Source organism: Streptomyces sp. MspMP-M5 (assembly GCF_000373585.1).
Classification (GTDB): domain Bacteria; phylum Actinomycetota; class Actinomycetes; order Streptomycetales; family Streptomycetaceae; genus Streptomyces.
On record NZ_KB891900.1, the window covers coordinates 1 to 56,411 of the forward strand.

Annotated in this window: 48 protein-coding genes and 1 tRNA gene (1 of these 49 running past the window's edge); 21 read left to right on the forward strand and 28 right to left on the reverse strand. The window is 74.0% G+C overall.

Annotation, left to right across the window (positions count from 1 at the left end):
• The 3 genes from B073_RS45850 to B073_RS0122410 all read right to left on the reverse strand — a co-directional run.
• Nucleotides 1-387 (reverse strand): PTS glucose/sucrose transporter subunit IIB (locus B073_RS45850; protein WP_037812381.1); only part of this gene is annotated, 387 nt, incomplete at its 3' end.
• Nucleotides 388-496: 109 nt separating this feature from the next.
• Complete coding sequence (murQ, locus tag B073_RS0122405) at nt 497-1,444, reverse strand: N-acetylmuramic acid 6-phosphate etherase (RefSeq protein ID WP_018540316.1); 948 nt, start codon at nt 1,442-1,444, stop codon at nt 497-499.
• Between the two features lie 208 nt (nt 1,445-1,652).
• Nucleotides 1,653-2,612: a MurR/RpiR family transcriptional regulator gene (locus B073_RS0122410; RefSeq protein ID WP_078508120.1), complete on the reverse strand. Its 960-nt coding sequence runs from the start codon at nt 2,610-2,612 to the stop codon at nt 1,653-1,655.
• A gap of 147 nt (nt 2,613-2,759) precedes the next feature.
• On the opposite strand from B073_RS0122410, the gene B073_RS0122415 reads away from it, so the two are divergent.
• Together B073_RS0122415 and B073_RS0122420 are read left to right on the forward strand one after the other, a co-directional pair.
• Entirely contained in the window at nt 2,760-3,122 is a 363-nt protein-coding gene (locus B073_RS0122415) for a hypothetical protein (protein ID WP_018540318.1), read from the forward strand.
• Between the two features lies 1 nt (nt 3,123).
• Nucleotides 3,124-3,384 (forward strand): DUF4031 domain-containing protein, encoded by a 261-nt coding sequence (locus tag B073_RS0122420; protein ID WP_018540319.1) that lies wholly within the window; start codon nt 3,124-3,126, stop codon nt 3,382-3,384.
• Between the two features lie 112 nt (nt 3,385-3,496).
• Here the strand turns inward: B073_RS0122420 and B073_RS0122425 are convergent, their stop codons facing one another.
• The 3 genes from B073_RS0122425 to B073_RS0122435 form a co-directional block, all read right to left on the reverse strand.
• On the reverse strand, nt 3,497-4,414 hold the full coding sequence (locus tag B073_RS0122425) for an META domain-containing protein (RefSeq protein WP_018540320.1): 918 nt from the start codon (nt 4,412-4,414) through the stop codon (nt 3,497-3,499).
• A 64-nt stretch (nt 4,415-4,478) separates the two neighbouring features.
• Nucleotides 4,479-5,753 carry a Cmx/CmrA family chloramphenicol efflux MFS transporter gene (locus tag B073_RS0122430; RefSeq protein ID WP_018540321.1) on the reverse strand — a complete coding sequence of 425 codons (1,275 nt, stop codon included), beginning with the start codon at nt 5,751-5,753 and terminating at the stop codon, nt 4,479-4,481.
• A 210-nt stretch (nt 5,754-5,963) separates the two neighbouring features.
• Entirely contained in the window at nt 5,964-6,614 is a 651-nt protein-coding gene (locus tag B073_RS0122435) for a hypothetical protein (RefSeq protein WP_018540322.1), read from the reverse strand.
• A 348-nt stretch (nt 6,615-6,962) separates the two neighbouring features.
• Here B073_RS0122435 and B073_RS0122440 point away from each other — a divergent pair, with 348 nt between their 5' ends.
• Complete coding sequence (locus B073_RS0122440; protein ID WP_018540323.1) at nt 6,963-7,685, forward strand: copper homeostasis protein CutC; 723 nt, start codon at nt 6,963-6,965, stop codon at nt 7,683-7,685.
• A 223-nt stretch (nt 7,686-7,908) separates the two neighbouring features.
• The gene (locus B073_RS0122445) at nt 7,909-10,200 is read left to right on the forward strand and encodes an FG-GAP repeat domain-containing protein (protein ID WP_018540324.1); all 2,292 of its coding nucleotides are present in this window, start codon (nt 7,909-7,911) and stop codon (nt 10,198-10,200) included.
• A 122-nt stretch (nt 10,201-10,322) separates the two neighbouring features.
• Here B073_RS0122445 and B073_RS0122450 read toward each other — a convergent pair whose 3' ends face one another.
• Nucleotides 10,323-12,473 (reverse strand): HelD family protein, encoded by a 2,151-nt coding sequence (locus tag B073_RS0122450; protein ID WP_018540325.1) that lies wholly within the window; start codon nt 12,471-12,473, stop codon nt 10,323-10,325.
• A gap of 389 nt (nt 12,474-12,862) precedes the next feature.
• On the opposite strand from B073_RS0122450, the gene B073_RS46580 reads away from it, so the two are divergent.
• Nucleotides 12,863-13,072, forward strand: coding sequence for a hypothetical protein (locus B073_RS46580; protein WP_026247618.1), 210 nt, complete (start codon nt 12,863-12,865; stop codon nt 13,070-13,072).
• Nucleotides 13,073-13,273: 201 nt separating this feature from the next.
• The gene (locus tag B073_RS0122460; protein WP_018540327.1) at nt 13,274-14,566 is read left to right on the forward strand and encodes a glycosyltransferase 87 family protein; all 1,293 of its coding nucleotides are present in this window, start codon (nt 13,274-13,276) and stop codon (nt 14,564-14,566) included.
• Between the two features lie 26 nt (nt 14,567-14,592).
• On the opposite strand, the gene B073_RS0122465 is transcribed toward B073_RS0122460, so the two are convergent.
• Nucleotides 14,593-16,275, reverse strand: coding sequence for a DNA repair helicase XPB (locus tag B073_RS0122465; RefSeq protein ID WP_018540328.1), 1,683 nt, complete (start codon nt 16,273-16,275; stop codon nt 14,593-14,595).
• Nucleotides 16,276-16,336: 61 nt separating this feature from the next.
• On the opposite strand from B073_RS0122465, the gene B073_RS44240 reads away from it, so the two are divergent.
• Both B073_RS44240 and B073_RS0122475 read left to right on the forward strand, forming a co-directional pair.
• Nucleotides 16,337-17,020 (forward strand): recombinase family protein, encoded by a 684-nt coding sequence (locus tag B073_RS44240; protein ID WP_158690182.1) that lies wholly within the window; start codon nt 16,337-16,339, stop codon nt 17,018-17,020.
• Nucleotides 17,021-17,606: 586 nt separating this feature from the next.
• Nucleotides 17,607-17,677, forward strand: a tRNA-Asp gene (locus tag B073_RS0122475).
• Nucleotides 17,678-18,593: 916 nt separating this feature from the next.
• Here the strand turns inward: B073_RS0122475 and B073_RS40725 are convergent.
• A complete protein-coding gene (locus tag B073_RS40725) occupies nt 18,594-19,043 on the reverse strand; it encodes a nuclear transport factor 2 family protein (RefSeq protein WP_018540331.1) in 450 nt (149 codons plus the stop codon).
• Between the two features lie 559 nt (nt 19,044-19,602).
• Here B073_RS40725 and B073_RS49065 point away from each other — a divergent pair.
• Nucleotides 19,603-19,803: a hypothetical protein gene (locus B073_RS49065; RefSeq protein WP_324608801.1), complete on the forward strand. Its 201-nt coding sequence runs from the start codon at nt 19,603-19,605 to the stop codon at nt 19,801-19,803.
• Nucleotides 19,804-20,115: 312 nt separating this feature from the next.
• Nucleotides 20,116-20,376: a hypothetical protein gene (locus B073_RS0122490; RefSeq protein ID WP_018540333.1), complete on the forward strand. Its 261-nt coding sequence runs from the start codon at nt 20,116-20,118 to the stop codon at nt 20,374-20,376.
• 198 nt (nt 20,377-20,574) lie between these two features.
• Here the strand turns inward: B073_RS0122490 and B073_RS0122495 are convergent, their stop codons facing one another.
• A complete protein-coding gene (locus tag B073_RS0122495) occupies nt 20,575-23,154 on the reverse strand; it encodes a helicase C-terminal domain-containing protein (RefSeq protein WP_018540334.1) in 2,580 nt (859 codons plus the stop codon).
• Nucleotides 23,155-23,307: 153 nt separating this feature from the next.
• Here B073_RS0122495 and B073_RS0122500 point away from each other — a divergent pair, with 153 nt between their 5' ends.
• A complete protein-coding gene (locus B073_RS0122500; protein WP_026247619.1) occupies nt 23,308-24,492 on the forward strand; it encodes a hypothetical protein in 1,185 nt (394 codons plus the stop codon).
• A 67-nt stretch (nt 24,493-24,559) separates the two neighbouring features.
• Here B073_RS0122500 and B073_RS0122505 read toward each other — a convergent pair whose 3' ends face one another.
• From B073_RS0122505 to B073_RS0122520, 4 genes are all read right to left on the reverse strand, one after another.
• Entirely contained in the window at nt 24,560-25,684 is a 1,125-nt protein-coding gene (locus B073_RS0122505) for an ABC transporter substrate-binding protein (protein WP_018540336.1), read from the reverse strand.
• Between the two features lie 61 nt (nt 25,685-25,745).
• The gene (locus tag B073_RS0122510) at nt 25,746-26,603 is read right to left on the reverse strand and encodes an ATP-binding cassette domain-containing protein (RefSeq protein ID WP_018540337.1); all 858 of its coding nucleotides are present in this window, start codon (nt 26,601-26,603) and stop codon (nt 25,746-25,748) included.
• Complete coding sequence (locus B073_RS0122515) at nt 26,600-27,694, reverse strand: FecCD family ABC transporter permease (RefSeq protein WP_018540338.1); 1,095 nt, start codon at nt 27,692-27,694, stop codon at nt 26,600-26,602. Before B073_RS0122515 ends, B073_RS0122510 begins: the two co-directional genes overlap by 4 nt.
• A complete protein-coding gene (locus B073_RS0122520) occupies nt 27,691-28,701 on the reverse strand; it encodes a FecCD family ABC transporter permease (RefSeq protein ID WP_018540339.1) in 1,011 nt (336 codons plus the stop codon). Before B073_RS0122520 ends, B073_RS0122515 begins: the two co-directional genes overlap by 4 nt.
• A gap of 176 nt (nt 28,702-28,877) precedes the next feature.
• Between B073_RS0122520 and B073_RS40735 the strand changes: the two genes are divergently transcribed.
• Nucleotides 28,878-29,552, forward strand: coding sequence for an HAD family hydrolase (locus tag B073_RS40735; protein WP_018540340.1), 675 nt, complete (start codon nt 28,878-28,880; stop codon nt 29,550-29,552).
• Here the strand turns inward: B073_RS40735 and B073_RS44250 are convergent.
• Entirely contained in the window at nt 29,501-29,767 is a 267-nt protein-coding gene (locus B073_RS44250; RefSeq protein WP_078508123.1) for a hypothetical protein, read from the reverse strand. The genes B073_RS40735 and B073_RS44250 overlap by 52 nt on opposite strands.
• A 209-nt stretch (nt 29,768-29,976) precedes the next feature.
• Here B073_RS44250 and B073_RS49070 point away from each other — a divergent pair, with 209 nt between their 5' ends.
• Nucleotides 29,977-30,360 carry a cold-shock protein gene (locus B073_RS49070; protein ID WP_018540341.1) on the forward strand — a complete coding sequence of 128 codons (384 nt, stop codon included), beginning with the start codon at nt 29,977-29,979 and terminating at the stop codon, nt 30,358-30,360.
• 10 nt (nt 30,361-30,370) lie between these two features.
• Here the strand turns inward: B073_RS49070 and B073_RS0122535 are convergent, their stop codons facing one another.
• The 4 genes from B073_RS0122535 to B073_RS0122550 all read right to left on the reverse strand — a co-directional run bounded on the left by B073_RS0122535 (nt 30,371) and on the right by B073_RS0122550 (nt 34,043).
• Nucleotides 30,371-31,222 carry a 1,4-dihydroxy-6-naphthoate synthase gene (locus B073_RS0122535; protein ID WP_018540342.1) on the reverse strand — a complete coding sequence of 284 codons (852 nt, stop codon included), beginning with the start codon at nt 31,220-31,222 and terminating at the stop codon, nt 30,371-30,373.
• Nucleotides 31,219-31,983, reverse strand: coding sequence for a futalosine hydrolase (locus tag B073_RS0122540; protein ID WP_018540343.1), 765 nt, complete (start codon nt 31,981-31,983; stop codon nt 31,219-31,221). Before B073_RS0122540 ends, B073_RS0122535 begins: the two co-directional genes overlap by 4 nt.
• Before the next feature lie 52 nt (nt 31,984-32,035).
• Nucleotides 32,036-32,545: a hypothetical protein gene (locus B073_RS0122545; RefSeq protein ID WP_018540344.1), complete on the reverse strand. Its 510-nt coding sequence runs from the start codon at nt 32,543-32,545 to the stop codon at nt 32,036-32,038.
• Between the two features lie 118 nt (nt 32,546-32,663).
• Complete coding sequence (locus B073_RS0122550; RefSeq protein WP_051094143.1) at nt 32,664-34,043, reverse strand: MFS transporter; 1,380 nt, start codon at nt 34,041-34,043, stop codon at nt 32,664-32,666.
• A 404-nt stretch (nt 34,044-34,447) separates the two neighbouring features.
• Here B073_RS0122550 and B073_RS0122555 point away from each other — a divergent pair, with 404 nt between their 5' ends.
• Both B073_RS0122555 and B073_RS0122560 read left to right on the forward strand, forming a co-directional pair.
• Nucleotides 34,448-35,353 (forward strand): DUF3027 domain-containing protein, encoded by a 906-nt coding sequence (locus B073_RS0122555; protein ID WP_018540346.1) that lies wholly within the window; start codon nt 34,448-34,450, stop codon nt 35,351-35,353.
• 616 nt (nt 35,354-35,969) lie between these two features.
• Nucleotides 35,970-39,284, forward strand: coding sequence for a sacsin N-terminal ATP-binding-like domain-containing protein (locus tag B073_RS0122560; protein ID WP_018540347.1), 3,315 nt, complete (start codon nt 35,970-35,972; stop codon nt 39,282-39,284).
• Between the two features lie 91 nt (nt 39,285-39,375).
• Here B073_RS0122560 and B073_RS0122565 read toward each other — a convergent pair whose 3' ends face one another.
• Both B073_RS0122565 and B073_RS0122570 read right to left on the reverse strand, forming a co-directional pair.
• On the reverse strand, nt 39,376-41,799 hold the full coding sequence (locus tag B073_RS0122565; protein ID WP_018540348.1) for a cation-translocating P-type ATPase: 2,424 nt from the start codon (nt 41,797-41,799) through the stop codon (nt 39,376-39,378).
• A gap of 144 nt (nt 41,800-41,943) precedes the next feature.
• On the reverse strand, nt 41,944-42,210 hold the full coding sequence (locus B073_RS0122570) for a DUF2530 domain-containing protein (RefSeq protein WP_018540349.1): 267 nt from the start codon (nt 42,208-42,210) through the stop codon (nt 41,944-41,946).
• Between the two features lie 325 nt (nt 42,211-42,535).
• On the opposite strand from B073_RS0122570, the gene B073_RS0122575 reads away from it, so the two are divergent.
• On the forward strand, nt 42,536-44,005 hold the full coding sequence (locus B073_RS0122575) for an NCS2 family permease (protein ID WP_018540350.1): 1,470 nt from the start codon (nt 42,536-42,538) through the stop codon (nt 44,003-44,005).
• A 51-nt stretch (nt 44,006-44,056) separates the two neighbouring features.
• On the opposite strand, the gene B073_RS0122580 is transcribed toward B073_RS0122575, so the two are convergent.
• On the reverse strand, nt 44,057-44,257 hold the full coding sequence (locus tag B073_RS0122580) for a hypothetical protein (RefSeq protein WP_078508124.1): 201 nt from the start codon (nt 44,255-44,257) through the stop codon (nt 44,057-44,059).
• A 141-nt stretch (nt 44,258-44,398) separates the two neighbouring features.
• On the opposite strand from B073_RS0122580, the gene B073_RS0122585 reads away from it, so the two are divergent.
• The 3 genes from B073_RS0122585 to thpR are packed head-to-tail and all read left to right on the forward strand — an operon-like array spanning nt 44,399 to nt 46,889.
• On the forward strand, nt 44,399-44,836 hold the full coding sequence (locus B073_RS0122585; RefSeq protein WP_018540352.1) for a MarR family winged helix-turn-helix transcriptional regulator: 438 nt from the start codon (nt 44,399-44,401) through the stop codon (nt 44,834-44,836).
• Between the two features lie 30 nt (nt 44,837-44,866).
• Nucleotides 44,867-46,264, forward strand: a complete 1,398-nt coding sequence (locus B073_RS0122590; RefSeq protein WP_018540353.1) for an MFS transporter — start codon at nt 44,867-44,869, stop codon at nt 46,262-46,264.
• A gap of 58 nt (nt 46,265-46,322) precedes the next feature.
• A complete protein-coding gene (gene thpR, locus B073_RS0122595; RefSeq protein ID WP_018540354.1) occupies nt 46,323-46,889 on the forward strand; it encodes an RNA 2',3'-cyclic phosphodiesterase in 567 nt (188 codons plus the stop codon).
• Nucleotides 46,890-47,072: 183 nt separating this feature from the next.
• On the opposite strand, the gene B073_RS0122605 is transcribed toward thpR, so the two are convergent.
• The 5 genes from B073_RS0122605 to B073_RS0122625 all read right to left on the reverse strand — a co-directional run bounded on the left by B073_RS0122605 (nt 47,073) and on the right by B073_RS0122625 (nt 51,702).
• On the reverse strand, nt 47,073-48,074 hold the full coding sequence (locus B073_RS0122605; RefSeq protein WP_018540355.1) for an aldo/keto reductase: 1,002 nt from the start codon (nt 48,072-48,074) through the stop codon (nt 47,073-47,075).
• 42 nt (nt 48,075-48,116) lie between these two features.
• On the reverse strand, nt 48,117-48,797 hold the full coding sequence (locus B073_RS0122610; protein ID WP_037812384.1) for a GDSL-type esterase/lipase family protein: 681 nt from the start codon (nt 48,795-48,797) through the stop codon (nt 48,117-48,119).
• Between the two features lie 56 nt (nt 48,798-48,853).
• Nucleotides 48,854-49,267 (reverse strand): PPOX class F420-dependent oxidoreductase, encoded by a 414-nt coding sequence (locus tag B073_RS0122615; protein WP_018540357.1) that lies wholly within the window; start codon nt 49,265-49,267, stop codon nt 48,854-48,856.
• Between the two features lie 127 nt (nt 49,268-49,394).
• The gene (serC, locus tag B073_RS0122620; RefSeq protein WP_018540358.1) at nt 49,395-50,513 is read right to left on the reverse strand and encodes a phosphoserine transaminase; all 1,119 of its coding nucleotides are present in this window, start codon (nt 50,511-50,513) and stop codon (nt 49,395-49,397) included.
• 163 nt (nt 50,514-50,676) lie between these two features.
• On the reverse strand, nt 50,677-51,702 hold the full coding sequence (locus B073_RS0122625; protein WP_018540359.1) for a helix-turn-helix transcriptional regulator: 1,026 nt from the start codon (nt 51,700-51,702) through the stop codon (nt 50,677-50,679).
• Between the two features lie 78 nt (nt 51,703-51,780).
• Here B073_RS0122625 and B073_RS0122630 point away from each other — a divergent pair, with 78 nt between their 5' ends.
• Nucleotides 51,781-53,235 carry an FAD-binding oxidoreductase gene (locus tag B073_RS0122630; RefSeq protein ID WP_018540360.1) on the forward strand — a complete coding sequence of 485 codons (1,455 nt, stop codon included), beginning with the start codon at nt 51,781-51,783 and terminating at the stop codon, nt 53,233-53,235.
• 35 nt (nt 53,236-53,270) lie between these two features.
• Here the strand turns inward: B073_RS0122630 and B073_RS40740 are convergent, their stop codons facing one another.
• Nucleotides 53,271-53,504 (reverse strand): hypothetical protein, encoded by a 234-nt coding sequence (locus tag B073_RS40740; protein WP_158690183.1) that lies wholly within the window; start codon nt 53,502-53,504, stop codon nt 53,271-53,273.
• Between the two features lie 143 nt (nt 53,505-53,647).
• On the opposite strand from B073_RS40740, the gene B073_RS0122640 reads away from it, so the two are divergent.
• Nucleotides 53,648-56,411 carry the 5' portion of an FAD-binding and (Fe-S)-binding domain-containing protein gene (locus B073_RS0122640; protein ID WP_018540362.1) on the forward strand. 245 nt of this gene lie beyond the right edge of the window, so only the first 2,764 of its 3,009 coding nucleotides appear in the window; it begins with the start codon at nt 53,648-53,650; its stop codon lies off the right edge, out of view.

Consider the following 56,411-nt stretch of genomic DNA (forward strand, 5'->3'; position numbering starts at 1 on the left):
TGCTGGGGCCGTGGGGGCGCCGCCTTTTTCCTTGTTACGGCAACGGTTACGGAGCGTGATTTGTTTCTGTGGAGTGTCACTGGATCGGGGGGTTTGGTGTCGGGGGGATTCGGTGGGGGTGGTGGCGTTGGCCTGGGTCAGTAGGTGGGTGAACTCGGGGGTTACTCGGGCGGCGGCGCCGGGGCCGAGCACGATTTGGTAGGTGTCGTCGTCGACCACTCCCAGGACGGCGGGGAGTGCTTTGAGGGCGTCGTCCTGGATCAAAGAGCGGTCCTTGACGCCCAGGCGGAGGCGGGTCATGCAGTGGGCGACTGAGGTGATGTTGTCGGCGCCGCCGACGAGGGGGAGGAGGGCGGCGGCGGTGGCGCGGTTTTTGTCTTCGGTCATGTGTGGCGCCTTGCTGTGGGGGCGGGAGTGGTGTGAGCAATGGGGAGGGTGGAGGGGAGGGGTGGGAAGGGGTTGGGTTGATGTTGCGTCAGGTTTGGTGGATGTGGCGTCAGGTGGTTTGGGTGGGGGTGGATTGGAGGGCGGTGCGGAGGTGGCCCTTGGTGGTGTTGAGGAGGCGGGCGGCCTCGTGGGCGTCGACGCCGCCGAGCAGGACGAGGATGGCGTTCTTCACCTCGCCGTCGGTCTCGGTGAGGGCGGCCTCGATCTCGAGGTCGGTGGCACCGGTGGCGAGTGCGACGATGCGGCGTGAGCGGGCACGCAGTTTGTCGTTGGAGGCGCGGACGTCGACCATCAGATTCCCGTAGGTCTTGCCCAGGCGGATCATGGTGATCGTCGAGATCATGTTGAGGACGAGCTTCTGGGCGGTGCCGGCTTTGAGACGGGTGGAGCCGGTGATCAGTTCGGGCCCGACGACGATCTCGATGCCGTGCTCGGCGGCCGCGGCGAGGGCGGAATCGGCGTTGCAGGACAGGCCGATGGTGAGGGCGCCGATGGCGCGGGCGTGTTCGACGGCGCCGACGGCATAGGGGGTGCGGCCGGAGGCGGAGATGCCGACGACGGTGTCGCGGTCGGCGATGGCGAGGGCGGTGAGGTCGGCGGCGGCCAGCTCCTTGCTGTCTTCGGCGCCCTCGACGGCGGTGACCATTGCGGACGGGCCGCCGGCGATCAGGCCGAGGATCTCCGAGGGGTCGGTGTTGAAGGTGGGCGGGCATTCGCTGGCGTCCAGGACGCCGAGGCGGCCGGCCGTACCGGCGCCGGCGTAGATCAGGCGGCCGCCGCGGGCCATGCGGGCGGCGATGGCGTCGATGGCGGCGGCGATCTCGGGGAGGCGTTCGGCGACGGCGGCGGGGACGGTGGTGTCCTCGTCGTTCATCAGGCGGGCGATGTCGAGGGTGGGGCGGCGGTCGATGTCGGCGAGGTCGGGGCGGAATTCCTCTGTGGTGAGGGTTGCCAACTGGGTGCGGAGGGTTGAGTAGTTGGGGTCGGTGGGTGGCATGGGTGGGGCTCCTTGGTGGCGGGGCGGGGGCGTGGTGGGGTGGTGGGTGTCGGGTCTGGGTGGGGGTGGCGCGGGGTGGTCGGGTGTTTCGACGTGCCGTGGGGGTGCCGAGGGTTTGCGCTGGGGGGCTCGCCGGTGAGGGTGCCGTTTTGCCTGCCTGTGCCGTCCCAGCGGTATGGCTGCGCGTTGGCTGGGTGCAGGTGGCGGGTCAGTGGCGGGGGTTGTGGCGGTGGGCGAGGGCTTCGTAGGAGGCGGAGAGGGCGGGGGCGGCGGTTTCGTAGGTGCGTTGGGCGACGCCTATGAAGAGGCAGTCGACGACGAGGAGCTGGCTGGTGCGGGAGGACATGGCCGCGGGGCGCAGCTCGCTCTCGCGGGCCGTGGAGGTCGTCAGGATGTGGTCGGCGTAGGCGGCGATCTCGCCGTCGGGGCGGCCGGTGATGGCGATCGTCGTCGCGCCGTGGTCGAAAGCGACGCGCAGCGGCTCTATGACGTCCGTCGTGCGGCCGGAATGGGTGATCGCGATGGCCACGTCGCGTGCCCGCATCTGGACGGCGTTGGTGACGGCGAGGTGCGGGTCGGAGTGGGCATGGGCGATCAGGCCGATGCGGAGCAGCTTCTGGACCAGGTCCTGGGCGACGAGGTTGGAGGCCCCTATGCCGTAGACGTCGATGCGGCGGGCGGCGGCGAGGGCGGCGACGGAGGCTTCGAGCTGGGTGACGTCCAGCGCGGCGGCGGTGTCGGCGAGGCACTGCTGCTCTTCCTGCGCGAGCTTGGCGACCACGTCGATGAGGGAGTCGTCGACCGCTATGTCCGCCGTGACGGCGGGGGCGCTGCCGGCCTCCTGCTGTGCGGCGAGCGCGGCGAGGGCGAGGCGCAGGTCGCGGTAGCCGGGGTAGCCCAGGAGGCGGGAGGTGCGGACGACGGTGGCTTCGCTGGTGCCGGTGCGCTCGGCGAGGCCGGTGACGGTGAGGGCGGCGCAGCCGGCCGGGTCGCCGGCGACGGTCTCGGCGACCCGCTGCATGGAGCGGGTCATCGTCGGGGCGAGTGTGCGGACCTTGGCGGCCAGGGCCGCGGGTGGGGGCGGGGGGGCCGGTGGGGATGTGGGAGATGTTGGAGGAGGCGGGGTCTGTCCGGCGGTGGTGAAAGTTTCCTTCACTGCGTTATTCATGAGTGAAAGATATTTTCAGGGTCGGGGTGCGTCAATACCCTGCGTGAAGGCTGTGGATAGGTGGAGGGGGAAGGGCGAGTGCGGGCCGTGCGTCGGGCTGCCTGTGGATAAGTCGGCCGGTCGGCGGCTGCGCGCGAGAATGAGGTCATGGAGCTGGAACAGGCATTGCACGCCGCGCGAGCGCTGGTGCTCGCCGACCTGATGGCAGATGACGTAGCGGACGCCGAGATCGTCTCGCTCGTCGAGGATGCGGTCACGCATCGCCGATGGTGGGTGGAGCAGTGGCCTGAGGGTGCCTCGTTCGTCGCGGGGCTGATAGCGCAGGACGTCCAGGACGCGCTGCTGGAGCGGTACGGCCGTTGGCCGCTGTGCCCGGTGTGTACGGAGTCCGGTGATCCCCATGCGCTCGATGTGGAGCCGGAGTTGGGCCCGGATCCGCACTGGGTGTGTCCGAAGACGGCGGTCGCCGTCGCCCCGGTCGGGCGGCTGCGCGCGCCGACGGAGGGCTGAGGTGGCGATCTACATCGACCCGCCCACATGGCCGGGGCACGGTCGTATGTGGTCGCACCTGGTGAGTGACCGGTCGTTCGACGAACTGCACCGCTTCGCGGCCGCGCTCGGTGCGCCGCGACGGGCCTTCGAGCGCGACCACTACGACCTGCCGGCCGAGCGGTATGACGATGCCGTGCGGGCGGGAGCGGTGGCGGTCGGTTCCAAGGAGCTGGTCCGCCGGCTCACGGAGGCGGGGCTGCGGCGGCCGAAGGGGCGGTGAGGGCGGGGTGGGGGTGGGGCCCCCGGGGGGGAGGGGGAGGGAGGGGAAGGCCCCAGGGGCCATCGACTACCGGCCGCCCGATCGCCCCATCGCCAAGGTCACCCCCAGTGCCTCACCTGCTCCCCGCGCGTTTGAAGTTGTCCTCCAGCCTTCGGCCCGGTTCGGGGCCGCTGGGGTTCTCGGGGCGGAACGTCAGCAGGGATCCGTGGTCGAACACCCCGTACGTGGACGGGGGCGGCGCGTGGAGCCAGGACTCGTCTTCCGCGCTGCGGTCCTCGGAGCACTTCCGGTGGGTCGTCAGGGTCGGGGTGGAAAAGGTGACCTCGTCGCCGGTGAAGTGGGCGCGGGCGGTGAAGTCGTTGCAGGGGAGCTTGCCGGTCATCGTGCCGTCCTCGTGGAAGATCCAGGAGACCTTGGCGTCTTTCGGGCCCTCGTACTGGCCGCCGTCGTCGTACTGGGCGAAGTAGAAGTCCCACTGCGTGTCGAAGAAGCCCTGGGCGGGGCGGATCTCGCTGAGGGTGAGGTAGTCGCCGCGGTCGTTCGTCAGGTCCACGAGCCTTGCCGAGCCGTCATCGGGGGTGTGTTTCCGCTCGGACAGGGTGAGGTGCCCGGTGAAGAGCGCGCCGACCTGCTGCTCGAAGTTCGCGATGGCCTGCGGGCATCCGTCGGACTCGGCCTTCGGCCCGGTCTCCGTGAGCGTGAGGTCGGTGGCCCGGACGTCCGCCGTCAGCCGGAAGGGAGTGCAGCCGTAGGTCCCCGACACCGTGCCGTCGCGGTGGAACTCGACCCAGTTCCCGAGGTGCGCGGTCTCTTCGGTGGGGTCCGGCGACCTGAACTCCCGGCCGTCGAGCCGGCCGCGGTCGAAACCCAGGACCGCGCCCACCAACAGGTCGCCGGGGCCGCCCAGGAGTTTCCTGGCGGCGGTGCCCCCGCCGTCGGCCCGTTCGGGGGCGGCGCTGGACGTGGTGAGCGTCAGCAGCGCGGCCACCAGGGCGACGGCGGGGGCGAGGGCTCTTCGGAGTGGGCGCATGTGCGAACGACGTTCGTGGACGCCGGACGGTTGCATGCGCCGCCCTCAGGAGCGTTCGGCGGCCTCAGTGGCGGTCGGCGACCTCCGGGGAGCGGGCGGCGGACGCCGCGTCGGAGGCCGGTGCCGAGGTCGCGACGACGCGGGAGCGGGCCGAGGCGCGGTGGAGGCGGAAGGCGACGGCGGTGGTGAGCACGGCGACGGCGGCGAGGGCGGCACCGGTCCAGGCGACGGCGGGGTAGCCCCAGCCGGCGCTGATGGCCAGGCCGCCGAGCCAGGGGCCGAGGGTGTTGCCGATGTTGAAGGCGGCCGTGGTGGTGGCGCCGGCGAGGGTCGGGGCGGCGTTCGCCACGTTGAACATCCGGGCGTTGAGCGCCGGGGCCGTGGTGAAGGCGGTGACGCCGAGCATGAGGGAGAGGGCGACGGCGGCGACCGGGCTGTGCGCGGTGAGCGCCAGGACGGTGAGGACCGCGGTGGAGGCCGCGATGCCGCTGAAGAGGGTGCCGAAGAGGTGCGCGTCGGCGATCCGGCCGCCGATGAACGTGCCGATCAGCGCGCCGACGCCGAAGAGGGCGAGCACCGTCGGGACCCAGCTCTCGGCGAGGCCGGCGGTGTCGGTCAGCAGCGGGGAGAGGTAGGAGAAGAGGGCGAAGACCGCGGCGCCGTTCATGGCGGTGGCGATCAGTGCCAGCCAGACCTGCTTGTCCCGGTAGATGGTCAGTTCGCGGCGGAGCCGGGGGCGGTCCTCGCCGGTGGGCACTTCGGTGCGCGGGACGAGGGCGATGACGCCGACGAGGCCGATCACGGAGAGTCCGGCCACCGCCCAGAAGGCGGCGCGCCAGCCGGCGTGCTGGCCGAGCAGCGCACCGGCGGGGACGCCGGCGATGTTGGCGATGCTCAGTCCGCCGACCATGACGGCCATGGCGCGGGCCCGGGCGGTGACCGGGACGAGTGAGACGGCCACGGCCGCGCCCACCGCCCAGAAGCCGGCGCAGGCCAGGGCGCTGATCACCCGGGAGGCGAAGAGGACGGCGTAGGAGGGCGCCAGGGCGCCGGCGGCCTGGCCGAGGCCGAAGATCGCGAGCAGGGTGATCAGGGTGGTGCGGCGGGGGAGGCGGAGCGTCGCGGCGGCCAGTACGGGGGCGCCGACCACCATGCCGATGGCGAAGGCGGAGACCAGCAGACCCGCCTGCGGGATGGAGACCCCGAGGTCGCGGGCGAGCGGCTGGAGGATGCCGGAGAGCATGAACTCGCTGGTGCCCAGGGCGAATACGGAGAGGCCGAGGACGTAGACGGCGAGCGGGAGGCGGGCGCGGGGACGGGGGGTGGATGGTGCTGGCATGACAGGTACCAACCGTGGAATGGGTGCTGACATTCCCGGTCGGCGAGGTGTCGTTCGCCACGTGGAGTCCACGTGGATTCCGTCACGCGGAGTCCGCGCCGGGGCCCGGTGGGGCCGGTCGGACGCCGTCCTGGACCGGTCTGCCAGTGTGCCGGACCGGTCCGCCACTCTGCCGGTCCGTCGCTCTGCACCGGTCGGCCCGCGTCCCGATCAGCCGCTCTCCAGAAGGGCGAGCTCCGTCGCGACGTTGTGGCGCGCCGGTGCCTCCCACCGGTCGTGGCCCGTCGGGGTCCTGAACAGGCGGGGGAGTGCGAGGAGTTGGCGGAGGACGGCGGCGCGGCCGGCCCGGAAGTCCGGGTCGGGGACGAAGTCGTACTCGGCGCGGACCGCGGCGGCGTAGGCGGCGTAGGCGTCGGGGGAGCCGGCCAGTACGGCCAGGTCGGCGTCGCACAGGACGGCGCCGTCGCGGTCGTCGGGGGCCGGGTCGTGGGTGACGGTGAGGCGGACGAGGCGGGCGACCTCGGCGGTGCGCGCCTGGGTGATGCCCAGTTCGGGGAGGGCGCGTTCGGCGAGGGCGGCGCTGCGTTCCTCGTTCTCGGAGCGGTCGGGCCGGTAGACGGCGTCGTGGAACCACGCGGCCAGTTGGACGGCGGGCAGATCGTCGGCGTGTGCGGCGAGTTCGTCGATCCGGTCGAGGACGGCGGTGAGGTGGTCGGTGGTGTGGTAGCGGCGCTGCGGCTCGGCCCAGCGGCGCAGGAGGTTGTCCGCGTACGGGGCGGGGGCGGGGCCTTCCCGGGTGCCGCGGGCCCGGGCCACGGTGGCGGCCCAGCGGGCGGCCAGGTCGGGGCGGGAGTCGGTCATGGGCGTCATTGTGCCGGGTCAGGGGGACGGTGCGGGCCTGCGGGTCCAGGGGGATGTCGAAGGTGCCGCCGTCGTGGACGGAGTCCGGGTGAGGGCTGATCCACACGCGCGTTGTGAGGCGGTTTCGGGGTGGTGGCGGAGGGGGTGACGGGGGCGTCGGGGGTGGATTTCGGCCGCGTCGCGGGGCGGGTGCGGGTGCGGTGGTCGGGGAGCGCTTAGGGTGGGTATTGGACTAGACCTGTGTGGTGTGGGTGGGGCGGCGGGCCGTGGCGCGAGCGCTCGGTGCCGTTCCGGCCGCCCGCCCCGCGCGCCTGGGCCACGTCGTTCGTCAGCGGAAGGTTGGGTCGTATGAATCAGCGCGCGCTCCTGGAGGTGATCGCGCTCGGTCCCGAGGACGCGGTCGCCGCGCAGGCCGGCGGTGCCGACCGCCTGGAACTGGTCGCGGACATGGCGGCGGACGGGCTGACCCCGCCGCGCGCCACGTTCGCGGCGATCCGGGCGGCCGTCGACATCCCGCTGCGGGTGATGCTGCGCGCCGCCGACGGCTTCGCGGCGGGCGACGCGGGAGACGTGGCCGCGCTGTGCGCGGCGGCCGAGGCGCTGCGCGCGGAGGGCGCCGAGGAGTTCGTCCTGGGCTTCCTGACGCCCGAGGGGCGGCCGGACCTGGCGGCGGTCACGGCGCTGGCCGAGGTGCTCGACGGGTGCCGGTGGACGTTCCACCGGGCCATCGACCGGGCCGTCGACCGGGACGCGCTCCGCAGGGAACTGGCGGGCCTCGCCGGCCTCGACACGTATCTGACCGCCGGCGCCGCGGACGGGGTCGGCGCGGGCCTGGCGACGCTCGTCGCCGAGCAGGCGCGCACGGCCGCGGACGAGCCCGGGTACGCGCCGCGGATCCTGGTGGGCGGCGGGCTCACCCTCGCGCACCTGCCGGAGCTGCGGGCGGCCGGGCTGGACGCGTTCCACATCGGGGGCGCGGCTCGGCCCGGCGGGTGGAGCGCGCCGGTGGACGCGGCTGCGGTGCGGGAGTGGCGGGCGGCGCTGGATGTGCCTGTGGTGGCGCCGGTCTAGGTGCGGTCCCCCCCCCGGCTCGTGCCCGCGGCCGCGCGGACGTGCGGCGAACCCGAGATAGTGCCGCATACCCCGAGGTGATGCGGAAAAAGGGAAAGCGCGCCGGACCTACCCGTTGGTAGCATTTGCGCGAATCGGCATGGGGGGACCAATTCGCCGGCTCGGGGGAGGCGTTTTCCTCCGGCCGCCCTCCGGCCCGCACCACGCATCGCCAGGAGGGCAGATGACCCGATCCGCCATAGCTCGACGGCCTCGCACGCCGGAGCCGTCCGGCCGTTCGCGCCGGCTCCTGACCGGAGCCGTCGCACTGGCCCTGGCGGTCACCGCCGGTCCGCTCGTCGTGCCCGCCGTCGCCGCCGGCCCCGCCGCCGCGGCCACCGCGGCCCCCGCCCAGGTACTGAAGATCGCCGCCGGCTCCGAGATCGTCAGCGCCGGCCGGACCGGCTTCCTCTCCGTCGACCCCCGGCACCAGGTGCTGTGGACGCGCTACGCCGACGGCGTCACGACGAAGCTCGCCCAGGACGACCCCCGCACCTCCTACGAGACCACGCACGGCACCGCCTCCGACGTCGTGGCCCTCGGGGACGACCCGGTCATGGGCGCCTCCGGCAAGATCACCCTGCGGGACATGGCCGGCGGGACGTCCACCCTCATCGACCTCACCGCCTACGGCTACCACTATCTGGGCACCGTCGGCTCGCGAGTCCTCGCCTACCAGCGGGGCGACAAGGGCACCGTGCGGGCGCACGTCCTGGAGGCCGCGGGCGGCACGGTCACCGACCGGGAGATCACCGGCCTGCCCGACGGCACACGGGACGTCGACGTGGCGTCCGGCTCCGGCGACTCCGTCGTGCTGCGGTACTCGATCACCCCGGACGGCGTCGACGACCACGGCATGGAGGAGTACACCGTCGCCGACCTGGCCTCCGCCAAGGTCGTCACCGGCCGCGGCATGGTGGGCGGCTTCCCGACCGTCGCTGCGGTGTCGGGCCGTCATATGGCGCTCGCCGGCGGCCTGTTCATGGGCGACGCCACCACCTCGCTGCGCACCAAGGCACTCGGCGGCGACCAGCAGCGGTGGAGCACGGACCTCGCCGGCGTCGTCACCCCCCTCGTGGGCCTGGCCGGCGACTGGGCGCTGTACGGGAACGCCTGGCGGGTCAACGAGGGCAGCGGCAGCGGCCGGGCTTCCTTCCGGGCCGTGCCGATCGGCGGCGGCACCGCCCGCAAGGTGCTGGAACACGCCTCTTCCGTCACCCCCGCCCCCGACGGCGGCCTGCTGGTGATGGGCGGCACGGCGGAGAACGGGGAGGGGCTCTACCGCGTCGCCCCCGGGGCCGACGGCGCCCCCGTCGCCGAGCTGGTGGCGAGCACCGGTGAACGGACGGGGCTCGCCCTCGTCGGCAGCGAGGTCCCGGCCGTGGCCGAACCGGCCAAGGGCCACTGGCGGCCGCGCTGGCAGCTGTCGCACGGCAACGCCGAGGTGTCCGTCACCCTGCGCCACACCGCCTCCGGCGCCCGGCGCACGTTCGACCTCCGGATCGACCCCGCCAAGTGGGAGGAGCCGGGCCCCACTTGGGTGGACCTGGACTGGGACGGCCTGCTCGGCCCCTCCTACGCCCCCGACCTGGCCGCCCCCAACGGCGGCTACACCTGGACGCTGACCGCCAAGCCGCGCAACGGCATCGGCCCGGTCCTCACCGCCGACGGCGGCTTCACGGTCGCGCGCCCGCCCGCCCCGCACGACTACACCGACAACGGCACCCCGGACCTGCTGCTGCGCAACGGCTCGGGAGACCTGGAGCGCACGGACACCTACGTCGATCCCGACACGGCGCGGCTCAAGGGCCGGGACGCGGCCCGGATCGGCGGCGGCTGGGACATCTACGACCAGGTCACGGCGGTCGGGAACGTCGCGGGCGCGGTGCACGGCGATGTCGTCGCGCGGGACCGGTCCGGGGTGCTGTGGCTGTATCTCGGCAAGGGCGACGGCACCTTCGACGGCCGGATCAGGGTCGGCGCCGGCTGGGGCGGCTACACCCAGCTCACCGGTGGCGCGGACCTCGACGGCGACGGCCGCGGCGACCTGCTGGCCCGTGATGCCGCCGGAGTGCTCTGGCTCTACAAGGGAACGGGCAAGTGGAACGCGCCCTTCGCGCCCCGGGTGAAGATCGGTGGCGGCTGGAACGCCTACGACCGGATCGTCTCGGTCGGCGCCGTGGCCGGCGGGCCCGCGGGGGACGTGGTGGCCCGGGACAGGGACGGGGTGCTGTGGCTGTATCCCGGCAAGGGTGACGGCACCTTCGAGGGCCGGATCAGGGTCGGCGCCGGCTGGGGCGGCTACCCCCAGCTCGTCGGCATCGGGGACGCCGGCACCGACGGCCGGGCCGACCTCCTGGTCACCGCGTCGGACGGCACCGCGTACGTCTACCGCGGCACCGGCAACCGGCAGGCGCCGTTCGCCCCGCGTGAGCAGACCGACACCCAGGTGCTGCCGGGCCAAATCCTGTCCTGAGGACGGGAGTCGGGGCGAGGGGAGTCGGGGGCGGGGGCGGTGCCGGCACGGCGTGCGCCCCCGCGCTGCCTTCGCTCGCCCCCGCACCGCCCTCGTTCACCACCCCGCCCGCCGGCCCTCCGTCAGCCGCCGGCGAGCCGCTCCGGCAGCTCCGCCGCGTGCACGATCGTCAGGCCCGACACCGGCCGGGTCAGGCACACGTACAGGCGGCGCAGGCCGGTCCGCTCGTCCGGTTCGCCGTCCACGATCGCCGCCGGCTCGTCCAGCACCACGTAGTCGTACTCCAGACCCTTGGCCAGTGTGGCCGGCACCAGCGTCAGCCGGGCCTCGGCCGAGGTCTCCGCCCCCGGGGGCAGACAGGTGATGCCGGCCTCCTCAAGGGCCGTGCGCAGCACCGGAATACGGGCGTCCGCGGCGATCAGGCCGACCGAGCCCTCCTCGGCCAGCGCGTCGCGGCAGGCCGCGAGCACCGCCGCGGCCAGGTCGGCGGGCCGCACCGCCCGGATCTCGAAGTCGCCCGCCGACTCGCGGATGGACGTGGCCTCCGTCAGGTCGGGCGCGATCGCCGGCAGCAGACGGGACGCATAGGCGATGACCTCGCGCGGCACACGGAAGCCCTGGGTCAGCTCCTCCACGGCGGCACCGGGCTTGCCCAGATGGGCCAGCGCCTGCTCCCACGTGTCGGTCGCCCACGGGGTGGTGCCCTGGGCGATGTCGCCCAGGATCGTCGCCGAGCCCGTACTGCAGCGGCGGCCCACCGCGCGGTACTGCATGGGGGACAGGTCCTGCGCCTCGTCCAGGACCACATGGCCCAGCGAGTGCGTACGGGTCACCAGGTCCGTCGCCTCGTCGACCAGCACCGCGTCCGCCGACGACCACTTGGCGCTCCGTACACCGCGCGGCGCCCTCTTTCCCGATCCGGGCTGTGGCCACAGGATCGCCTTCTGTTCCTCGTCGGTGAGGATGCCCGCCGCGTGCTCGGCGAGGAAGTCGGCGTCGCTCAGCAGCCGCAGCACCAGCTTCGCCGGGTCGACCGGCGGCCAGATCGCCTTGACCGCGGTCTTCACCGCGGCATTGCGGGCGACCGCGTCCTGCACCCGGTCGTCGGGCGCCTCGCCCGCCTGCTCCATCCGCACCAGGACCGCGTGCGCGATCCGCTGCGGCAGCGCCTCGCGGGCCGCGCCGTAGCGGATGTCGCGGTCCAGCAACTCCTGGACGATCTCCTGGAGTTCGTAGGCCGGGACCCGCCAGCGGCGGGAGCCGCGGACCACCACACAGGGCTCCTGCGGCGGGGTGACGTGCGCGCGGACCGCCCGGCGCAGCACCTCGGCCATCCGCGCGTCGCCCTTGACCGTGGCCGTGGCCGCGTCGTCCGTGCCGCGCACCTCGACATGGCCGACCAGGTCGTCGATGGTGGCCTGCTTGACCTCCAACTCCCCCAGGGCGGGCAGCACCTGCTCGATGTACTGGAGGAAGGAGCGGTTCGGACCGATGACCAGGGTGCCGGAGCGGGCCAGCCGCTCCCGGTGGGCGTACAGCAGATACGCGACACGGTGCAGGCCCACCGCGGTCTTGCCCGTACCGGGCGCCCCCTGGACGCAGACCGTGCCGCCGATGCCGGCCCGGACGATCTCGTCCTGCTCGGGCTGGATGGTGGCGACGATGTCCCGCATCGGGCCGACGCGCGGGCGCTCGATCTCCGCCTGGAGGAGGGCGCTGGTGGTCTCGGCCTCGGCCGGGTCGGTGAGGTGCTCGTCCTCGTAGGCAGTCAGCTCGCCGCCGGTGTAGCCGAAGCGGCGCCGCAGCTTCAGGTCCATCGGGTCCTTCTTGGAGGCCCGGTAGAACGGCTGGGAGACGGGGGCGCGCCAGTCGATGACCATGGGGTCGCCGTCGGCGTCGTGGACGTGGCGGCGCCCGACGTAGAAGTTCTCGCCCGCCCGTCGCCCACCACCACCCTTGCCGGAGGCGCTTTGCGCCGCCCCTTTTGATGCCCCTTCGGCGAGGTCGATGCCGGGGGCGTGGAGGTAGTCGAGCCGGCCGAAGAAGAGCGGGGTGCCGGAGAGGTCCGCGAGGGCCTTGATGCGGGCGTCGATCTCGCCCTGGAGGACCTCGGCGTTGACCCAGTTCGCCGTGACGTCCTTGATGTTCAGGGCCTGGGCGTCCTCGCGCATCGCGCGCAGCGCCGCACGGGAGGCGGCGAGGTGGGCCCGCTCCCGCTGGAGGGGGTCGGCGGGGCCGGCTTGGTCGGGTGACGGGTGGGCGTGCGAGGGCACGGCTTGCCTCCGGTGACGGGTCTTTCGTCGGTACGTGGCGCGCGCGGCGTGCGACGAAGGGCGTGGACGGCGCTACGGCGTGCGACGGCGTGGTGCGAAGGGCCGACCGGTTTCCGACCGGACGGCGGCGCTCCCCTGACGGGAGGCAGGCAGGCGCGCGATTGTAGTCAGCAGCTATCCGGGGCGCCAACGGATTTCCGCGCGCCCGCCGCGGAGGAGCGTCGTACCCGGGGGACGGCCCCGGAGGCGCCTGTACCCGGGAGGGACGGCCCCGGAGTTCCGTAGGTCTCCCGTAGGGGTCGGTGTGGGCCCCGAGGTTGATGCCGGGGCGCGGGGAGATGGAACCGTGGGGCGATGTGCGTGGCCCGCCCGAAATCGATGATGGAGGCATGAGCAGCGCAACGATGTCCTCGGTCCCCGTCCACGCCGTCCCCCGCCGCCCGGCCAAGACCGCCGCGGCCCCCGACAGGGCGTCCACCGCCGGCCCGGCGGACGCCCAGGAGCACCGCCGCCCGCTGGGCGGCGCCTTCCGCGCGGTGAAGGTCTTCGCCGCCGCCGCGTTCAGCGTGGTGGTGATGGGCGAGTACGCCGAGGGATGATCCCGGACGTCCCCCCGCGCGACACCGCGGGCGCGGCGGAATCGCCCGCCCGGTACGGTCAGGCAGGATTCGTACCTTTCGTACGTGGACGGCCGATTCCGCATGGACATCCGGTTGACCGGAAAGCGTTACGGACGGGCGGTCTCGATCTACTAGCGTCGCCGCAAGGAGCGCGCTCAGGGCGACGAGGAGGGGTCAACGGTGTCTGCCGCCGAGGGGACGTGGACTGAGAGACGCACCTGGGCGCGGGGCATCGCCGGCCCCGGCCGGCTGGCGATAGGCGTGGCCCTGCTCGGGCTGTCCTTCGCCGGGCTCTATGCGCTCTCGCTGGCCGTGCAGCTCCCGATGTCCGACATAGAGGTGTACCGCGCCGAGGGCCAGGCCGCCGCGACCGGCGGTGACCTCTACGGCTTCACGGTCACCAAGTGGGCGCTCCCGGCGACGTATCCGCCGTTCGCCGCCCTGCTGTTCGTCCCCACCACCTGGATCTCGCTCACCACCCTCAAGATCACCTGCGTGCTGGTCAACGCGGCCCTCCTGGCGCTGCTGATCCACCTCTCCTGCAAGGCCGCCGGTCTGCGCCGGGCCGCGTACTCCGCCCCGCTGCTCCTCACCACCACCGCCCTCGGCCTCTGGCTCGAACCGGTCTTCCAGACCCTGGTCTTCGGGCAGATCAACCTCGCCCTGGCCTGCCTGGTCCTGTGGGACCTCGGGCGTCCGGACGGCGCCCGCCTCAAGGGCTTCGCCACCGGCCTCGCCGCGGGCATCAAGCTCACCCCGGCGATCTTCGCGGTGTATCTGCTGATCACCGGGCGGGTGAAGGCCGCGCTCACCGCCCTCGCCGGATTCGCGGTGTCGGTGCTGCTCGGCGCGCTGGTGCTGCCCGAGGCCACGGTGGATTTCTGGACGCGGCGGATGTTCGAGACGCAGCGGGTCGGCAAGGTGTGGATCGTCGACAACCAGTCGCTCCAGGGCCTGCTCGCCCGGCTGCTGCACACCACCGACCCGGGACTGTGGTGGCTGGCGGCGGCCGCGGTCACCGGCGCGGCCGGGCTGTGGATCGCCCGCCGGGTCTTCGTCCGCCGCGGCCTGGACCTCTGGGGCGTCCTGGCCACCGCCGTCACCGCGCTGCTGGTCTCGCCGATCAGCTGGTCGCACCACTGGGTCTGGTGCATACCCCTGCTGGCGGCGCTGATCGCGCACGCCCGGCGGGCCGCCTGGCGCTGGGCGCTGGTGGCCGCCGTCACGGTCGCCTTCACCGCCCGCTCGATGTGGGCCCTCTACCACCGGGGCACCCTGGCCCTGCACTTCGACTGGTGGCGGCAGCTGCTCGCCGCCCCCTACCCGGCGCTCGGCCTCGCCCTGCTGGCCGCGCTGGCCTGGTGGACGCGCCGGACGCCCGACCGCCCGGGCGCACGCGGCGGCCGGCCGGGGGTCCACGTCCCCTCGCCCCGCGCCGACGCCCACCGGCCCGCCCGGGCCACGACGGGCTGACGCGCACCGCCGCCCGCGCCCGCCGATCACGCCGGAGCGGGATCGTCCTCCCCAGCCGCGACGCCGTCGCCGCCCGCCGTCAGCAGGTCGCGGGCGTCCACGATCCGGTAGGCGTAGCCCTGTTCGGCCAGGAAGCGCTGGCGGTGCGCGGCGAAGTCCTGGTCGATGGTGTCGCGGGCGACGACCGAGTAGAAGCGGGCCTCGTGGCCGTCCGCCTTGGGCCGCAGGACCCGGCCCAGCCGCTGCGCCTCCTCCTGGCGCGAGCCGAAGGTGCCGGACACCTGGATCGCGACCGTGGCCTCCGGCAGGTCGATGGAGAAGTTCGCGACCTTGGACACCACCAGCACCGAGAGCTCGCCCTCCCGGAAGGCGTCGAAGAGCTTCTCGCGCTGCGCGTTGCTCGTCTCGCCCTTGATCACCGGCGCGTCCAGATGCTCACCCAACTCGTCCAGCTGGTCGATGTACTGGCCGATGACCAGCGTCTGCTCGCCCGCGTGCCGGCGCACCAGCGCCTCGGTCACCCGCTGCTTGCTGTCCGTGGTCGCGCAGAAGCGGTACTTCTCCTCCGCCTCGGCCGTGGCGTACGCCAGCCGCTCCGCGTCGGTGAGGTCCACCCGCACCTCGACGCAGTCCGCCGGCGCGATGTACCCCTGCGCCTCGATCTCCTTCCACGGGGCGTCGAACCGCTTGGGCCCGATCAGCGAGAAGACGTCCGACTCCCGCCCGTCCTCGCGCACCAGCGTCGCCGTCAGCCCCAGCCGCCGCCGGGCCTGGAGATCGGCGGTGAACTTGAACACCGGCGCGGGCAGCAGATGCACCTCGTCGTAGACGATCAGGCCCCAGTCCCGGGAGTCGAACAGCTCCAGATGCGGGTAGACGCCCTTCCGCTTCGTCGTCAGCACCTGGTACGTGGCGATGGTGACCGGCCGGATCTCCTTCTTCGTCCCGCTGTACTCGCCGATCTCGTCCTCGGTCAGCGACGTCCGCTTCACCAGCTCGTGCTTCCACTGCCGGGCCGAGACGGTGTTGGTGACCAGGATCAGGGTGGTGGCCTTGGCCCGCGCCATCGCGCCCGCGCCTACCAGCGTCTTGCCGGCGCCGCAGGGCAGCACCACGACGCCCGAGCCGCCGTGCCAGAAGCCCTCCACGGCCTGCGACTGATACGGGCGCAGCGCCCAGCCGTCCTCCGCCAGCTCGATCGGATGCGCCTCGCCGTCCACATAGCCGGCCAGGTCCTCGGCCGGCCAGCCCAGCTTCAGCAGCGTCTGCTTGATCTGCCCGCGCTCGGAGGGGTGCACCACGACGCTGTCCGGGTCGATCCGCGCGCCGACCAGCGGCTGCACCTTCTTCGAGCGGAGGATCTCCTCCAGAACGGGGCGGTCGGTGGTGGACAGCACCAGACCGTGCGCGGGGTGCTTGGTGAGCGTCAGCCGCCCGTAGCGCGACATGGTCTCGGCGACGTCGACGAGCAGGGCGTGCGGCACCGGATACCGCGAGTACTGCACCAGCGCGTCCACGACCTGCTCGGCGTCATGGCCGGCGGCCCGCGCGTTCCACAGCCCGAGCGGCGTCACCCGGTAGGTGTGGATGTGCTCCGGCGCCCGCTCCAGCTCCGCGAACGGCGCGATGGCCCGCCGGCACGCGTCCGCCAGCTCGTGGTCCACCTCCAGCAGCAGCGTCTTGTCGCTCTGGACGATCAAGCAGGACACACATACCTCCGTGGATAGGATCGCTCAGGCGACAGACACCGTTCCTGCTCAGGTGCGGGCCATGCCCCGTGCCCGACGCCGCAAGGGCATCTCGGCCGACGCGCCGGGAATGCGCGCCGCTCTCTATGTTCGCCTATCGCGCGAAACCGAGGAAAGCACTTCTCCAGAGCGCCAGCGCGCGGCCTGCGAGGCGCTGTGCGAGGCGCGCGGCTGGAAGGTCGTCGCAGTAGAGGAAGACATCGACGTGTCCGGCTATTCCCGCGCACCGGACCGTCCCGGCCTCCAGCGGATCCTGGCGCGCCTCTCCGAGTTCGATGTCCTGGTCTTCTTCAAGATCGACCGCCTCGCGCGCTCGACGGTCGACTTCGCCGAGATCATGAAGATCACGCAGAACGAGAGCGTCTCACTCGCGTCGGCCAGTGAACCGCTGGACCTCACGTCCTCCATGGGCCGTGCCATGGCGAAGGTGATCGCCGTCTTCGCCGGGGTGGAAGAAGCACCCACCGGCCAGACCTATGAGGCCCTGTGGAAGGCCGCGAGCGTGGAGGGTGAGCGGGACCTCCTCCTGGACGCCGGGGCGTACGTGGAGGTGGCCCCGGCGAAGCGGGGTGCACGCAAGCTGGACACCTCACGGCTCGCGGTCTTCTTCGCGGACGAGGGCAGAATCCGCCGCGCCGCAGCGGACGGCAAGGACGTGGAGGAGGCCGTCCGGGATGTCGCCGCCACGGACCTTGAGATGGCGTAAGTACGTCTGAGTGCTGGAACGGCCCGCTACCCCCTGTGGTGGCGGGCCGTTCTTCGTCTTCGGGCGCGCCCGACGGGTGTCCTGTCTTCGACCAACGTCACGGCCCCCAGTTCATGGAGTTACAGAAGGGCTTGTCTCCATGGCGCCGTCCACCCGGCGGCGACCGGGCGCGCTCCGCGCCACCAACCGGCCACCAAACCTCGCACTCCGGCATCCCCGGAGCACGGGGTTTTCGTATGCCCCCAACTCACCTTTGGAGACTCCTGTGATCCTTGACCGCATCAATATGCCCCCCAGGCGCGTGTCCGGGAAGATCCGGCGATGGACGTGATCCTGTACGCCGCGCTGGGCTGAGACGCACGCCACTTCATGAGGGAGTCGCCCCGCCAAGGGTGTGGCTCCCTCACTTCATGTTGCCGCTAGGCGGACGGAGGGTGACTGAATGGGTTCCCCCGCTAATGCTTATGCAGGCGGGTCCCGTGCCGCGAACTCCACTGTCCGACGTGGAGGCGTGAGCGCCGTGCTCGTCCGACTCCTTCCGCGCGCCCCGGTGTCTTCCGGGATGACGCGCGGGAGTTGAGCCCCTGACCCCGTAGCTCAGTGGGAGAGCGCCCGATTGTCGGTCGGGGGTTGCCGGTTCGATTCCGGCCGGGGTCGCTGGCTCGCGCGGGCCGCCGAGTCTGTTTCTGCCGTCTAGCGGCTGGTCCACCAGGCGGCCCCTGTTCCGGTAGCCGTGGTAGCCAAGGCGATCAGCCATGCCGGCAAGCGCTGGATGGTTAAGTGCAGCCCTCCCCAGCGGAGTTCGAACTGTGGGCGCTGTCTGGTGGCACTCGGTTTGGGGGTCATGCCCATTAGTGCACCACCGATAACAGGCGTCTCGTTATGCGCCGTGCACGTAAAACCACATCCCTAACTCGGCCCTTCTGTACACAAGGACGCCGGAGTGGAGTGAAACCACACATGTCAGCGTACGGATAAAGGAGTTGCACCCGAGACCATGAGCGGGGACTCCGGGTGGCAGATCGGCCTTCCCGCCAGCGAGGTGTGCTAACAGCACGGATCTCCGGCGACCACGGCAACCGTGCCGGCCAGAAGGCTTTGTCCCAGACGATGTGGGCGCTCCAAGAACTTGGGGCACGCACATCGTCTGGGACTGGAACAGCACCCTCGCTCTGTCCCGGCTGCCTCACGCTGGCACGGGCTGGCGGGCTCTGCGACTGGCACGAGCGCGAGACGGCCGCGCGCAGAAATGGAGACGTTTTGTCCTGGCGCACCAGCAACCGACGCTCCCGCCTCCCCGCGGACTGGCCGGTCCGCCGCCTGTCCGTGTTGGAGCGGGATGGCTTCCAGTGCGTGGGCCGTCCTGCGGGGCACAGGGGCGCGGTGTGCGGCGCCGGCCACGGACGTGGACCACGTTGTCCCGGGCGATGACCGCGACGCGGCGAACCTTCAAGTGCTGTGCGGTCGGCATCACGCGCGGAAGTCCAGTGCGGAGGGCGCGGCGGCCCGGCGGCGGGTGTCCAGGCGGAGGCCGCAGGGGCGGCATCCGGGAGATTTGGGCTGATGTGCTGCGTCAGCCGGTCGTCCCCCTATGGGGCTCCTGAGCGTTGCCGTCAGCACCCGTCGCGGTCGTAGCCCATGCGCGGGCCACGACAAGGCTGTCCTCGTAGAAGCGGTAGCGGGTGATCTCACCGTCCAGAACGGTCAGTTGGAGCACGAACCAGCTCTCTATCGCCGCCCCATTGCGTATGACTCGGCTCCGGAAGCGGCCCGAGACTGCCGCTTCCGGGCCGTCCACGAGGGTCCGTTCGACAACGAATTCCTCCTTGGTGAGGTATGTGGGGTGCGTGGTGAAGAAGTCGGCGACCTCGGCACGCGTCGCGCGGATGCCGAGCCAGGGGACCTCGACCGCGCCGGGTACGTCCCAGTCCACTCGCTCGGCGAAGAGTGCCGCGACGCCGTCAACGTCACCCGCAGCGAGTCGGGCCAGGAAGTTCTCGACGGTCTCTCGCGTGCTCCGCATCGTCGATTCCGCTCGCATCACTTCGTACCTCCACTGTCGATCGTGTTCACGAGTTTTGAACAGTACAGTCCAAAATTGGGGCGAGCAACTCGGCAAGTGCCCCTACAAGTGCCACTAGGTGGATCACCATTCCTCGCTGCCAGCCCACTTGCCCCTAGGAATGCCCCTACGGCGTGCCACTGGGCGGCGGGATGCTCCGTACACCGACACGCGAGGGGACGGCGAGAAGCCATGAGCAACCCGATTCGGTACAGCCAACCGCCTGTGGAACTCCCCCTGGATGCCTGGTTGTTGGACGGCTCCCCGGCGCCGGGCTGCAAGGTGTGCGCCGCTCTGGACTTCCAGCGAGACCAGGCCCGGCGGGCAGACGTGCCTGGCCTGAGTGGACGCGCTCCGGCTCCGGTCCGCTCCTTTACTGGGGTGCCGTCTTGGGCGGTGAGGGCAATCGCTTCGGCCCCAGGAGAGCCGAAGCACCCAGACGCCCGCCCGGCTGCCGGAAACCCTGGCAGGTCGGCAGCCGAGGCGGGCGATCGGTGAACCACAACAAGGAGGCGCGCACATGCGAGACGTACGCGCGTTACTCACCCCTGCCGCGTTCGTGGGTGTCGTTGCAACGGTTCGCGAAAACAACCCGGGCATGGACGAGGCTACGGCGGTCCGGATCAGCACGGAAGCGCTGAAGTTCGTCCACACGGCAGCCAAGTTCCCCACTATGAGGATCACGCCGTCCAACGTGGTGGACGAGGGTGGCACGCTCTGATCCTGCACACCGGGCCGTACGCCAAGCTGTGCGAAGGACTGGGGCGGTTCGTGCACCACTACCCGGAGCGGCCCGACGCGCAGCGGCACGACCCGCAGGCGCTTACGCGGACGGTGGCCCTGATCGAGGAAGCCGGGCACAAGGCGGACCATGAGCTGTGGACGGGCCGACCGAAGCCCTGGTCCCCGTGGAGGCGAACTGCTCCCACACACCCAAGCCGGGAGGCTGCGGGCCGATCAACCCGGGCAACTGCGCCACCCACGGCGGCGACGGTGACTAGGCTCCCGGAACGCACTGCGGAAGGGTGAGCACATGAACGCGGAAGAGGCCCGGCAGGTGGACGCCACGCTCCGCCGGCTCGGCATCCCGGGAGTTGTTGCCCCGGAGGATCCGGAGCAGGCGGCGGGCACGTGGCGGGTGTACGACAGTGCCGATCCCGCGACCCGGAAGGATGTCACCGCTGACGTCCTGGCAGCCTTCGTGGCGAAGTTCAGGGAGGCCAACCCGGAGCCTCCTGGGAAGTCGCAGTCCGGTCCTGTGCGGGGCTTCATCATCCCGTCCGACGAGGACTGACCGTCTCAACTGGCCCCGTCTGTTCGCTCCTTGCTGGTGCGCCGGGCGGGGCTCCTTGCTGTTCGCGCAAGGGGAGGGCGGCTACTGCTGGGGCGCGGCCGGACGTGTCGAACGTCCAGTGTGCCGCATCGTGTCGGTGGGCCGGCTCGGTGTCCGGTGGCCGCCAGCTGTCCTCGCCCGCCAGGTCCAGGGCGTCGGTCAGACCGCGTCGTCGGCCAGTTCTGAGACGCCGGTGATGCGGTGGAGGGGGTAGGTGCGGACCTCGTCGGAGGTGTGGTCGTAGGCGGTGACATAGCCGCCCTCGACGCGTACGGGGGCGATGACCCGCTGGCTGGCGGCGCCGTCCGCGTTGACGTAGCCGATCCAGACGGGGGAGCTGGTGAGGACCGCGGCCTGCATGGTGGCCAGGGTCTCGGCGGAGGTGGTGCGGGGCAGCGCGCCCGGGGTCGGGGCGGTGGTCGGCGCGGCGGCCGGTTTGCGTTCGGCGGTGGCGGCGAGGTCGCCGGCGCGGAGGGCGCGGACGGCCGCCTCCAGCAGGGTGCGGTCGGGCGGCGGCGGGCCGTCCGGCACCGGGGTGGGGGCCGTGCGGGGCGGGGTGCGGTAGGAGTCGGCGCGGCTCACCAGGACGTCGCCGGCGGCGGACTCGGCGGCCGGGGCGTAGCCCATCGCCCGCAGCCCGTCGAGGAGTTGGTCGGGGGAGGTCTGGGCGGCGAGCACCGTCGGGGCCAGCCGGCGCAGCCGCAGGGCGGCGGCGCGGCGGTCGGCGAGGATCTCGGAGAGCAGCGCGTCGTCGTCGCAGCGGACGTAGGCGGTGGCCGCGCCGATGCGCAGCCGGCCGTGTCTGCGGGCCACATCGTCGATGAGGTAGGCGAGGGGCTGGGGCACGGGGGTGCGGGAGTGGGTGGTGAGGAATGCCTGGAGTTCGGCGGCGGAGCGGCCGGCGTCCAGGGCGCGGCGCACCGAGCCGGGGGTGAAGCGGTAGACCGTGGCGCCGCCCTTGGACTCGACGTCGGCCAGCACGTCGAGCGCCTCGGCGAGCGGGCGGCGCAGCGGGCCGGGCGCGACGGCGGTCAGGTCGGCCTGGAGCAGGACGTGGTCGAGGGGTTCGGGCAGCAGCGGGGCGAGCAGGGCGGCGGCGCGGGCGGCGGAGGCGGTGGCCTCGGCCGGGGTGAGGGGTGGGGTGGCGCCTTCCGGGGCGGTGTCCGTGCTCGCTGCGGGGGCGTTCGCGTCCGCGCCGATCAGGGTGCGGCCGTGGGTGGCGAGGGCGGTGCGGCCGGTGATGCCCAGCAACTCGGCCTCGGTGAGGGCCCATTGGGCGAGCCGGGAGCGGAGGTCGTCGGTGGCCGTGGGGGCGGCCGGGGTGGTGGTGTCGGGTGCTGCCGGGGAAGGGGCGGGGGACGCGGACGTCGGGGGCCGGCCGGCCGGGGCGGCGGCGCGCAGGGGGCGTTCCCAGCGCAGGCGGGCGAGCAGGGCCTGCTCCGGGACGGCGGTGCCGGGCGGGAGCGTGGCGAGCAGGGTCAGGACGCGGTGGCGGACCTCGGGGGCCGGGGAGCGGTCCAGGTGCGGGCCGAGGGCGGCCAGCGCGCGGCCCTTGGGGTCGGCGGTGCCGACCACGCCGGGGGTGCGGGTGGCGGGCAGCCAGGCGGCGACCAGGGCCGCCCAGCGCTCGTGGTCGGGGAGTTGGAGCCAGTCCTCGGCGGCCGGGGTGGTGGCGTAGCGCTCGTCGGCCTCGCCGTCGGAGGCGATCAGCCCGGCGGCGTAGGCGAGTTCGAGCCAGAAGGCGGCGAGCGGTTCGGTGGTGTCCAGGGCGACCGCGGTCCGCTTGAGGTCGCGGACGCTGAGGCCGCCGGCGCGCAGAACGGGCGGGCCGCCGAGGTCCCACTCCTTGAGCAGCTCCTCGACGGTGGCCAGCGCGGTGAACGCCTGGCCCGCCGCGGCGTTGTCCACAAGCTGTGGATCACGGGTGGTGGCCGGGGCCAGGGCGGGCGGCGCCGGCTCGGGGGCGCGGTGCGCGCGGCCGGCGCGCAGGTGCAGCGCGGCCTCCCGGGGCAGTACGACGTTGCGGGCGCCCGCCGGGAGCAGCAGTCCGCGCTCCAGCAGCCAGCGCAGATGCGCGGCCGGACGGTCGGTGACCGCCCCGTACGGCGGGCCCCACAGCAGCCTGTCCAGGACGGCGGCGGCCTCGGCGGGCGCGGTCTCCAGCAGCGCGGCCATCCGGGCGCGGTCGGCGAACAGCGCGGTCAGGGCGGCGACCGCGGACACCGGGTCATGGGTGGCGGGCAGCCCGGCCGCGGCCAGGATCTCCTGGAGCCGGCCCGGCGACATCCCGGCGGTGGCCTCGGCGACGGTCGGGCCCAGACCGGTCGGCGAGGGGCGGGCGGCGCTCGGGGTGAGGAGTTCCCGGGCGGTGCGCACCAGCCGCAGCCGGTCGTCCGGGCCCCACACCAGCGCCTGAGCGCGCAGCACGGCGACCGCCCCGGGCAGCGCGGCGGCGACCGCCGCGTCCCCGGCGTCCCCGGTCATCAGCGCCGCCAGCGTCCCGTACGGGCAGGGGTCGGGGGCGACCGCGAGTGCCTCGGCGGTCTGCAGGGCGAAGGTGTCCAGCCGCTCCACCGCGCGGACCACCGACGCGCGGGTCCCGGCCCGGGTGGCCAGCTGCGTCAGGTCGCCCGGCACCGGGTTGAGCAGGTCGGGCCGGGCCCGCAGCAGGCCGGCGAGCCCGCGGTCGGAGCGGGTCCTGAGCTCCTCGGCGAGGGTGCGGGGGGTAGCGGTGGTCATTCGTCCTACGTTAGCCGGGCGGCGGAGGCGGCGGGAGGAGGTGACCGCGGCCTGGGGATGTCCGGCCGCGCCCCGTCGCGGGCGGTCGCGGTGGCGCGGTGGACCCGCGCGGTACGGTCGGGGCAGCAACCAGCGCACGCCGCAGGGGATTTCGTGGGGATCGAGAGCGAGCAGCTCGTCTTTGACTATCTGAGCCGGGTGGGCGACCTGGCCCAGCAGCGCGGGCTGCCGTCCGGCGCCCGGATGCGGCTGGTGGCCTCGCTGCGGGCCGAGATCGACGCGCGCAAGGCGGACCAGAAGGCCGATTCGGTGCCCGGGGTGAAGCGGATGCTGGCCCGGCTGGGGACGCCGGAGGCGGTGGTGCAGGCCGCGGCCGACGCGGAGGGGGGCGGCGGTGGTCCGGCGGCGGGTCCGGCCCGGCCGGTGGCTCCGCCCGTGGAGCCGGCCCGGCCGGCGCAGTGGTCCGGTGCGCGGGAGAAGTTCGGCGGGCTGATCGGGAAGGTGCCCCCGCCGCGGGACCGGGAGGGGGAGCGGGACGCGGCGGCGGAGGACGGCCGCCGGCCGGGCCTCCTCAAGAAGCGCGGCGGCCGTCCGCCCGTCCCGGAGGCGCCGACCGCCGGCGCACCGCCTCATCTGGCCGGCGCCGACGAACTGGGGGACGGGGAGGAACCGCCGGACTGGTGGCGGGTCCAGGCCGGGCCCCCGGGTGCGGAGGACGAGGTGCCCGGTTTCGTCGGCGGCATCGAGATCCCGGAGATCTGGCACCGCCCGGAGGAGGAAGCCGCGGACGGCGAGCAGGCTGGGGACGGCGAGCGGGCCGAGGGCGCCAGGAAGCCCGGGGCGGGGGCGGCGCCGTCGCGGAAGGGGCGGCGGGTGCTGCCGGCCCTGGTGCGGCGGGCGCTCGGCCGGCGGCCCGAGGAGGCGGCCGACGCCGGGCCCGCGGTCGAGGCGGCGGGCGCGGAGGAGGCCGCGGCCGCCCCGGCGGCGGTGCCGCTGCGGGCGTGGCTCAGCCCGGTGCCGACGCTCGCCGTGCTGCTGCTGGTGGCCGGTGCGGTGGTCGGCTCCTGGCTGGCGCTGGCCGGCGGCTGGGCGCTGGCCTACGTCTCGCGCCGGCTCAGCCGTAGGGAGGCCAAGTTCGCGGCGCTGGGCGTGCCCGGCATCGTCGTCGGCGGCCTGCTGGTCTGGGTCTGGGGCCGCAACGACGGCCGCTGGGGCGACCCGATCCCGCCGGGCCACCTCGGCACGGAACTGCTCGCCGGCCTCCCGGGCGTGGTGCGCGTGGCGGCGGTCGCCTCGGCGCTGTTCCTGCTGTGGCGGATGCGGCGGACGGCGGGGTGAGAAGAGGGGCGAGACGCGGCCGGGGCGGCGGGCGGCGCCAGCCGTAACCCCGCCCGCGAGGCCCCCGCTACTTCTTGGCCAACCGCTGCTGGATCTCGTCCAGGATCTTGTCGGCGGCGGTGTAGCCGATGCCCTGGATCCAGAGCTGGTCGTCGACGCGGAGGGACTTGCCGCCCTGGACGGCCTGGAGGTGCTTCCACAGGGGGCCGGTGGTGATCTGGGCCTCCTTGGACTTCTCGGGGCTGCCGTAGGTGGAGTAGAAGACGGCGTTGGCGTCGGCCTTGGTGATCTGCTCGGGGCTCACCTCGACCATCAGGCCGTCCTGCGCGCCGTCGACGACGGAGGTGGGGCCGGTGCCGATGTCGTCCAGGATGGTGCCGATATAGCTCTGGCAGCCGTAGATGCGGGTGTCGGCGCCCTCGACGAAGCGGACGACGTTGGTGCGCAGCGCGCGGGCCTTGGCGGGGCCGCCGAGGGACTGGGTGACGCGCTCGGCGTGTGCCTTGTAGGCGGCGACGACGCGCTCGGCCTCCGGGATCTTGTTCAGCGCGGCGGCGTGGACGGCGAAGTTCTGCTTCCACGGGTAGCCGGTGGTCTCGGTCATGACGGTCGGCGCGATCTTCTTCAGCGCGGCGTAGCGCCCGCCGTCGCGGACCTTGCTGGTGAGGATCAGATCGGGCTTGAGGGCGGCGATCGCCTCCAGGTTGGGGGCGCCGATCCGGCCGACGTCCTTGATGCCGGTGAGCCTGCTCTGCGGGAGGTAGTCGAGGAAGCCGGAGGCGACGTCGGAACGGGTCGCGCCGACGGGGGTGACGCCGAGGGTGAGCGCGGAGTCCAGCTCGGCGGTGTCCAACACCACGACCCGGTGCGGGGAGTTGGGGACCGTCACCTCGCCCGTCGCGGTGCGGACCGGGTGGCTGCCGCCGCCCTTGGGGGCCGGCCGGGGCCAGTTGGTGGTGGGCTGCGCGGGGCAGGTGGCCGCCTTGAAGGTGCCGTTCGGGCCGGCGGCGGAGGCGCCGGAGTCGCCGCTGCCGCAGGCGGTGAGCAGCAGCGCGCCGGCGGCGACGGCGGCCGCGGCGGTGGTACGGGCGGTGGCGCGGCGGCGCGGCCGCGCGGCGGCTGCGGAACGGGCTATCGCCGGGTGGGTCGGGTGGGTGGAGCGGGTCATCGCCGGGTGGGTGGAGCGGGTCATCACAGCCCTTTCGGCTCGGCGGCTGGGTGGTCGGCGGGGCCGGGGCCCCGGGGAGCGGTCGTCAGTGCCGAGGTTCCCTTTCCCAGGGACGGCCGGGCACCACCAGGGGCGAGCCGGTCACCGGGTCCGGGACGACCACCGCGTCCAGTCCGAAGACCTCCCGGACCAGGTCGGCGGTGACGACGTCCCCGGGGCTGCCCTGGGCGACGATCCGGCCGGCCTTCATGGCCACCAGGTGGTCGGCGTAGCGGGCGGCCTGGTTGAGGTCGTGCAGGACGGCGACGACGGTCCGGCCGCGCTCGTGGTTGAGCTGCCGCACCAGGTCCAGCACCTCCACCTGGTGGGCGATGTCCAGATAGGTGGTCGGCTCGTCCAGGAGCAGCAGATCGGTCTCCTGGGCCAGCGCCATGGCGATCCAGACCCGTTGGCGCTGGCCGCCGGAGAGCTCGTCGACCGCGCGGTCCGCCAGCGCCGCCACGTCCGTCCGCGCCATCGCCTCGGCGACCGCCCGTTCGTCCTGCGCCGACCACTGCTGCCACCAGCGCTGGTGCGGCTGGCGGCCGCGGGCCACCAGGTCGGCGACGGTGATCGCCTCCGGTGCGACCGGGGTCTGCGGCAGCAGGCCGAGCGACTGGGCGATCTTCCGGGTGGGGATGCGGGTGAGGTCCGTGCCGTCCAGCAGGACGGCGCCCCGGCGCGGCCGCAGCAGTCGCCCCAGGGCGCGCAGCAGCGTCGACTTGCCGCATGCGTTGGGGCCGACGACGACGGTGACGGCGCCGTCGGGCACGTCCAGGTCCAGGCCCTCGACGACCGTGCGCTCCTCGTAGGAGAGGGTCAGGTCGCGGGCCGCCAGACGGGCGGCGGTGTCCTGGGCGGCGGCGGGTTCCGTCGCGGCCGCCGGCCGCGGGGTGCCGGTCACGCGTGTCCTCCTGAGGCCCGGCCACCGGTCCGGTGGCCTCTGATGATCAGCCAGATCAGATACGGGGCGCCGACCGCGGCGGTCAGCACGCCCACCGGCAGCTCGGTCGGCGCGAGCAGCTTGCGGGCGAGCAGATCGCCGAGGACGACGATGACGGCGCCCAGCAGCGCCGAGCAGAACAGCGGGATCTGCGAGGTCCGGGTGAGCCGGCGGGCGATCTGCGGGGCGAGCAGCGCCACGAAGTCCACCGGCCCGGCCGCGCCGGTCGCCATCGACGCCAGCACCACGCCGACCGCCACCAGCCCGAGCCGGGTCCGGCCCAGCCGGATGCCCAGCGCGGTGGCGGTGTCGTCGTCCAGGGAGACGGTGCGCTGGGCGCGCGCCGCCCACAGGACGGCCGGCAGCAGCACCAGCAGCGCCCAGCCCAGAGGCGCCGCCTCCGCCCAGCCGCGCCCGTTGAGCGAGCCGGTCATCCAGACCTGCGCCTGCTGGGCCACCAGGTAGTCGCCCTTGGTGAGGAACAGCTGGGTGACCGAGCGCAGCGCCACCGCGAAGCCGATGCCGATCAGTACGAAGCGGGTGGCGTGCAGCCCGCCGCGCCAGGCGAAGGCATGGACCAGCAGCGCCGCCAGCACCCCGCCGGCCACCGAGACGTACGGCAGCACGGCGAACGAGGTGAGGCCGAAGGTCATCGCGCCGACCGTCACGGCCCCGGCGCCCTGGGTGACGCCGATGATGTCGGGGCTGGCCAGCGGGTTGCGGGCGACGGTCTGGATCAGTGCGCCGGCCGCCCCGAAGGCGGCGCCGGCCAGCAGCCCGACGACCATCCGGGGCAGCCGCAGCGTCCCGACGACCAGCTCCTGCGCGGACGGCTCGCCCGCCAGCACCTTGAGCACCTCGGAGGGCGCCACCCAGCTCTCGCCGGCACACAGGTACGCCACGCACACCGCGGCCAGCAGGACGGCCAGCGCCGCGGCGGCCACCGCCGCGCGGCGGTGCAGCAGGAAGGAGCCGCGGCCGGCCCGGATCAGTGCGTGGCCGGACGGACGCGCCGATGCCGTGGAGGCCGTGGAGGCCGTACCGGACGTCATGCCGCCACCGCCCGCCGCCGGACCAGGGCCACCAGGAACGGCACGCCGATCAGCGCGGTCAGCACGCCCGCCGGGACCTCCGACGGCGGGAAGAGGACCCGCCCGGCGGTGTCCGAGACCAGGACGACGACCGGGCCGAGCAGCGCGGCCATCGGCAGCGCCCAGCGGTGGTCGCCGCCCACCAGCGCGCGGGCCAGATGCGGGACGGCGAGGCCGACGAAGGCGATCGGGCCGGCCGCCGCCACGCCCGCGCCGGTCAGCACGGTCGCGCCGAGCCCGCCCACGATCCGCACCGCGGCGACCTTCTGGCCCAGCCCCCGGGCCAGGTCCTCGCCGAGCGCCAGGGCGTCCAGACCGCGCGCCACCGACAGCACCAGTACCGCGCCGACCAGCAGGAACGGCCAGATCTGGGCGGCCACCGTGGCGTCCCGGCCGGTGAGCGAGCCCACCTGCCAGAACCGGAACTCGTCCAGCGTCGCGGCCTTGGTGGTGAGGATCGCCATCGACACCGACACCAGCAGCGCGTTGATCGCGGCGCCGGAGAGCGCCAGCTTGACCGGGGTGGCGCCGCCCCGGCCGCGGGTGGCGATGCCGTAGACGACGACGGCGGCCGCCCCCGCGCCGGCGAACGCGAACCAGACGTAGCCGGTCAGGCTGTGCACCCCGGCGAAGGCGATGGCGGCGACCACGGCGGCCGAGGCGCCCTGGCTGATGCCGAGGATGCCGGGGTCGGCGATCGGATTGCGGGTGAGGCCCTGCATGACCGTGCCGGCCATCGCCAGCGCGGCGCCCACCATCAGCCCGATCAGCGTCCGCGGCAGCCGCAGGTACCGCACGACCTCCGCGGCGTCGCCGGTGCCGCCGCGGACGAGGGCGTCGAGCACCTCGGACGGCGCGAACGCGCGGCTGCCGACGGCGAGCGAGAGGACCACCGCGAGCAGCAGCGCCAGCACCGCCGCCGCGGTCAGGCCGAGCCGCCGGCTCCGCTTCCGGTGCGTCACGGACATGGCATCACGGGCGTCGGGTCCATTCGAAGAACGCTGTCTTGAACTGTCTTGAACTGCCTGGAGCTGTCGGCAGGCAGGAACCGCGGGCACCCGGTGGCGCCCGCGGTTAGGTAAGGCAAGGCTAACGGTACGTCCTGGCCGTCGCCGCCCGCAGGGCCGCGGGCACAATGGCAGGCATGGCTGCGCACTCCCTGACCGTCGGGTTCGACCTCGACATGACGCTGATCGACTCCCGTCCCGGCATCAAGGCCGCCTACGAGGCGCTCGCCGCCCGCACCGGGACGTACATCGACGCCGACGCCGCGGTGACCCGGCTCGGGCCGCCGCTGGAGGAGGAGATCCGCCGGTGGTTCCCCGCGGAGCGGGTGGCGGAGGTCAGCGACCTCTACCGGGAGCTGTACCCCACGCACGCCATCGCCGGCACCCTGGCGATGCCGGGGGCGGGGGAGGCGATCGAGGCGGTCCACGCGGCGGGCGGCCGCGCCGTCGTCGTCACCGCCAAGTTCGAGTCCAACGCCAAGCTGCACCTGGCCCACCTCGGCCTCGCCGCGGACGCGGTCATCGGCTCGCTGTGGGCGGAGGCCAAGGCCGTGGCGCTGCGCGAGCACGGCGCGCGGATCTACGTCGGCGACCACACCGGCGATGTGCGCGGCGCCCGGGCCGCGGGGGCGCTGTCCGTCGCGGTCGCCACCGGCCCGTGCGACGCCGGCGAACTGCGGGCCGCCGGCGCCCAGGTGGTGCTCGACGACCTGACCGCCTTCCCGGCGTGGCTGGATCGTTACGCAGCGGATCCGGATCGTTACCTGCCGGGCGGCCCCGACGGGGACGGTGCGGCGGCCGCCTCCGTCTGACGGCGCTGGGCGGCCACGGAACGCAGCACTCCGGCGCCCGCGATCAGGAAACCGGCGCCCATCAGCATGGACACCCAGTAGAACTCCCACGGCAGCGGCTTCGTGCCCAGGAACAGTGGGAGCACCGTGGCGAGAGTGGCCAGTGCGCCAACTAGGAACACGATCGCGCCGATTCGGACCAGCAGATCCCCGGCCTGGGGCGTTTCATCAGACACCTGACCAGGGTAAGTCGGGGCCGGAAGCGCAGAGGATCCCCCCGGCGACGTCTTGTCACCGGGCCCCGGACCATTAGCCTTGGGAGAGGCGGGCTCGGTGGCCCGCTGCACTGTTATCCAGACCCATTTTCTCCGAGTGCCGCGGCTCCCCACCGTGCCCGCGGCCGACCAGCCAGCATTTCCCGACGAGTACGAGGACGAGGACAGACGTGCCTACCGGCAAGGTCAAGTGGTTCAACAGCGAGAAGGGCTTCGGCTTTCTCTCCCGCGACGACGGCGGTGACGTCTTCGTACATTCGTCGGTACTGCCCGACGACGTGGACGCGCTCAAGCCCGGCCAGCGCGTCGAGTTCGGTGTCGTCGCGGGCCAGCGCGGTGACCAGGCACTGAGCGTCATCCTCCTCGATCCGGCTCCCTCGGTCGCCGCGGCCCAGCGCCGCAAGCCCGACGAACTCGCCTCGATCGTCCAGGACCTCACCACCCTGCTGGAGAACGTCACCCAGCAGCTGGAGCGCGGACGCTACCCCGACAAGGCGCACGGCGCCAAGATCGCCGGCATGCTGCGGGCGGTCGCCGACCAGCTCGACGTCTGAGCCGGCTCCCTCAGAGGAACGCCAGCGCATCGCGGCCGAGGGGCGGTACGAGCCCCTCGGCCGCGGCACGGGTGAGCAGCCCGCGCACCGCGGCGTAGCCGTCCTCGCCGAGGTCGGCGGTGAACTCCGTGACGTACAGCCCGATGTGCTGGTCGGTCACCTTCGGGTCCATCTCCTGGGCGTGCTCCAGGACGTACGGCCGGGAGGCTTCCGGGTCGTCCCAGGCCATCCGGACGGAGGTGCGGATCGACTCGGCGAGGCGCCGCAGCACCGGCTCGCCCAGCGACCGCTTGGCGATGATCGCCCCCAGCGGGATCGGCAGCCCGGTGGTCAGCTCCCAGTGCTCGCCCATGTCCGCCAGGCAGTGCAGCCCGTAGTCCTGGTACGTGAAGCGGGCCTCGTGGATGACCAGGCCGGCGTCGACCTTGCCGTCCCGCACGGCCGGCATGATCTCGTGGAACGGCAGCACCACGACCTCGCCGACGCCGCCCGGCACCTGGTCCGCCACCCACAGCCGGAACAGCAGGTACGCGGTGGACCGCTCGCTGGGCACCGCGACCGTCTTCCCCGCCAGGTCCGCCGCCGCGCCCGGCCCGCGGGTCAGCACCAGCGGGCCGCAGCCGCGCCCCAGCGCCCCGCCGCAGGGCAGCAGCGTGTACTCCTCCAGCACCCACGGCAGCACCGCGTACGACACCTTCAGCACGTCCAGTTCGCCGCGCTCGGCGAGGCCGTTGGTGACGTCGATGTCGGCGAGGGTGACCGCCAGCTCCGGCGCGTCCGGGACCCGGCCGTGCACCAGGGCGTCGAAGACGAAGGTGTCGTTTGGGCACGGGGAGTAGGCGATGGACAGCGGCCGGGTCACGGGGTCCTCCGGGGGGTGTCGGGCGGTGAGGTCGGAGCGCCGGGGAGCGTCGTCGCCGCGGGAAGGTCCGCCAGGGCTCCGGGGAACGCGCGGAAGGCGCCGGTCAGCGCGGCGAGGGCGGGGCCGATCCGCCAGGCGGCGCGGTCCCGGGGGCCGACCGCGTTGGAGATCGTGCGGATCTCCAGGACGGGCAGGCCGTGCGCAGCGGCCGCCTCGGCGACGCCGAAGCCCTCCATCGCCTCGGCCAGCACGCCGGGGTGACGGCGCGCCAGTTCGGCGGCGCGGGCCGCGCTGCCGGTGACCGTGGAGACCGTGACGACCGGCCCGGCCGCCCCGCCGGTGGCCCGCGCGACGGCCGCGACCAGCGCCGGGTCGGGGCGGTGCACGGTGGTCCCGAAGCCGAGTTCGGTGACCGGGACGAAACCGTCGGGGGTCTCGGCCCCCAGGTCGGCGGCGACGATCGCGTCCGCGACGACCACCGAGCCCAGCGGCGCGCCAGGGGAGAACCCGCCGCCGATGCCGGCCGAGACCACCAGGTCGTAGGGGGTGCCGGCCAGGGCAGCGGCGGTGAGTGCGGTGGCGGTGCCGGCGGCCGCGGCGGCCGGGCCGACGCCGGCGGCCAGCACGTCCGGGGCCGGCGACCCGTCGGGCGCGCGGTGCAGCGCGCAGCCGCCGGGCAGCGGCCGGGCGGTGTGGCCGCCGGCGGCCGCGCACACCGCGTCGCGCTCCGCGGCCACCGCGGTGACGACCAGCGTCCGCATCAGACGCCGCCCGCCGCGGGCCGCCGGTCCCGGGCTGCCGCGCTCAGCGCGCTCAGTCCTTCAGCTTGAGGTTGAAGTGCCACAGGGCCGTCGGGCCCGCGCCCTCGGAGCTGCCGGCCTCGGCGACCATCAGCGTGACGTCGCGCAGCGACTCGCTCTGCCCGGTCGCCGGGTTCACCGCCTTGAACAGCTCGTCCGTGCTGAAGGTGCGGTAGGTGTCGGTGCTGGGGGCGGCCATCACCGGGCCGCCGCCGACGGCGAACCAGCCGGCCTTGGCCACCTTCGGGTCGACGCCCACGCGGATCCGCTCGCCCGGGCGCACGGTGATCGTCTTGCCGCCCTTCTTGGAGATGCACTCCTGAACGGTCTTCTTGTCGAGGGACTTGCCGTTGCCGTCACATCCGGGGGTCACCTCCGCCGTCACCGTGTCCGAGCCGACGGTCACGGTCGCCAGCGAGGTCGGCTGCTGGCAGGCGGAGAGGGTGAGCAGGCCCAGGGTCACGGCACCGAGGGCAGCGGCGGCGCGGCGGCCCTTGCCCCGGGAGATCAACGCAGCGGTCATACGGGGCAGGCTATCGGGCGCCCCGGCGCACGCCACCCCCGGGTGCGGCGCGCCGCTCGCGGGCCCGCCGCGCGGGGGCCGCATCGGGGGCCGCGGAGGGAGCCGCGCCGGGGCCGCGTCACACCACCCGCGGCGCCGGCCGGCCGCCCTGCCGGGCCGCGCCGAGCAGCCCCCGCACGGCCAGCGCGACGCCCGCCGCCACCAGGCCGGCGGCCACCGCCATGCCCAGCGTGCCGATCAGCGGCAGCGCGATCCCGAGTGCCCCGCCCACCACCCACGACAGCTGGAGCACCGTCTCGGAGCGGGCGAACGCCGAGGTCCGCACCGCCTCCGGCACGTCCCGCTGGATCATCGCGTCCAGCGACAGCTTCCCCAGTGCCTGGCACAGCCCGGCGGTGGCCGCCGCCGCGGTCACCACCACGATCGCCAGCACCTCGTAGAACAGCGCCGCCAGCACCGTGGCGCCCAGCGCCAGCCCCAGCACCACCGCGACGATCTGCTCCGGGCCGCGCGCCTTCAGCCAGGCGCCGACCGCCGTGCCCAGCGCGTTCCCGGCCCCGGCCGCCACCGCGACCAGCCCCAGCGACACCGCCGCCCCCAGCCCGCCCAGCGGATGCTCGCGCAGCAGGAACGCCAGGAAGAAGGTGAGGAAGCCGGAGAGCGCGCGCAGCGCGGCGTTGGCCTGGAGGCCGTGCAGCACGGACGGGCCCACCGTCCGCAATCCGGGCCGCCGCCCGCGCACCGCGCCGTGCACGGTGCCGTCCCGGGACGCCAGCCGGGCCCGGGCCTCGCCCTTGCCCGAATCCACCGCGTGCGGCAGCGAGAACGACAGGAACGTCCCGGCCCCGAACACCGCGCACGCCCCGTACAGCGGCCAGGCCGGCCCGATCAGATGCAGCCCGGCGCCCAGCGGTGCCGCCGCCCCGGTCGCCAGCAGCCCCGCCAGCGTCACCCGGGAATTGGCCTTCACCAGCGAGATCCGCGGCGGCAGCAGCCGCGGTACCACCGCGCTGCGCACCACCCCGTACGCCTTCGACGACACCAGTACGCCGAGCGCGGCCGGATACAGCTCCAGCCCGCCGCCGGCCACCGCCCCCGACATCATCAGCGCCAGCACCGCGCGGGCCAGCATCGAGCCCGCCATCGCCGCCCGGCGGCCGTGCGGCAGCCGGTCCAGCAGCGGCCCCACCACCGGCGCCAGCAACGCGAACGGCGCCATGGTGACCGCCAGATACAGCGCCACCCGGCCCCGCGCCTCGTGCGTGGGCACCGAGAAGAACACCGTCGAGGCCAGCGCGACCGTGATCATCATGTCGCCCGCGGAGTTCACCGCGTGCAGCTCGATCAGCTGCGCCAGCCCCGATTCGCCCGCGCCCTCCGCGTGGGTGGCGCGCCGCAGCCCCCGGGCCGCGCCGGTCAGCGGCCGATGCAGCGCGCGCCCGGCCGCCCGGCCCGCCCGGCGGGCCTTCGACTTTCTCGACGCCCTGACGCCACCCACCCGGTCATACTGCCCCAACTCGCCCCGAAGGAGGTGTTTTCTCCCCTGGTCCGGGCGGGGCGCATCGGCCGCCCGGCGGGCACCGCGGCATGGCCACCCGGCCACCGTCGGAGAGATTTGCTGCTCCCGCCGAGGGGTCGTGCAGCGTTGAAGGGGTAGCGTGTCCAGAGCGCCACCGGCGGTCTGTTTCGGCCGCGTACCTCATTTCCCTGCGATCGCGCAGAATAGGACGTAAGAGGTGCGCTCGACCGAACGAACCAGCCGGGCGCGGACGTCGACGCGGTCCCCAGGTCCGCTCCGCCCGCCCCGGCCCCCGCCGGTCGTCCGGACAGGACCAGGACAGCCCCGGCTGGCGCGCTCGTGAGACGGCGTGGAAGAGAGAATCGATTCTTGTGAGTGCTGCGATGCGAAGCCGTACCCCCGACCGCCTGTGCGCCGAGGCCGTCGACCTCGCCCGCGCTGCGGCCGAAGAGGTCGCCACGCCCGGCATGGTCGGCGAGCACATCGACGCAGTCGCCGAGGCGGACCGCGTCGTCACCCATCTCTTCGACTGCACGGAACCCGGCTACCGCGGCTGGCGCTGGGCCGTCACCGTCGCCCGCGCCTCCCGCGCCAAGGTCGTCACCCTCGACGAGGCGGTCCTGCTGCCCGGCCCCGACGCGCTGCTGGCCCCCGAGTGGGTGCCCTGGAGCGAGCGGCTGCGCCCCGGCGACATGGGCCCCGGCGACCTGCTGCCCACCGAGGCCGACGACCTGCGGCTGGAGCCCGGCTTCAGCGGTGAGGACATCCCGCCGCCGAACTCCCCGGTAGCCGAGGGCATGGCCGCCGACGTCGCCGACACCGAGGAGGCGGTCGTCGTCCCGGGCTCGCCCGCGGTCCAGCCGTTGCCCGCCCGCGGCGGCCTCGCCGCGGTCGCCGAGGAACTGGGCATGGCCCGCGCCCGGGTCCTGTCCCGCTACGGCCTGCACGCCGCCGCCGACCGCTGGGAAGAAGCCTTCGGCCCCAAGACCCCGATGGCCCAGGCGGCCCCCGCCACCTGCGTGAGCTGCGGCTTCCTGACGCCGATCGCCGGCTCCCTGCGGCAGGCGTTCGGCGTCTGCGCCAACGAGTTCTCACCGGCCGACGGCCGCGTCGTCTCGCTCTCCTACGGCTGCGGGGCCCACTCGGAGGCCGCCGTCATGCCGAAGCCGCCGAAGCCGGCGGAGCCGGTGCTCGACGAGACCGTGGTCGAGGCGGTCTCGATCCGCCCCGCGGCGGACGGGGGGTCCGTCGAGGACGGCGGCCCGGCCGAGGAACTCGGCCACAGCTAGGCGCTGGCCGCTGGGCTGGCTGCCCACGTTGTCGGGTGCGCCGCGGTGGGGGTTCGCCGTTGGCGGGGTGTTTGTTGGGCGGGGCGCCCCTGTCTGTCTGTGGGTGGTGGGTGCGGGTGCCTGTGGGGCGGGCCTCCGGGGGTGGGTTGTCGGACTGCTTCGCTTTACGTCCGACAACCCACCCCCTCCGGCCCGCCCCACAGGCACCCTCCCGTACCTACGTGAGCGCCCCGCCCGGTGGGGAGGAGGGAGGCGGCCTCGTCGTGGTGCCCCCGAAACCAGAAGCGCGGGTCGGCCGTGGNCACCCNTGACCTCCCCTTTCCCACGAGGGGCGGGGATCGTCGCCGTCCGGCGGGAGGGTGCGGGGCCGGAGGGGTGGGTGTTCGGACGTAAAGCGAAGCAGTCCGCACACCCACCCCGGAGGCCCCGCACCCGCCACCCACCACCCACAGAGGGCGGCCCCCGCCCCACCAACCCCTCCGCCGAAGGCGGAAACGCGCACACCCCATTTTCCCGCCGGAGGCGGGAAGCCCCCGCACGGCGCCGCACCCGACGACGTGGGGCGATACCGTCGGGACAGAACCGTCTGACGAGGGAGACGAGAAACGTGGCAGGAATGCCGTGGGTGCGGGGCGCGGACGAGGGCGCCGACCCATTCGGTACGGCCCGGTTGCGGCGCGGCGTGCTCGACGCCTGGGCCGCCTCGCCGGCGCGGTTCCGGGAGGACGCCAACGCCGAGGAGGACCTCGCGCTCGGCGGCTACCGCGACCGGCTCGCCGTGGAACTGGCGCAGAACGCGGCGGACGCGGCGGCCCGCGCCGGCGTCCCCGGCCGGCTGCGACTGACCCTGCACGCCGCCGACGGCGACGCGCCCGCGGTGCTCGTCGCCTCCAACACCGGTGCCCCGGTGGACGCCACCGGCGTGGAGTCGCTGTCGACCCTCCGCGCCTCCGCCAAACGGGAGCCGAGCGTCGCGGCCGGCGCGGTGGGCCGGTTCGGTGTCGGGTTCGCCGCGGTGCTGGCGGTCAGCGACGAACCGGCGCTGGTGGGCCGCACCGGCGGCGTCCGCTGGTCGCTGGCCGAGGCCCGGGAGCTGACCGAGGCGGTGGCCGCGCACAGCCCCGGCCTGGGCGGTGAGCTGCGCCGCCGGGAGGGTCACGTCCCGCTGCTGCGGCTGCCGTTGCCCGCGGAGGGCACCGCGCCCGACGGCTACGACACCGCGGTGATACTGCCGTTGCGCGACGGCGCCGCCCAGGACCTCGCCGAGCGGCTGCTGGCCGGGATCGACGCGGCGCTGCTGCTGACCCTGCCGGGGCTGGCCGAGGTCGTGGTGGAGACGCCGGAGGGCCGCCGGGTCCTGACGCGACGTCAGGACGGCGCGTACGTCCTGATCGAGGACAGTGAGCGCGGGGCCGGCCGGTGGCGGGTGGTGACCGACGGCGGCCCGCTGGACCGGGCGCTGCTGGCGGACCGTCCGGTCGAGGAGAAGCTGCGGCCGTCCTGGTCGGTGACCTGGGCGGTGCCGGTGGACGAGACCGGGGCGCCGGCGCGGCCGGGCACCGCACCGGCGCTGCACGCGCCGACCCCGACCGACGAACCGCTGGGGCTGCCCGCGCTGCTGATCGCCTCGTTCCCGCTGGAGCCGACCCGGCGCCATGTCGCGCCCGGCCCGCTCGCGGACTTCCTGGTGGGCCGCGCGGCCGCCGCGTACGCGGGGCTGCTCGGCGCCTGGCAGCCGGTGGCGGCCGGCACCCTGGACCTCGTCCCGGGGCCGCTGGGCAAGGGCTGGCTGGACGGTGAACTCCGGCGCCAGGTACTGGAGTTGCTGCCCCGGGTGCGGTTCCTGCCGAGCGCGGCGCGCGGCGCGGCCGCCGACGACGGCGCGGAGGAAGGCGCGGACCGCGGCCGGGCGGCGGAGGCCGAAGTGTGGGACGAGGGCGAGGACCGTGAGCGGTACGTCCTGCGGCCGGTGGACGCCGAGTTGCTGGAGGGCGCCGGCGCGGCGACCGTCGGCGTACTGGCCGAACTGTTCCCCAGCCTGCTGCCGGCCGGTCTCGAACGGCGGGCGGAGCTGCGGGCGCTGGGCGTGGCGCGGGTGCCGCTCACCGAGGTGATCGACCGGCTGGCGGGCGTGGAGCGCGCGCCGGAGTGGTGGCGGCGGCTCTACGACGCGCTGGCCGGCACCGACCCGGACCGGCTCAGCGGCCTCCCGGTGCCGCTGGCGGACGGCGGGCGGACCGCTATCGGGCCGCGCCAGGTGCTGCTGCCGCTGCCCGGCGGCGCGGACGCCGACGGCGAGAGTGCCGACCGGCACCGCACCCTCACCCGGCTCGGGCTCAAGGTCGCCCACCCGGACGCGGTGCACCCGCTCCTGGAGAAGCTCGGCGCCACCCCCGCCGCGCCCCGCGCCGTACTGACGACCCCTCAGGTGCGGGCGGCGGTCGCCCACTCGCTGGATGCCGACGAGGACGCCTACGACGTCTTCGAGGACGAGCTGGCGCCGGGCGCCGGGGTGCCGCTGGGCGCGGAGGAGCTGGCCGAGGCGGTCCTCGGGCTGGTCCGCGACGCCGATCTGGCGCCCGGCGACGAGCCCTGGCTGGCCGCGCTGGCACTGCCCGACGAGGACGGCGAACTGGCGCCGGCGGGCGAACTGGTCTTCCCCGGCAGCGACTTCGAGCAGGTGATCCGGGAGGGTGAACTCGCCGCCTGTGACGCCGAGCTGGCGGAGCGGTGGGGCGAGCAGCCGCTCACCGCGGTCGGGGTGCTGGCCACCTTCGCCCTGGTCCGGGCCACCGACGTGGTGCTCGACCCGGACGAACTGGAGCCGCGGGACGGCGACTTCCCCGAGCCGGACGACGCCGGGCTGCTGGACGCCGTCGACGTGTGGTGCGAGGACCTCCTCGACACCCTCCCCGACACCCCGGTCCCCCCGGTCGTCACCGAACTCGTCGCCGTCCGCGACCTCGACCTGGTCGCCGACGGCGCCTGGCCGCGGGTGCTGGAGATGCTCTCCCGGCCGCCGCTGCGGGACGCCCTGACGGCGCCGGTGCGGGTGCTGCTGCCGGACGGCACCACCGAGTCGGTGCGGCCGTACACCGCGTGGTGGCTGCGCGGCCACCCGGTGCTGGACGGGCGCCGCCCCGCCGGGCTGCGTGCCGCGGGCGGCGACCCGCTGCTGGCCGGACTGTACGAGGCGGCGGACGCGGGCCGGGTCGACGCCCAGGTGCTGCGCGCCCTCGGTGTCCGCACCTCGGTGGACGCGCTGCTGGACGAGCCGGGCGGCGCGGCCGAGCTGCTGGCCCGCCTCGCCGACCCGGAGAACCGCGTCGGGATCTCCCAACTCCACGCGCTCTACGGCCTGTTGGCCGATCTCGACCCGGACCGGGTGACGCTGCCCGACGAGCTGCGGGCGGTCGTGCCGGGGCCCGAAGGGCTTCCCGCGGAGGGGGGCGGCCAACGGGGGGCCGAGATCCGGGTGGTGGACGCGGCGAACGCGCTGGTCGCGGACGCCCCGGACCTGATGCCGCTGGCGGCCGGCCGGGCGCTGCTGCCGGTGCGGCCGGCCCGCGCCGCGGAGCTGGCCGAGCTGTTCCAGGTGCGGCGGCTGAGCGAGGCGGTCGCCGCGGAGGTCCGCTCCGACGGCACGGCCCACGACGTCCCGGAGGCGGTCCGCGCCCTGCTCGGCCCGGACACCCCGGACACGTACGTCGAGCACGAGGAACTGCTGGTGGACGGCCCCGAGGGCACCGGGGGCGTCGAACTGGACTGGCGGTGGACGCCGGACGGCACCCTGCACGCCGCGACGCTGGAGGGCGTGGCGGCCGGCCTGGCCTGGGCGGCCGGCCAGTGGCCCCGCCGCTTCGAGGTCGCGGCCCTGCTGGAGGACCCGGAGCGCTGCGACGAACTGGCCCGGGCGCGCTGGTTCGACTGAGCCCGGGGCCCGTACGGGTGTGACGGGAGCGGCGCGGCGGCCGTCGGACGGTGGTGTCCGGCGGCCGCGGCCGTACGCGGGCGGCCCGCGCTCACGCCGGGAAGCGCCGCCCCACCCACCGCCAGGCGGTCTCCAGCAGCAGCGCCGCCACTGCGGCGATCGCCACCGCCGCCCACGGCATCGTCGTCCCCACCAGCCGCAGCTCGAAGAAGTGCTGGAGCCACGGCGTCACCAGCACGATCAGGAACCCCAGCCCCATCAGCAGCACCAGTCCGATCCGCCACCAGGTGTACGGGCGGGCGATGATCGCCAGCACGTACAGGGCGGTGAGGAAGAGCGTCAGGGTGGCCGCGCTGGTCTGGGCGGCGAGGGCGTCCGGGCCGGTGTAGTGGACGCGGGCCAGCAGGTAGGTGGCGAAGGCCGCGAGGCCGGTGATCAGGCCGGAGGGGACGGCGTAGCGCATCACCCGGCGGACGAAGTGCGGGCGGGCGCGCTCCTTGTTGGGCGCCAGCGCCAGGAAGAAGGCGGGCACGCCGATGGTCAGCGTCGACAGCAGCGTCAGATGCCGCGGCAGGTACGGGTACGGGATCTGGCAGCAGGCCACCAGGATCGCCAGCAGCACCGAGTAGACGGTCTTGGTGAGGAAGAGGGTGGCGACCCGGGTGATGTTGCCGATGACGCGGCGGCCCTCGGCGACCACCGACGGCAGGGTGGCGAAGCTGTTGTTCAGCAGCACGATCTGGGCCACCGCCCGGGTCGCCTCGGAGCCGGCGCCCATGGCGACGCCGATGTCGGCGTCCTTGAGGGCCAGCACGTCGTTGACGCCGTCGCCGGTCATCGCCACATGGTGGCCGCGAGCCTGCAGCGCGCCGACCATCTCCCGCTTCTGCTGCGGTGTGACCCGGCCGAAGACGGCGCCCTCCTCCAGGGCCTTCGCCATCGCCTCCGGGTCGTCGTGCGGCAGCTGCCGGGCGTCCACGGGCGCGTCGGCGCCGGGCAGCCCCAGCTTGCCGGCGACCGCCCCCACCGACACCGCGTTGTCACCGGAGATCACCTTGGCCTGGACGCCCTGCTCCGCGAAGTAGCGCAGGGTCTCGGGGGCGTCCGGGCGCAGCCGCTGCTCCAGGACGACCAGCGCGGTCGGCCGCCCCTCGCGGGCGACGTCGGGGTGGTCCAGCGGGCGGGCGGCGCGGGCCAGCAGCAGCACCCGCAGGCCCTGGGCGTTGCGCCGGTCGATCTCCGGCAGCAGCGGGTCGCCGTCGGGCAGCAGCACGTCCGGCGCGCCGAGCAGCCAGGAGGAGCGCTCCCCGCCGGGCTCCTCGAAGGCGGCGCCGCTGTACTTGCGGGCGGAGGAGAAGGGGAGGGTATCGGTGCACCGCCAGGAGTCGGGGGCCGGGCAGGCGTCGACGACGGCCTGGAGGGAGGCGTTGGGGCGCGGGTCGGACGCGCCGAAGGCACCGAGCACCTGCCGGACGCGGTCGGGGTCCTGGCCGTCCAGCGGCCGCACCTCGCCGACGTCCATGCCGCCCTCGGTGAGCGTGCCGGTCTTGTCCAGGCAGACCACGTCCACCCGGGCCAGGCCCTCGATGGCCGGGAGTTCCTGCACCAGGCACTGCCGGCGGCCGAGCCGGACCACGCCGATGGCGAAGGCGACCGAGGTCAGCAGCACCAGCCCCTCGGGGATCATCGGCACGATCCCGGCGACCATCCGGCGGACCGCGGCGTCGGCCGGCAGCCCCAGGGTCAGCAGGTGGCTGAGGATCAGGCCGAGCGCGGTCGGGACCATCATCCACGTCACGTACTTGAGGATCCGGCTGATGCCGGTGCGCAGTTCGGAGTGGACCAGGGTGAACCGGCTGGCCTCCTCGGCGAGCTGTGCCGCGTACGCCGCCCGGCCCACCTTGGTCGCGGCGAACGCGCCGCCGCCGGCGACGACGAAGCTGCCGGACATCACCGCGTCGCCCGGCTTCTTCACCACCGGGTCCGCCTCGCCGGTCAGCAGCGACTCGTCGACCTCCAGGCCGTCGCTCTCCAGCACCTCGCCGTCGACGATCACCTTGCCGCCCGGGCCGAGTTCGATGACGTCGTCGAGGACCACCTCGGAGGTGGGGAGCTCCACGGCGGTCCCGTCGCGGCGGACGGTCGGCCGGGCCTCGCCGATCAGCGCCAGGCTGTCCAGGGTTTTCTTGGCGCGCAGCTCCTGGAGGATGCCGATGCCGGTGTTGGCGATGATGACGAAGCCGAACAGGCCGTCCTGGAGGGGGCCGACGATCAGGATGATCACGAAGAGGACGCCGATGATGGCGTTGAAGCGGGTGAAGACGTTGCCGCGGATGATGTCCGCGGTCGAGCGGGAGGACCGCACCGGGACGTCGTTGACGTCGCCCCTGGCCACCCGTTCGGCGACCTCGGCGGTGGTCAGTCCGCGCCGCGCCGCCTCCCGGCCGCTCCGGTCGGCGGCCCGGCTGCCGCCGGGCTCCGGTTGCTCGACTTCGGTCTGCGCCGGGTCCGTCATGCCCTAGACGTTACGGGCGGATTGCCCGCTTCACCCGCCGGCGGTCGACAGAAGCGCTCTGCGGCTTCTGTCCGGTTACGCGGCAACCTCGGGCGCGCGGACGGCGTCCGGTCGCGGGTCGGCGGGCCGGCGGAGGTGCGTGGGTCAGGCGGCGTCCGGGGCGGCCGTGGCCGCGGCCCGCTTGATCGCGGCGTCCCGCCTGCGCACGTACCAGATGCCCACCAGGCCGAGCCCGCCGCCGGCCAGGCACGTCCACAGGAACCAGGTGTGGCCGTGGTCGGCGTACCAGCCGTAGAAGGGCAGCTGGGCGAGGAAGAGCACGAACCAGATGACGGTGCCGCCGGTGATCGTGCCGACGACGGGACCTTCGAGGGGCGCCGGGGCCGCGCGCAGTTCGGACTTCTTCCACATGGGGGTCAGCTTACGGGGCCCGGGACGGCGCCGTTCCGGGCCTGTCGGGGAGTGCGCGCACGGGCTCCGGGTGCCGGGTCTACGCGCGGAGATAGCGATCAACGAATTGTTTATTCATACTGAACCTTTCCGGAACTGACTGGTTCGGATCGTTGCTTCCTCCAATCCGATCCCTTCAGACTGTTCCGGTTCATTGGTTGCTCTCCCGCCGCCTGTGCGCGTTCCGGCCTCGGGGTGCGTCCGGTGGATCACGACCCGGTCCTGGTCCAGCGGACGGCCCCCGAGGCCCTCGCGCCTGCCCCGGCCCGTACGACTGAGGTCCCGCATGCCGCCCTCGACCCCCACGGTCGACGCCGTGAAGAGTCCCGGCCCCCAGCCGCCCAAGAGCGGCCTCGACCGCTTCTTCAAGATCTCCGAGCGGGGGTCGACGGTCGGCCGCGAACTGCGCGGCGGACTGGCCACGTTCTTCGCGATGGCCTACATCATCGTGCTGAACCCGATCATCCTCGGCGCCGGCGTCGACAAGTACGGCCACCACCTCGACAACGGTCAGCTGGTCACCGCCACCGCCCTGATGGCCGGTCTGGGCACCGTCCTGATGGGCGTGATGGGCAACGTCCCGATCGCCATCGCGGCCGGCCTCGGCATCAACGCCGTGGTCTCCCTCCAGCTCGCGCCCAAGATGAGCTGGCCGGACGCGATGGGCATGGTGGTGCTCGCCGGGCTGGTGCTGATGATCCTGGTCGCCTCCGGGCTCCGGCAGCGGGTGATGGACGCCATCCCCAACGGGCTGCGGCGGGCCATCGCGATCGGCATCGGCCTGTTCATCTCGCTGGTCGGCCTGGTGGACGCCGGCTTCGTCAGCCGCAACCCGGACGCCGCGCACACCACCGTCCCGCTGAGCCTGGGCCAGGGCGGTCAGCTCAAGGGCTGGCCGGTGCTGGTGTTCGTGCTCGGCCTGGCGCTGATGTTCGTGCTGACCGTGCGGAAGACCAAGGGCGCGATCCTGATCGGCATGGTCACCATGGCCGTCGTCGCGATCGTCATCAACGCGGTGGCGAAGATCCCGGACGCGTCCTGGGGGCTGGCCGTCCCCAACGTCCCGGACCGGATCGTCGGCGCGCCCGACTTCGGCCTCATCGGGCACATCAGCCTCTTCGGCGGCTTCAGGGAAGTCGGCGTGCTGACCGGCTGCCTGTTCGTCTTCACCGTCCTGCTGTCCGGCTTCTTCGACGCGATGGGCACCATCATCGGCGTCGGCGAGGAGGCCGGGCTGCTGGACAACGAGACCGGCAACCTGCCCAACATGGGCCGGATCCTGATGGTGGACGGCATCGCGGTGGCCGGCGGCGGCTTCGGCTCGGCCTCGGCCAACACCTGCTTCGTGGAGTCCACCGCCGGCGTCGGCGAGGGCGCCCGCACGGGTCTGGCGAACCTCGTCACCGGCGGGCTGTTCCTGCTCGCGCTGATCTTCACGCCGCTGGCCACCGTCGTCCCCTCGCAGGCCGCCACGCCCGCGCTGCTGGTCGTCGGCTTCCTGATCATGGCCTCGAACGTCCGGGACATCGACTGGAGCGACTTCACCATCGCCGTCCCGGCGTTCCTGACCATCGCCTCGATGCCGTTCACCTACAGCATCACCAACGGCATCGGCATCGGCGTGCTCGCCTTCATCCTGCTGCGGACGGCGACCGGCCGCTTCAAGGAGATCCCCTGGCTGCTGGACGCGGTCGGGGTCTGCTTCCTCGTCTACTTCCTGCTCAACCCGATCGAGCAGCTGCTCGGGGTCAGGTAGGCGGCAGGGGAGGCTCGGCGCCGGCGCGCGGCGCCGGTCCGGCGGGGCCCGTCACGAGGGCCTGGGCGCCGGGCCCCAGCCGTGCAGCCGCTCGGTGGCGTCGACCGCGCTCGACAGCCGTTCATCGAAATCCTCGCGGATGAGCGTCCGGACGACATAGTCCTGGACGCTCATTCCGCGTTTTGCGGCATGCTGCCGAAGGCGCTCCAGCAGCTCCCCGTCCATGCGCAGGCTGAGCACTCCCGATCCCATACCGACACGGTCCCCGCATTGCGTGGTCAGGTGTGTCGCTTTTCGCGACGTCCTCACTCGTACGGGTGATGCCTGGTTCCTCCTCGCGGGGGACCGGACCGGCGCTTTCCTTAGAGAGGCTAATGAGCTATGCTAAAGACCATGCCGGAACTGTCCAACGGCGCCGACGCTGACGCCGTGAATTCCCTGCGGTCCGCCGTGATGCGGCTCTCGCGCCGACTGAAGCACCAGCGGGTCGACGAGTCGCTCAGCCCCACCGAGATGTCGGTGCTCGGCACCCTCGCCCGCTGCGGCCGCGCCACGCCCGGCGAGCTGGCCCGCAAGGAGCATGTCCAGCCGCCGTCCATGACCCGGATCGTGGCGATGCTGGAGGCCAAGGGACTGGTCCGGCTGGAGGCGCACCCCGACGACCGCCGCCAGAAGGTGGTCACCCAGACCGAACAGGCCGAGGCGATGCTCGAGGAGAGCCGCCGCAAGCGCAACGCCTGGCTCGCCGAGCTGGCCTCCGGGCTGGACGCGGACGAGTGGGCCAAGGTGCGGGACGCCGCGCCTGTACTGGAGAAACTCGCACAGCTGTAGCCGCAGGACCTTGAAGGAGGCGAACCCACTTTGAGTACGGGATCCGGAGCACACTCCGCCCCCGCACCGAACCCCGACGACACCCCCGCCCCCGACACCGGAGCCGACGCCCCCGCCCGCACGGGCATGTTCAGCTCGCTCCGGATACGCAACTACCGCCTCTTCGCCACCGGCCAGGTGGTCTCCAACACGGGCACCTGGATGCAGCGCATCGCCCAGGACTGGCTGGTGCTCAGCCTCACCGGCTCGTCCGGCGCGGTCGGCATCACCACCGCGCTGCAGTTCCTGCCGATGCTCCTCTTCGGCCTCTACGGCGGCGTGCTCACCGACCGCTTCGCCAAGCGCAGGCTGCTGCTGTGCACCCAGTCCGCGATGGGCCTGACCGGCCTGGCGCTGGCCGGGCTCACCCTCAGCGGCCAGGTCCAGGTCTGGCACGTCTACGCCGGCGCCTTCCTGCTCGGCCTGGTCACCGTCGTCGACAACCCGGCCCGGCAGGCGTTCGTCTCCGAGATGGTCGGCCGGCGGGACCTGCGCAACGCCGTCAGCCTGAACTCCGCCAACTTCCAGTCCGCCCGGCTGATCGGCCCGGCCGTCGCCGGCGTGCTGATCACCGCCCTCGGCAGCGGCTGGGCGTTCCTCTTCAACGGCCTGTCGTTCCTCGCCCCGATCACCGGTCTGCTGATGATGCGCACCGCCGAGCTCCACAAGGCGGACCGCGTCCCGCGCAGCAAGGGACAGCTGCGGGAGGGCCTGGCCTACGTCCGCGACCACCCCGAGCTGATCTGGCCCATCGTCCTGGTCGGCTTCATCGGCACCTTCGGCTTCAACTTCCCGATCTGGCTGACCGCCTTCACCTACAAGGTCTTCCACGCCGGCGCCGGCACCTACGCGCTGTTCAACGGCCTGATGGCGGCCGGTTCGCTGATCGGTGCGCTGCTCGCGGCCCGCCGCTCCGGCTCCCGGCTGCGGATGCTGGTCGGTGCGGCGCTGGTCTTCGGCCTGCTGGAGTGCGTCGCGGCGCTGGCGCCCGGCTTCTGGGTCTTCGCGGCGCTGCTCGCCCCGATCGGCCTGGTGGGCCTGACGATCAACGTCACCGCCAACTCCAGCGTCCAGATGGCCACCGACCCGGCCATGCGCGGCCGGGTGCTGAGCCTGTTCATGATGGTCTTCATGGGCGGGACGCCGCTCGGCGCGCCGCTGGTCGGCTGGGTCACCGACGCCTACGGCCCGCGGTTCGGCTTCCTCGCCGGCGGTGTGGTCTCCATGGCGGCCGCGGCCCTGGTCGGCCTGGCCCTGGCCCGGTCCGGCGGACTCCGCCTCAAGATCGACCTGCGGCGCGGCCACCAGCATGTGGCGTTCGTGCCGCGCATGGGCGCCGCCGGGGTGGGCGACGAGGCCCCGGAGCAGAAGCTGGCGGCCGCAGCGTAGCCCGGCACGCCGTGCCGTTCACCGGGCACGGCGGCGAGGCGGGGGCAACACTGGCCCCATGAGACTCTTCGCCGCCGTGCTGCCACCGGACCACTCCCTCGGCCAACTCGCCTCGGTGGTGGGCCACTTGAAGCGGCTGCCGGATGCCGACCGGCTGCGCTGGACCGGCCACGACGGCTGGCACTTCACCCTCGCCTTCTACGGCGAGGTGCCCGACGCGGACCTGCCCGAACTCCAGGAGCGGCTGGCCCGCGCCGCCGGCCGGCACGCCCCGTACGAGCTGCGGATCGCCGGCGGCGGCCGGTTCGGCGACCGGGTGGTGTGGGCCGGCGCGGACGGCGACCGGCCCGCGATGCGGCACCTCGCGGACGCCGCCGAGGCGGCCGGCCGCCGGACGGGCCTGCGGATGGGCGAGCACCGCCCGTACACCCCGCACCTCACCCTCGCCCGGAGCCGCACCGGCCATCTCGACCTCGTCCCGTACGCGGCGGCCCTCGCCGACTTCGCCGGCAGCCCCTGGACGGTCCGGGAGATGGCGCTGATGCGCAGCCACCCGCCGGCGCCCGGCGTCCCGGGCGCCCAGCCGCACTACGCACCGGTCGCCCGGTGGCCGCTGGGCGGCTGAGCCGGGCCGGTGCGGCGCCCCGTCCGGCCCCGGTTACGCTCAAAGGGTGGATCCCAAGACCCGTAACCGGATCATGTCCGGGCTGCTCGCCGTGCTGCTGATCGTCGTCGTCGTGGCGGCGGCGCTGCGCTGACGCCGCGCACCCGGCCCACCCGCCTCACCCGCGCACCCGTCTCGCCCGGCTCACCAGGCGAACGCCTCCGGTGACGGCCCCGGTCCCGGGAAGACCTCGTCCAGGCCCGCCAGCAGCTCCGCCGGCAGTGCCAGCTCCACCGCGCGCACTGCGGAGGCGAGCTGGTCGGCGGTGCGCGGGCCCACGATCGGGCCGGTCACCCCGGGCCGGGTGAGCAGCCACGCCAGCGCCACCTCGCCCGGCTCCAGGCCGTGTTCGCCGACGAGGTCCTCGTAGGACCGGATCTGCGCCCGGACCGCCGGGTCGGCCAGGGCGGCCGCGGACCGGCCGGAGGTCGAGCGAGCCGATCCGGTGCCCTCCCGCTCCTTGCGGAGCGCCCCGCCCAGCAGCCCGCCGTGCAGCGGCGACCAGGGGATCACGCCGAGTCCGTAGCCCTGGGCGGCCGGGACGACCTCCATCTCGGCCCGCCGCTCGACGAGGTTGTAGAGGCACTGCTCGCTGACCAGACCGTACGAACCGCGGCGCGCGGCCGCCTCGTTGGCCTGCGCGAGGTGCCAGCCGGCGTGGTTCGACGACCCGGCGTAGAGGATCTTCCCCTGCTGGACGAGGACGTCGACGGCCTGCCAGATCTCGTCCCAGGGGGTGGCCCGGTCGACGTGGTGGAACTGGTAGAGGTCGATGTGGTCGGTGTCCAGGCGCCGGAGGCTGGCGTCCACCGCCCGGCGGATGCTGAGCGCGGAGAGCCGGTCGTGGTTGGGCCAGGACGGTGTGCCGTCCGGTGCCATGTTCCCGTACACCTTGGTGGCCAGCACGGTCTTCTCGCGCCGCCCGCCGCCCTGGGCGAACCACGAGCCGATGATCTCCTCGGTGCGGCCCTTGTGCTCGCCCCAGCCGTAGACGTTGGCGGTGTCGAAGAAGTTGATGCCCGCGTCCAGCGCGGCGTCCATGATGCGGTGGCTGCCGGCCTCGTCGGTCTGCAGTCCGAAGTTCATCGTCCCGAGGACGAGGCGGCTGACCTTGAGTCCGGTGCGTCCCAGCTGCGTGTACTCCATGGCCGTCCAGCCAAGCCCTTGGAGCGTGCCCGAGGCAAGGGGTCAGGGCGCGTACGGGCCGCCGACGTCCCACGCCTGGTGCAGTGCGTCGGCGAACGCCCCGGCCAGCAGGTGCTCGCCGTGCGGTGAGGGGTGGGTGCCGTCGTAGGTCGCCCGGTCGAGGTACCAGCCGGCCGGCTCGGAGGCCAGCAGCAGCGGCGAGGCGGGCGTGGAGAGGTCGGCCACCGCCTTGGCCAGCAGTTCGTTGAAGCGCGTGCACTGGGCGCCGAACTCCGGGTCGCCCAGGGCCCGTACGTTGGCTATCACGGGCATCAGCACCGCCCTGATGTGCGGGCGGGCGGCCCGTGCGCCGGCCACGAAGCGCCGGACGTTCTCCGCGGTCTGCTCGGGGTCGGTGTAGAAGCCGAGGTCGATCAGGCCCAGGGAGACCAGCAGGGTGTCGGGCCGGTGCGCGCGGACCGCGTCCTCGATCAGCGGCGCCATGTGCAGCCAGCCCTCGCCCCAGCCGGCCAGGTGGCGGCGGGCCTTCTCGGGGAAGGCCGCATCGGCGTAGGCGAAGGAGTCCGCGTCGCCGGTGGCCGGGTCGTGGAGGCCGGTGCGCGGGCCGACGAGGGCGCAGGGGCCTGGGTACGTGGCCGTGAGGTGCTGCCACATCCGGTAGCGCCACGTGAAGTCGCCGGAGCTGCCGATCGTCATCGAGTCCCCGACGCACATGATCCTCATCCGGCCATGATGTCCGAGAACGCTACCGTCGGGTACGTGACGCTGGCCACGCCGCCCTAAGCCGGGGGTGCGTCCTCGATCAGCCGCAGTTCGTAGTGGAGCGTCGGCTCCCGGCGCAGCCGGTGGACGAGCGGCGCCACCAGCCCGTGGATCAGCGGGTACTTGCGGGTCAACGACCGCTCGGCGCGCCGGTTTTCGCGGGTGTCCGGGGCAAGCAGCCGGGCCCGGGCCCGGACGGGCGGTCCGATCGGGCGCCCGCGCCAGGTCGAGGCGCAGAACTCCACCTCGGGGAAGTTCCGGATCCGTTTGACCTTGCCGGCGCCGCCGACGGTGCGGAAGTAGGCACGGTCGCCGTCCACCGCCACATTGACCGGGGTGCCGACCCCGGTGCCGTCCCTCTTGTACGTGGTCAGCAGGATCGTCGTCTGCTTCTCGAAGGGGGCGAGACCGGGGCTGGGGGAGGTCCTCATGCCTCCATGGAGGCACATTCCACCCGATTCGTCATGCGGGCGGGCCCCGGCGGGGGCGCCGTGCGCCGTGTCCGCCGGGGCCCGCCCGTGCCGGTGTGGTGGTGCCGTCAGATGCCGTCAGATGCCGTCAGAGGCGGTCGATGACGTAGTCGATGCAGGCCGTCAGCGCCTCGACGTCCGCCGGGTCGATGGCCGGGAACATCGCGATCCGCAGTTGGTTGCGGCCCAGCTTGCGGTACGGCTCGGTGTCGACGATGCCGTTGGCGCGCAGCGTCTTGGCGATCGCCGCCGCGTCGATGTCGTCGTTGAAGTCGATCGTGCCGATGACCTGCGAGCGCTTCGCCGGGTCGGTGACGAAGGGGGTGGCGTGCTTGGAGTCCTCGGCCCAGCCGTAGAGGGTGCGCGAGGAGGTGGCGGTGCGGCGGACCGACCAGTCCAGGCCGCCCTGGCCGTTGATCCACTCCAGCTGCTCGTTGAGCAGGAAGAGGGTGGCGAGGGAGGGGGTGTTGTACGTCTGGTTCTTCAGGGAGTTGTCGATCGCGGTGGGGAGCGAGAAGAACTCCGGGACGTGGCGGCCGGAGGCGTGGATCGCGCGGGCGCGCTCCAGGGCGGCCGGGGAGAAGACGCCGAGCCAGAGGCCGCCGTCCGAGGCGAAGGACTTCTGCGGCGCGAAGTAGTAGACATCGGTCTGGGTGATGTCCACCGGGAGGCCGCCGGCGCCGGAGGTGGCGTCGACCAGCACCAGCGCGCCCTCGTCGGCGCCGGCCACCCGCCGGATCGGGGCCGCGACACCGGTCGAGGTCTCGTTGTGGGTGAAGGCGTAGACGTCCACGCCCGCCTCGGCGGCCGGCTCCGGGTGGGTGCCCGGGTCGGCCGAGATGACGGTGGGCTCGGCGAGCCAGGGCGCCAGCTTGGCGGCCTTGGCGAACTTCGAGGAGAACTCGCCGAAGGAGAGGTGCTGCGACTTGTTCTCGATCAGGCCGTGCGTCGCGACGTCCCAGAACGCGGTGGAACCGCCGTTGCCCAGGACGACCTCGTAGCCCTCGGGGAGCTGGAAGAGGTCGCGCACGCCCTGCCGCACCTTGCCGACCAGGTTCTTGACCGGGGCCTGGCGGTGCGAGGTGCCGAGCAGCGAGGAACCGGTGGCGGCCAGCGCGTCGAGCGCCTCCGTACGCACCTTGGAGGGGCCCGCGCCGAAGCGTCCGTCGGCGGGCTTGAGGTCAGCGGGGATCTCGATATCAGCCACGGGGGCAGCCTAAGGGGTCGCGCGGGGGCCGGGTGGCGCGTCCAGCGGGTGAGATGACGGCCGGTCGGAGTGTGGACGCGGACAGCGGACAGCGGACACGGGGTGTCACGGGTGCGGCTGACCCATCGGGCACGCTGCCTCAAACCCATCGGGCACGCCTGCCTCAAGGGCGGTCCGCCGCGTAGAGGTCCGTGAGCGCGGCCGCGGCGTCGGCCAGGACGCGGCGCGCCTCGGGTGGGTCCAGGACCTCCAGGGAGTCGCCGAACTGGAGCAGTTGACGGACGGCGGCGAGTACTGGGTAGCCGAGTTCCAGGATGGCCCAGCCGTCGGCGGGGTCTTCGGCGGGGGCTCCGGCGGCGGTCGTCCCGTCGGCCCGGGGGTCCCCGCCGGCCTCCGTACGAGGTGGCGCGGTCAGCGTGGGGCCCAGGATGCGTACCGCCATGTCCAGGCGTTCCCGGCGGATCCGGGCGGTCACGCGTACCGGCGCCGGCCGCTCCTCCACCTGCTGCCGCAAGTGCGCCCAGACGTCCGCCAGTTCTGCGCCCGGCCGCCGCCGTACCGGGGCGTCGGTGACGGCCGCCGCGGCCACCCGGTCGGCCCGGAACAGCTGCGGCCGGCCGCGCCGGTCGGCGACCAGGTACCAGGTGCCGGCCTTGGCGACGAGCCCGTACGGGTCGACGGTGTAGGTGCGCGGCCGGGGCTCGCCGCTGTGCCGGTAGCGGATGCGCAGCCGCCGGTCGGTGAAGACGGCGGTCTGCAGCTCGTCCAGGTCCACGGCCGGGCGGGGCCCGCTCAGCCAGCGGTCGGGGTCCACCAGGACGCGGCGGCCGACGAGTTCGGCGGCCGGGCGGTGCGGGGCCGGCAGCGCCGCCATCACCTTGCGCAGCGCCGAGCCCAGCGCCTCGTCGAGGCCGAGTGCGTGGTGCGCGCCCTGCGCCGCCAGGACGAACAGCGCCCGGGCCTCGTCGGTGGTCAGACCGGTGACGTCGGTGCGGTAGCCGGGCAGCAGCGCGATCCCGCCGTGCCGGCCGCGCTCGGCGTAGACCGGTACCCCGGATGCCGAGAGTGCCTCGATGTCGCGGTAGACGGTGCGGGTGGAGACCTCCAGGCGGGCGGCCAGTTCGCTCGCCGGGACCCGGCCGCGGGTCTGCAGGAGCAGCAGGATCGAGAGCAGTCGGTCGGCCTTCACCCCTGGGTTATATCCCGCTCCCCGGCCGCGTTCTAAATATGACGGCGGGTGTCAGGTTATTGCCGGAGAGTGCGCTGCATGACGACGACCGACGCACTCGCCACCGCCCCGCACCGCCCGGCCACCGTGCCCGCCCGGCTCGCCCCGGACGCCCTCGCCGACCTCGTACGGCAGGTCCGCGGCCCCGTGTTCCGCCCCGGTGACGAGGGGTACGACGCCGAGCGCTCCGGATACCAGGCCGGGTACCGGCACCGCCCCGCCGTGATCGTCGGCGCGGTGGACGCCGCCGACGTGGCCGCCGCGGTCGGCTTCGCCCGTGCCCGGCGGCTGCCGGTCGCCGTCCAGGCCACCGGGCACGGGCTGTCCACCGCCACCGACGGCGGGCTGCTCATCAGCACCCGGCGGATGACCGAGGTCACCGTGGACCCGGCGGCCGGCACCGCACGGGTCGCCGCGGGTGTCGTCTGGGGCCAGGTCGTCGAGGCCGCCGCGCCGCACGGGCTCGCCCCGCTCAACGGCTCCTCGCCCGGCGTCGGCGTGGTCTCGTACACCCTCGGCGGCGGCGTCGGGGTGCTGGCCCGCACCTACGGTTTCGCCGCCGACCACGTCCGGTCGATCGACCTGGTCACCGCCGACGCGCGCCGGGTCCGGGTCACCGCCGAGACCGAACCCGACCTCTTCTGGGGCCTGCTCGGCGGCGGGCACGGCCTCGGGGTGGTCACCGGCATGGAGTTCGGGCTGATGCCGGTCGCGCGGCTCTACGGGGGTCAACTCGTCTTCGGCGCCGAGCAGATCGACGCCGCGCTCGCCGCCTACCTGCGCTGGACCGAGACCGTCCCGGACACCCTGACCTCCTCGCTCGGCCTGATCGTCTACCCCGACCTGCCGCAGCTGCCGGCCCCGCTGCGCGGCCGCCACCTCCTCCAGATCCGGATCGCCTTCACCGGCACCGCCGAGGACGGCGAGCGCCTGGTGGCGCCGCTGCGCGCGGTCGGCCCGGCGGTCTCCGACGACCTGCGCGAGATGCCCTACGAGGAGTCGCACACCATCCACCGCGACCCCAGCGACCCGCACGCGTACAACGGCGACAACGTGCTGCTCCGCGACCTGGACGCGGCGGCGCTGCACCGGGTGGCGAAGCTGGCCGGGCCGGCCGCCCCGGTGATGGTGGTGGCGCAGCTGAACCACCTGGGCGGCGCGCTGGCGACCGGCCCGGTGGGCGGCGGCGGGGCCGGTGCGGTGGGCCACCGGGAGGCCCGGTTCGCGCTGCGGGTGCTCTCCCCGCTGGGCGACGCCGACCCCGAGGGCGACCTGGCGACCGTGCGGGCCGTACACGCCGAGGTGTTGGCGGCCGTGGAGCCCTGGCGGCTCGGCCGCAGCGTCAACTTCCTCCTCGGCGAGCAGCGGGGGCGGGCGGACGCGGCCGAGGTGGCCCGCAGCACCCACGGCACGGCGGCCCGGTCCCGGCTGGCGGGCCTCAAGGCCGCCCACGACCCGGAGAACGTGTTCCGGTTCCATCCGTACGGGGTGTGAGCCTCGCGGGCACCCTCCCACGGCGTGCCCAGGTCCTAGCTGAAGACGGCCGCCAGGACGATCAGTGCGACGAGGAGGGCGAGGGTCTCCCACCGGGCCGCGCGGCGCAGCGTGTCCAGCGACGACAGGTGGCCGCCGGAGGAATGGTGCGGCTGCCAGGGCGAGGAGTCGTCGGACGAGTGGGAGTGGTGGTGCGTGTGATGGGTGTGGTGGTGTTGGGAGTGGTGGGATGTGTCGTGGGAGGCACCACCGGATGCGCTGTCGCTCATGCGGCCCATGCTAAGGGCGCGGATAGTGTCATGGGCATGTCCTGCGCGCGCCCTGGACGTCCCCTGGATATGTCGTGGGTGACCGCCACACCGTTGTCCACAGCCCTTGCCGTGCCCCCTCCCTCCAAGTGCAGTCTGGGGACATGGCTGATCGCACGGAGACGGACAAGCGGAACGGCGGCGGACCCGGCACGGGCGGGCGGGCGGCGGACGAGGCGGCGACCGCCCGCCGGGACCTGGCGCGCGAACTGGCCACGGCCATACGGGGCGAGGTCTCGGCCGCCGCCGCGGACCGCGCCCTGATGACGATGGACGCGTCCAACTACCGGCGGGTCCCGGAGGTGGTGGTGGCGCCCCGGGACGCCGAGGATGTCGCCGCGGCGCTGCGGATCTGCCGTGCCCGCGGCGTCCCGGTCGTGCCGCGCGGCGCCGGCACCAGCATCGCCGGGCAGGCCACCGGCTTCGGCGCCGTCCTGGACTTCACCCGCCATATGCGCCGGATCGTCGCACTGGACCCCGAGGTCCGCACCGCCGTCGTCCAGCCCGGCGTCATCCTCGACGACCTCCGGGCCGCGGCCGCCCCGCACGGCCTGACCTTCGGCCCCGACCCCTCCACCCACAGCCGCTGCACCCTCGGCGGCATGATCGGCAACAACTCCTGCGGCTCGCACTCCGTGGCCTGGGGCACCACCGCCGACAACGTCCGCACCCTGGAGGTGCTCACCTACGGCGGCGAGGCGGTCCGGGCCGGCCGCGGCACCGACCCCGAAGGCCGCCCCACCGGCCTCCCGCCCCGCCTGCGCGACGGCGTCAAGGCCCTGGTGGACGGGGAGTTGGCGCTGCTGCGCACCGGCTATCCGGCCGGCCTCCCGCGCCGCATCTCCGGTTACGCCCTGGACGCCCTGCTCCCCGAGGCCGGCACCGACCTGGCCCGCGCCCTCACCGGCAGCGAGGGCACCCTCGGCGTCGTCACCGAGGCCGCGGTCCGGCTCGTCGAGGCCCCCGCGGCCCGCGCGCTGGCCGTCCTCGCCTACCCCGACGAGAGCGCCGCCGCCGAGGCCGCGCACACCCTCCTCCCGTACAGCCCGCTGACCGTCGAGGGCATGGCCGCCGACCTCGTCGGCAAGGACGCCACCGGGCTCCCGGACGGCGGCGCCTGGCTGTTCGTCGAGACCGGCGGGGCGAGCCGCGCCGAGGCCGCCGCCCGGGCCGAGGCGCTGTGCCGCGCGGCGCGGGCCGACGGCGCCACCGGCCACACCCTCGTCACCGACCCGGCCGGCCAGCGCGCCCTGTGGCGGATTCGCGAGGACGCCTCCGGGACCGCGACCCGGATGCCCGATGGCAGCGAGGCATGGCCCGGCTGGGAGGACTGCGCCGTCCCGCCCGCCCGACTCGGCCCGTATCTGCGGGACTTCCGCGCCCTGCTCGCCCAGCACGGCCTGCGCGGCACCCCCTACGGCCACTTCGGCGACGGCTGCATCCACGTCCGGATCGACTTCGACCTGCTCACCCCGCCCGGCATCCGCCGCTTCCGGGAGTTCTCCACCGACCTCGCCGCCCTAGTGGTGGCGCACGGCGGCTCGCTCTCCGGCGAGCACGGCGACGGCCAGGCCCGCGCCGAACTCCTCCCGGCGATGTACGGCGAGGAACTGGTCGGCCTCTTCGGCCGGTTCAAGGACCTCTGGGACCCGGCCGCGGGCCTCAACCCCGGCATGCTGGTCCGCCCCGACCGCCTCGACGACAACCTCCGCTTCGCCCCGCTGCCCAAGCGCCCGGTCCCGGTGGAGTTCGGCTATCCGCACGACGACGGCGACTTCTCCGCCGCCGTCCGCCGCTGCGTCGGCGTCGCCAAGTGCCGTACGGAAAAGCTGGGTTCAGGATCGACGGACGTCATGTGCCCGTCCTTTCGGGCCACCGGCGAGGAGCAGCACTCCACCCGCGGCCGCGCCCGGCTGCTGCACGAGATGCTCGCCGGTGAGGTGGTCACCGACGGCTGGCGCTCCCCGGAGGTGCGCGACGCCCTCGACCTGTGCCTGTCCTGCAAGGGCTGCCGCAGCGACTGCCCCGTGGGCGTCGACATGGCCACCTACAAGGCGGAGTTCCTGCACCACCACTACGCGGGCCGGCTCCGCCCCGCCGCCCACTACGCCATGGGCCGCCTGCCCCAGTGGCTGCGCGCCGCCGCCCCCGCCGCACCGGTGCTCAACGCCCTCGCCCGCACCCCGCTGGCCGCGGCCGCCAAGCGGCTCGCCGGTATCGCCCCGGAGCGGGAGATTCCGGCGCTCGCGAGGGAGACCTTCCGCCGGTGGTGGTGGCGGCGCCGGCGCGCCACGGCGGGTGCGCCGGCGTCCGGCCGCAGGGTCGTCCTCTGGCCCGACACCTTCACCAACTACCTGTCGCCGGAGGTGGGGCGGGCCGCCGTCCGTGTCCTGGAAGCCGCCGGACTACGGCCCCTGCTCCCGCCCACGGCGCCCCTGGTGACGCGCCCGTCGCTCCCGCTGCCCCGCCTCCACCGCCGCGGCCTCTGCTGCGGCCTGACCTACGTCTCCACCGGCCAACTCACCCAGGCCCGGGCCGTCATGCGCCGGACGGTGGAGGTGCTCGGCCCCCTGGTGGGCCCAGGCCGCCCCCTGGTCGTCCTCGAACCGAGCTGCGCCGCGGCGCTCCGCACGGACCTGCCGGAGCTGCTCGCCGACGACCCCCGGGCCGCCCGGCTCGCCGCCGCCGTCCGCACCTTCGCCGAAGTGCTGGAGGAACTGGCCCCCGACTGGACCCCGCCCCGCATCGACCGCCCGGTCGCCGGCCAGACCCACTGCCACCAGCACGCCGTCCTCGGCGACGCCGCCGACCGCCGGCTGCGTGAACGCGCCGGCCTGACCGGGACGTTGAGCGGCGGCTGTTGCGGCC

Bases quoted from the DNA above. Each gene is read 5' to 3' on its own strand.
- B073_RS0122440 (WP_018540323.1), top strand. From the start codon at position 6,963: ATGAATCAGCGCGCGCTCCTGGAGGTGATCGCGCTCGGTCCCGAGGAC.
- B073_RS0122615 (WP_018540357.1), bottom strand. From the start codon at position 49,267: ATGAGGACCTCCCCCAGCCCCGGTCTCGCCCCCTTCGAGAAGCAGACG.
- B073_RS0122515 (WP_018540338.1), bottom strand. From the start codon at position 27,694: ATGACGTCCGGTACGGCCTCCACGGCCTCCACGGCATCGGCGCGTCCG.
- B073_RS0122565 (WP_018540348.1), bottom strand. From the start codon at position 41,799: ATGACGGACCCGGCGCAGACCGAAGTCGAGCAACCGGAGCCCGGCGGC.
- B073_RS0122495 (WP_018540334.1), bottom strand. From the start codon at position 23,154: ATGACCACCGCTACCCCCCGCACCCTCGCCGAGGAGCTCAGGACCCGC.
- thpR (WP_018540354.1), top strand. From the start codon at position 46,323: ATGAGACTCTTCGCCGCCGTGCTGCCACCGGACCACTCCCTCGGCCAA.
- B073_RS0122425 (WP_018540320.1), bottom strand. From the start codon at position 4,414: ATGCGCCCACTCCGAAGAGCCCTCGCCCCCGCCGTCGCCCTGGTGGCC.
- B073_RS0122605 (WP_018540355.1), bottom strand. From the start codon at position 48,074: ATGGAGTACACGCAGCTGGGACGCACCGGACTCAAGGTCAGCCGCCTC.
- B073_RS0122520 (WP_018540339.1), bottom strand. From the start codon at position 28,701: ATGTCCGTGACGCACCGGAAGCGGAGCCGGCGGCTCGGCCTGACCGCG.
- B073_RS0122580 (WP_078508124.1), bottom strand. From the start codon at position 44,257: ATGGGATCGGGAGTGCTCAGCCTGCGCATGGACGGGGAGCTGCTGGAG.
- B073_RS0122545 (WP_018540344.1), bottom strand. From the start codon at position 32,545: ATGACCGCTGCGTTGATCTCCCGGGGCAAGGGCCGCCGCGCCGCCGCT.
- B073_RS0122490 (WP_018540333.1), top strand. From the start codon at position 20,116: ATGAACGCGGAAGAGGCCCGGCAGGTGGACGCCACGCTCCGCCGGCTC.
- B073_RS0122430 (WP_018540321.1), bottom strand. From the start codon at position 5,753: ATGCCAGCACCATCCACCCCCCGTCCCCGCGCCCGCCTCCCGCTCGCC.
- B073_RS40735 (WP_018540340.1), top strand. From the start codon at position 28,878: ATGGCTGCGCACTCCCTGACCGTCGGGTTCGACCTCGACATGACGCTG.
- B073_RS0122415 (WP_018540318.1), top strand. From the start codon at position 2,760: ATGGAGCTGGAACAGGCATTGCACGCCGCGCGAGCGCTGGTGCTCGCC.
- B073_RS0122555 (WP_018540346.1), top strand. From the start codon at position 34,448: ATGCGAAGCCGTACCCCCGACCGCCTGTGCGCCGAGGCCGTCGACCTC.
- B073_RS0122560 (WP_018540347.1), top strand. From the start codon at position 35,970: ATGCCGTGGGTGCGGGGCGCGGACGAGGGCGCCGACCCATTCGGTACG.
- B073_RS40725 (WP_018540331.1), bottom strand. From the start codon at position 19,043: ATGCGGAGCACGCGAGAGACCGTCGAGAACTTCCTGGCCCGACTCGCT.
- B073_RS0122630 (WP_018540360.1), top strand. From the start codon at position 51,781: ATGACGACGACCGACGCACTCGCCACCGCCCCGCACCGCCCGGCCACC.
- B073_RS49065 (WP_324608801.1), top strand. From the start codon at position 19,603: ATGCGAGACGTACGCGCGTTACTCACCCCTGCCGCGTTCGTGGGTGTC.
- B073_RS40740 (WP_158690183.1), bottom strand. From the start codon at position 53,504: ATGAGCGACAGCGCATCCGGTGGTGCCTCCCACGACACATCCCACCAC.
- B073_RS44240 (WP_158690182.1), top strand. From the start codon at position 16,337: ATGCCCCGTGCCCGACGCCGCAAGGGCATCTCGGCCGACGCGCCGGGA.
- B073_RS0122410 (WP_078508120.1), bottom strand. From the start codon at position 2,612: ATGAATAACGCAGTGAAGGAAACTTTCACCACCGCCGGACAGACCCCG.
- murQ (WP_018540316.1), bottom strand. From the start codon at position 1,444: ATGCCACCCACCGACCCCAACTACTCAACCCTCCGCACCCAGTTGGCA.
- B073_RS0122610 (WP_037812384.1), bottom strand. From the start codon at position 48,797: ATGAGGATCATGTGCGTCGGGGACTCGATGACGATCGGCAGCTCCGGC.
- B073_RS0122575 (WP_018540350.1), top strand. From the start codon at position 42,536: ATGCCGCCCTCGACCCCCACGGTCGACGCCGTGAAGAGTCCCGGCCCC.
- B073_RS0122585 (WP_018540352.1), top strand. From the start codon at position 44,399: ATGCCGGAACTGTCCAACGGCGCCGACGCTGACGCCGTGAATTCCCTG.
- B073_RS0122570 (WP_018540349.1), bottom strand. From the start codon at position 42,210: ATGTGGAAGAAGTCCGAACTGCGCGCGGCCCCGGCGCCCCTCGAAGGT.
- B073_RS46580 (WP_026247618.1), top strand. From the start codon at position 12,863: ATGAGCAGCGCAACGATGTCCTCGGTCCCCGTCCACGCCGTCCCCCGC.
- B073_RS0122505 (WP_018540336.1), bottom strand. From the start codon at position 25,684: ATGACCCGCTCCACCCACCCGGCGATGACCCGCTCCACCCACCCGACC.
- B073_RS0122540 (WP_018540343.1), bottom strand. From the start codon at position 31,983: ATGCGGACGCTGGTCGTCACCGCGGTGGCCGCGGAGCGCGACGCGGTG.
- B073_RS0122445 (WP_018540324.1), top strand. From the start codon at position 7,909: ATGACCCGATCCGCCATAGCTCGACGGCCTCGCACGCCGGAGCCGTCC.
- B073_RS0122435 (WP_018540322.1), bottom strand. From the start codon at position 6,614: ATGACCGACTCCCGCCCCGACCTGGCCGCCCGCTGGGCCGCCACCGTG.